Origin of the sequence: Nocardia noduli, from assembly GCF_019038455.1 — a bacterium.
In the GTDB taxonomy this organism is placed as follows: domain Bacteria; phylum Actinomycetota; class Actinomycetes; order Mycobacteriales; family Mycobacteriaceae; genus Nocardia; species Nocardia noduli.
Genome location: NZ_JAFMPL010000060.1, coordinates 1 through 47,032, shown reverse-complemented (window position 1 = coordinate 47,032; position 47,032 = coordinate 1). Strand labels below are relative to the sequence as shown.

Genomic DNA, 47,032 nt, shown 5'->3' with positions numbered 1-47,032 from the left:
GGGCGGGTGAGGGGGAGGCGGACGATGAAGCGGGTGTCTCCCGGCTCGGATTCGACTCGGATGTCGCCGTCGTGTTTGTTCACCACGATCCGGAACGAGATGTCGAGGCCCAGGCCGGTGCCGTCGCCGACCGGTTTGGTGGTGAAGAACGGTTCGAAGACGCGGCGCCGGACGTCTTCGGGGATACCGGGACCGGTATCCCCGATCTCCACGACGGCACAGTCGCTTTCGCGGTAGGTGCGCACGGTGAGGGTTCCGCTGCGTTGCATCGCGTAGCAGGCGTTGTCGATCAGGTTGGTCCACACCTGGTTGAGTTCGGCGGCGTAGCAGGGGACCGGCGGCAGGGTGCGGTCGTATTCCTTGACCACGGTGATGCCGTCGCCGAGTTTGCGGCTCATCATCACCAGGGTGCTGTCGAGCAACTCGTGGATGTCGACGACCTGGAAGGGCGCGCGGTCCATCTGCGAGTACTGCTTGGCGGCATTGACGAGGGTGGAGATGCGGGCGGTGGAATCGCCGATCTCGTTCATCAGCAGCTCGGTCTCGATGGTGTAGTTGAGCCAGCGGATCGCGCCTTCGAACACCTTGCCGGGACAGGCCTCCAGGGTGCCGTGGACGCGTTCGAGCCAGTCGACGTCGAATCCGGCCTGCACGAAATTCGGGGCCAGATTCCAGCCGTCGGCGATCTCGTGGTCTTCGAGCCACTCGCCGAGCACGTCCTCGCGGTCGGCGGCCTCCATCGACGTCAGCTCGGGGGCCTTGGCGACCTGGGCGGCCGCCTCCTCCTGCAATCGCACCAGGGTCACGAGTACTTCGGGCTGGAATTTGCCCTCGGCCATCATGGCCAGTTTGTGGCGCATCCCGGCGACGCGTTCCCGCAAACCGGAGGTGGCGCGCACGGCCGCGGCGGCGGGATTGTTGAGCTCGTGGGTCAGCCCGGCCGACAGCGAACCGAGCGCGAGCAGCCGCTCCCGTTCGGCCACGCGCTGATTACCGGCGCGATTACCGGTGAACGCGCCCTCCAACAGATGCACGGCCATCGGGAACCACTCGTGCATCATCCGCGAGAAGATCTCGGCGTCGAGGACGAAGAACCGCGACCGCTTCGTCGCGTAGACCGACGCGGTGTAGGTCTGATCGACCTTGTCACCGAGGTAGGCGGTCCACGCGCCGACGTAGACGCCGCGGTAGTCGGTCTGGTTCAACTCGATCTCGGTGCCGCCGGAGAGTTTGGTCAGGCGGATCTCGCCGTCGAGCATCACGTAGAAGCAGGTGGCCGGATCGCCTTCACGGCAGACCGGGCCCGGCTCCAGATATTCGATCTTGCCGTCGGCGCACAGCCAGTGCAGCTGTTCGTCGTTCAGGTGTTCGAAAAGGAACAGGGTGCGCAATTCCTCGGGATCGCACACCGCCGCCCGGGTCGTCGTTTCCTCGCCCATGGTCCTCGCCTCCGATTACGCCAGATACCTGTGCACGAGCATGACGGCCATCGCTCCTTCGCCGACCGCGGAGGCCACCCGCTTGGCGGAGTCGGCGTGCACGTCGCCCGCGACGAATACGCCGGGCACACTTGTTTCCAAGTGATGCGGTGGCCTCGGCAATTCCCAGCCGCGCGGACGCGCGCCGTCGACGAGCAGATCCGGACCGGCCAGCACGTAGCCCGCCTCGTCGCGGATGACGATCCCGTCCAGCCATTCGGTCTGCGGCGCGGCCCCGATGAACAGGAACAGTCGCTCGGCCTCGGCCTTCTCCTCGGCGCCGGTCACCCGGTTGCGCAGCACGATCCGCTGGAGGTGATCGGCGCCGTCGGCGGCGGTCACCTCGGTGTCGGTGTGCACGACGATATTCGGGATCTGCGCGATCTGCTCGATCAGATAGTGCGACATGGACTTGGTCAGCGAATCGGCGCGGACCACCAGGTGCACGGTGCGGGCGTTGCGGGACAGGAACACCGCGGCCTGTCCGGCCGAATTCGCCCCGCCGACGATGTAGACGTCGTGATCGGCGCATTCGGCTGCCTCGGTCATCGCCGACCCGTAGTAGACGCCGCGGCCGGTGAAGTCGTCCACGCCCGGCGCCGGATGACGCCGGTAGTCGACGCCGGTCGCGATGATCACGGTATGCCCGCACAACCGTCCGCCGTCGGCGAAATTCACGGTGCGCGCCGACCCGTTGACCTCCAGGCCGGTCACCTCGCGCGTGGTGATGACCTCGGCGCCGAATTTCGCGGCCTGCCTGCGCGCGCGATCGGCGAGCTGGGAACCGGAGACGCCGTCGGGGAATCCGAGGTAGTTCTCGATGCGTGAACTCTGCCCGGCCTGCCCGCCGGTGGCGGTGCGCTCGACCAGAACGGTGCGCAGTCCCTCCGAGGCGCCGTAGACCGCGGCGCCGAGTCCGGCCGGTCCGCCGCCGACCACGATGAGGTCGTAGAAATCGCCGGTGGGAGTGACATTGAGGCCGACGCTCTCGGCCAGTTCGCTGTCGGTGGGCTGGATCAGGGCGGTGCCGGTCGAGGTGATCACCACCGGACATCGTTCGGGGTCGGCGCCCGCCGCGTCGAGTAGTCGGGCGCCTTCGGGTTCCTCGGCCAGGTACCAGCGGTAGGGCAGCTGGTTGCGGGCCAGGAATTCACGCACCTGCGAGGAGCGCGGCGACCAGCGGTTGCCGATCACCTTGGTCTCGGTGACCGGTTTGTGATCGCTGGAACGCCACGCCTCCAGCAGTCCGTCGAGCACCGGATACAGCTTCTCCTCCGGCGGATCCCACGGCTTGAGCAGGTAGTGGTCCAGATCGACGACATTGATCGCGTCGATGGCCGCGCTGGTGTCGGCGTAGGCGGTCAGCAGCACGCGGCGGGCATAGGGGTGCAGGTCCATGGCCTGCTCCAGGAATTCGATGCCGTCCATCCCCGGCATCCGATAGTCGGCGATCAGCACCGCGACGGCTTGACCGCGCAATTTCATCTCGCGCAGCGCGTCGAGGGCGTCGGGCCCCGATTCCGCGCGCAGGATCCGGTAATCGGCCCCGTACCGGCGGCGGAGGTCGCGCACGACGGCGCGGGAGACGCCCGGATCGTCATCGACACTGAGAATGGCCGGTTTGGCGGCGGCAGGTGCGGTCACCAGAGAATTATGTCGTGTCACGTCGCCTCGCGCAGGCGCCGATCGGAGCCCCGCCCCCGGACCCCCGAACCAGGGGAGGTCACACGCGGTGTCGCTGAACCAAGTCGAGTTCGCCCGGAGTCAGCAATCGTTCGAGGCCTTCCTCCCGCGCCTGTCGTTTCGCCCGGCGCGGCGTCGAACCGCCGCCGGAGATGGTCTGATCGACATCGAGGGAGGGCAGCAGCGGAACCTGGTCCGCATGCCGACGGTGGAGGAATGAGCGCAGTTTCACGGCCGGATCACCTCACGCTGGACGGAAATGTTGAGTGGCTGTGTCTGATGCTTCGTCTATCAACTATTGTGCGCGCGTCATTACAACGGGGGCCAACCAAAAGACCGAAATGTGACCTGGCTGTCTTCCACCCGGCACGATGAGGTTCACCACCCCGTTCATATCGCCTCGAGCGCACGACCAGGAGACACCGTTGCCGAACACACTCGAAGCCGTCATCGACATCGCCGCACCGCCCGAACAGGTATGGAAGGTCGTTTCCGATCTGAAGCGGATGCCCGAGTTCAGTCCGCACACGGTGCGCATGGTCGCCATCGGAGCCCCGAAGACGGGGACCTGGACGGTGAACTGGAACCGCGACGGCAAGAAGTTCTACCCCACCACCTCGCGCATCGTGCGCTACGAACCCGGCCGGTCCTTCGCGTTCCGGATGAACGAGAACTTCACCACCTGGAGTTACACGCTGGAGCCGACCGAGACGGGCACCAGGGTGACCCAGCGTCGCGATATCCCGCGGGGCGTCTCCTGGCCGGTGCGCAAGATGGTCGACGCCGTGCTCGGCGGCGAGGCGGCGTTCGAGGCGAAATTGGTCGCCGGGATGAACGAGACCCTCGGCCGGATCAAGACGGCGATCGAAACGGGCGGGTGAGAAATTCGCACCCGCCCGCCGGTCGAATCGGTGGCTACCGCCAGTCGGGCAGCGCGACGACCTGCGCGGCGTAGGACAGGCCCGCGCCGAACGCGATCAGCAGCGCGGTATCGCCGGGCTTGGAGCGTCCCTGGCGTAACAGCGCCTCCATGGCCAGCGGAATCGAGGCGGCCGAAGTGTTGCCGGTCTCCTCGATATCGTCGGCGAGCACGCAGTTCTCCGGGAGTTTGAGCACCCGCGCCATGATGTCGATGATCCGGCCGTTGGCCTGGTGCGGGATCATGGCGTCGAGATCGTCGGTGGACAGCCCGGCCCGATCGATGGCGTCGCGGCACACCTTCTCCAGCGAATGGGCCGCCCAGCGGAATACCGCCGTGCCCTCCATCGCGAGGTAGGGGCGGACGGCGTCGAGGCCCTTCTCGTCGATCTCGCGGAAGAACTCGATCCAGTTCTTGTCCTGGCGGATCGCGTGGTGCTGGGTGCCGTCCGAACCCCAGACAGTCGGCCCGATCCCCGGTTCCTCGGACGGTCCGACGATGACCGCGCCCGCGCCGTCGGCGAAGAGGAAGGCGGTGGAGCGATCCGCCGGATTGACGGTGTCGGTCAATTTCTCCACCCCGATGACGAGCACGTTCTTCGACGTGCCTGCCCTGACCAGATCCGAGGCGAGGGCCAAGCCGTGGCAGAAGCCCGCGCAGCCGGCCATGATGTCGAAGGCCGCCGCGCCGTTCATGCCCAGTTCGGTCGCGATCTGGGGCCCGGCGGCGGGGGTGAGCTGGAGGTGGGTCGACGTCGCGACGATAACGCAGTCGACCTGGTCGACGTCGACCCCGGCCGATTCGATCGCCCCGCGCGCGGCGGCCACGCTCATGGTGTGGATCGTCTCGTCGTCCGAGGCGAACCGGCGCGTCTTGATACCCGACCTGGTCCTGATCCACTCGTCGCTGGAGTTGATCGGACCCGCCACCTCGTCGTTGGTGACAACTCGGACCGGGCGATATACGCCGAGCCCGAGGATCGCGGTGTGCTCTGCCCCCGTGGTCTGGGCGATTCGAGCAGCCATGGTGCGTCTCCTATGTACCTGGGGCGCTGCCGCCGGGTGGTTTCCCGAAGCATCCGAACTCTCCGCACCGATCGGCCCTGGATCGGTGGGCCCTGTCCGCCTGTACCGCCGCAGACATGAGGCCCCCTCATATTAGACCGGGGTCGCGGTTTCCGAAGTGCGTATTCTCACAACCGGCCGGGTATACCCTCGAAGAGCAGATCGATAGCTGATCAATAGCTCATCGGGGTGCTCCCAACTAGTGATGCGAGGTCACCATGCTCGGTCTCGGGATTATCGGCTGGATCATCATCGGCGGACTGGCCGGTTGGATCGCCAGCAAGATCATGAAGACGGATGCGCAACAGGGCATCGTCCTCAATATCGTCGTCGGCGTCATCGGCGGTTTGCTGGGTGGTCTGGTGCTGGCGCTGTTCGGAGTCGACGTGGAGAGCGCGGGCTGGTTCTTCAGCTTCTTCACCTGCCTCGCGGGGGCGGTGATCCTGCTGTACCTGGTGAAACTGTTCATGGGTCGAAAGGTCCACTGACGGGCACATGTCACCGGCTCCTTCGGCGTAAGGTGTGAACGCTTGCGCCCGACCTATCGTGGAGTGGCGCGAAACGTTCTGCACCCCGCACGAAAGAGGAGCCTGTGGCACGCCGCCCCACCCCGCCCGGCACGCCCGAAACCACCGGAGTCGGCCATGTGGTCGATCTGGTTCGGGCCGCGATCCCCCCGCTGCACCCCGCCGGGCTACCGTTCGTCGCCGCGCCCCTCGCCCTTGCGGTGGTCGGCGGCAAGCGTAAGTGGGTACGCAGGACGGGTCTGATCGCCGCCGCCGCGTGCGCGACGTTCTTCCGGCATCCGAACCGGGTGCCGCCGAACCGGGCGGGCGTCGTCGTCGCCCCGGCCGACGGCGAGATCGCGCTGGTCGACACCGCGGCACCGCCCGCCGAACTCGGCCTCGGCGATCAACCGTTGCCGCGCGTCAGCATCTTCCTGTCCGTCCTGGACGTGCACGTGCAGCGCACGCCGGTCTCCGGAACCGTGCGCACCGTGATCCACGAGCCGGGCCAGTTCCGTTCCGCCGACCTGCCCGAGGCGAGCTCGGTCAACGAGCGCAATTCGATGGTGCTGGAGACCCCGGCGGGCCAGACCGTCGTCGTCGTGCAGATCGCCGGTCTGCTCGCCCGCCGCATCGTCTGCGACGCGCGCGTCGACGATGTGCTCACCATCGGTGACACCTACGGACTGATCCGTTTCGGCTCGCGAGTCGACACGTATTTCCCGATCGGTACCGAACTACTGGTCCAGCCGGGCCAGCGCACGATCGGGGCGGAGACGGTACTCGCCGTGCTGCCCGCGGTCGGTTCATCAGCCACCGACTCATGATGGAGGCGGCTCTGCCCACCCAACCTCAGCGCAGACGCCGGAGTATCCGGCTGCTTCCCAGCGTCGTGACCGTCCTCGCGCTCGCCGCGGGGCTGTCCGCGGTGAAATTCGCGCTGGACGGCAAACTCGACATCGCGCTGGCGATGGTCGGGGCCGCCGCGGTGCTCGACACGCTCGACGGCAGGCTCGCCCGCATGCTCGACGCGACCACCAAGATGGGCGCCGAACTGGACTCCCTGTCCGACGCCATCTCCTTCGGCGTCGGACCCGCGCTCGTGCTCTACATCGCGCTGTTGCGGGAGAACAGCGCGGGCTGGATCATCGCGCTGCTGTTCGCGGTGAGCATCGTGCTGCGCCTGGCCAGGTTCAACACCCTGCTCGACGACGACACCCGCCCGGAATGGTCGCGCGAGTATTTCGTCGGTGTGCCCGCTCCGGCGGCGGCGCTGATCGCGCTGGTGCCGATCGCGCTGCTGGTGCAGTTCGACGACGGCTGGTGGGTCGGCTTCTACGCGGTATCGGCCTGGACGGTGTTCGCCGCGGCACTCGCGGTCAGCACGGTGCCGACGCTGGCCATGAAATCGGTGTCGGTGGCCCCGCAGGCGGCGGCCGGACTGCTGGTTCTGGTGGCCGTGGCCGCGGCCCTGCTGGTGACGTATCCGATTGTGCTGCTGCTGATGCTGGTCGTGCTGTATCTGGCGCACATCCCCTTCGCGTGGCATTCGCAGCGCTGGGTGGCGGCCCGTCCCGAGACCTGGCAGCACAAACCGTCCGAGCGGCGGGCCCAACGTCGCGCGCAACGCCGTCTGCCCGCGATCCCGCGTCCGGCCATTCGCCGACCGGCGATCCGCGGTGCGGCGATCCGCGGTTCGGGCAGGTTGCGGCTGCGTAGGCCGGGTGCGAAGAAACCGACGGCGGACGACGTCACGCGCTGAGTTCCGTTCCGCCGCTGTAACGGCACCGCCCCCGTCCGCGACGTTGTCGAGTACGGGGGCGGTGCGGTGCCGGAGGTACTGTCGCATCCGTTGGGCGAGCGCGGAGGAAATGACGGTGGAACCCGAAGGACTGCGCCAATTCCAGGTGCATCGCCCTCGGCTGTTCGCGTTGGCCTACCGGATGCTCGGCTCGGCGAGCGAGGCCGAGGACGCCGTTCAGGAGACCTACCTGCGCTGGGATGGCACCGACCGCAGCGTCATTCGGTCCGCCGAGGCGTGGCTCACCACCGCCGTGGTGAATCTGTGCCGCACCTGGCTGGTTTCGGCGCGGGCCAGACGCGAGGCGTACACCGGCCCGTGGCTGCCCGAACCGGTGCCGACCGCGCGCGGTGAACTCGGTCCGCTGGAGACGGTCGAAGAGCGCGAACAGGTTTCGCTCGCGCTGCTCACCGTGCTCGAGCGTCTGAGTCCGGTCGAACGCGCGGTATTCGTGTTGCGCGAGGCTTTCGGATACGCGCACCGCGAGATCGCCGACATGCTCGGTGTCACCGAGGCCAATTCCCAGCAGATCTTCCGCCGGGCCGGTCAGCGGGTCCGCGCGGAGCGAACCCGGTTCGACATTTCCGCCAACCAGTCCGTCGCACTGATCGAACGGTTTCTCAAAGCGGCGCGCAACGGCGATATCGAGGGACTCGAGCGCATGCTCGCCGCCGATGTGGTCGCGACGGCGGACGGCGGCGGCGTGGTCAACGCGGCGCGGCGGCCGGTGGTCGGCGCGAACCATGTCGCGCGTTACCTGGCCGGACTCTTCCGCTGGGAGGTTCCGGGGATGCTGGTCTCGTTGGAGGAGATCAACGGCGCGACCGCGCTCGTCGTGCGATCCGAGGGAAATGCCCTGCTCGTGGTGGGTTTCGACACCGAATCCGACCGTGTCACCGCGCTGCGACTCATCGTCAATCCGGCGAAACTGGCCTACCTGTCGCGGGTCGGCGCATCCGCCGATCGAGGTTCCAGAGAACTCGGCGACCTCTGACGAAGCTGTGACGCGGGTCATGTTCTCGACTTGTCAGGGATCGCGGCTCTATCCGGTCTGAGTGGTATCGGCTGATCGGAAGGAGCCACATCATGACCGGAGAACATCGGATCGTCGTCCTCGGCGCCGGATACGCGGGACTCGCGGCGGCGGGCCGCCTGGCGAGCAGAGCGCGCGGCGCGCGGATCACCGTCATCGACGCCCGCGCGAATTTCGTGGAGCGCGTGCGCCTGCACCAGCGCGCCGCCGGACAGGAGATTCCGCGCTGGGATATCCGGGAGGCGCTCGAACGCAAGAAGATTCACTTCGTCCGGGCGCGCGTGCGGGATATCGACCCGGACGGCGGGCTGGTGCTGCTCGACGACGCGACCGAGTCGGACGCGCCCGCGCACCCTGACGCGCTGGAATACGACACCCTCGTGTACGCGCTCGGCAGCAGGCGCGACACCGGCGTGCCGGGCGCGGCGGAATACGCGCTGTCGGTGGCGACTCCGGAGGACGCCGCCGCGCTGACGGTCGGGCGCGGCACCGTCGCGGTGGTCGGCGGCGGCGCGACGGGTATCGAGCTGGCCGCCGAACTCGCCGAATCGCACCCGGATTCGCGAGTGCTGCTGCTGAGTTCGGAGGAACCGGCCGGGTGGATGTCGGAGCGGGCGCGGCTGTACGTGCGCGGAGCTCTGGAACGCCTCGGGGTCGAGATCATATCCGGCGCGAAGGTCGCCGAGGTGCTGGCGACCGGCGTCCGGCTGGTCGACGGCACGGTCATCGACACCGAGACGACCATCTGGACAACGGGTTTCGGCGTTCCCGACCTGGCGCGGCGCGCGGGTCTTGCCGTCGATGGACACGGCCGGGTGCGCACCGACGCGACGCTGCGTTCGCTGTCGCACCCGAAGATCTACGCCGCCGGTGACAGTGCCGTCGTCGCGGGTCCGGGCGACCGGGAATTGCGGATGGCCTGCGCCACCGCTCTGCCGACCGGCAAGTACACCGCCGACGCCATCGTCACCCGGCTGCGCGGTCGGGAACCGCGCGAATTCCACTTCAGGTACGTCGCGCAATGCCTGAGCCTTGGACGAGGTGACGGCCTGATCCAGTTCCTGAAGGCCGACGACACCCCGGCACGGACGGTGCTGACCGGGCGCACGGGCGCGTGGGTGAAGGAACGGATCGTCCGCGGCGCCGGGTGGGCGGCCAAACCCTGAATCACGGTGACGCCGTGCGTCTTCGGCACTCGGCGGCGCGGAGGTCCGCGCCGATCGGTCATCGTCAACCAAGTGTTGACGGTGACCGATCGTCAACCTATGGTTGACGCATGACCTCTTTTCGGCTCGATGACCTGATCAACGGCATCAAGAAGGCCCGTCCCGACAATGTGCTCGACCAACTCTCCGACGCGGTGGTGGCCGGGAACCACCTCGGCGAACTCGCCGACCACCTCATCGGCCATTTCGTCGACCAGGCCAGGCGTTCCGGCGCGTCCTGGACCGATATCGGCGTCAGCATGGGCGTCACCAAACAGGCGGCGCAGAAGCGTTTCGTCCCCAAAGCGCCCGGTGACGCCGCCGCGATGGACCCCAACGCCGGTTTCGCCAAATTCACCCAGCGCGCCCGCCAGGTCGTCGTGGCGTCCCAGGAGATCGCGCGCGAGGCCGGTAATCCGCAGATCGCACCCGCGCACCTGGTACTCGGCCTGCTGACCGAACCCGAGGCGCTGGCGGCCAAGGCGATCCTGTCGCGTGGCGTCGCACTCGACACGGTCAGCGCCGCCGCGACCGCGGCGCTGCCTGCACCCGAGGGCGAGGTGCCCCCGATGGTGCCCTACGACGCCGAGGCCAGGAAGGTGCTCGAACTGACCTTCCGCGAGGCACTTCGCCTCGGCCACAACTACATCGGCACCGAGCACATGCTGCTCGCCCTGTTGGAACAGGAGAACGGATCCGGTCTGCTCACCGGTCTCGGCCTGGACAAGGACGTCATCGAAGCCGATCTGGTCGCGTTGCTCGCCTCGATCGTCGCCGGTCAGCAGTGACGGTGCCATCGGAATAGCGGGGCGCGGATACGCCCCGCTATTCGTCGGGCACGTTGCGGGCGAGCTCGTCGAGCCACGCGGCGGCCGAGGCGTCGCTGGGGGCGCGCCAATCTCCGCGCGGCGACAGCGAGCCGCCGGAACCGACCTTGGGGGCGTTCGGCAGGGTCGAGCGTTTGAACTGGCTGGTCTGGATGAAACGGCGCAGGAATTCGCCCAGCCAATGCTTGATGATCGGCAGGTCGTAGGCATGGCGCTGGTCGGCGGGAATCAGATCCGGCCAGGAGCCGACGGACGGATCGGACCAGGCGTGCCTGGCCAGATAGGCGATGCGGCTGGGCCGGTAGCCGAAACGCAACAGGTAGTACAGGTGGAAATCCTGCAATTCGTACGGGCCCACCGTCGCCTCGGAACTCTGGGCGGGGTCGGCCGGGTCCGCCCCCGGGATGAGTTCGGGCGAGATCTCGGTCAGCAGGATGGATTTCAGTACCTTCGCGGCCTCGGGCCCGAACTGTCCGGTCTCCGCGGCCCAGGCGATCAGATATTTGATCAGCGTCTTGGGCACCGACGCGTTGACGCTGTAGTGCGCCATGTGGTCACCGACGCCGAAAGTGCACCAGCCCAGCGCGAGTTCGCTCAGATCGCCGGTGCCGACCACGAGCGCGTGATGGTGGTTCGCCAACCGGAACAGGTGCGAGGTGCGCTCGCCGGCCTGCACGTTCTCGTAGGTGATGTCGTATTGTTCGGCGCCGTCGGCCGCCGGATGCCCCAGATCGCGCAGCATCTGGGTCGCCGACGGCCGGATGTCGATCTCGTGCGCGCTCACCCCGAGCGCCGCCATCAATTCGTGCGCGTCGGTCCGCGTGCGGGTACTCGTGCCGAAGCCCGGCATCGTGTAGGCCAGGATATTCGTGCGCGGCAACCCGAGTCGGTCCATGGTCTTCGCGGCGACGATCAACGCCTGGGTGGAATCGAGGCCGCCGGAGACGCCGATGACCACGCGTTGCGATCCCGTCGCCCGTAATCGCGTGCTCAGCCCCTCGACCTGGATGTGGTGGACCTCGGCACAACGTTCGTTGCGTGCCGCCGTCGCCGCGGGAACGTAGGGGAAACGCGGCAATTCGCGTTCCAGCGCGATCGCGCCCGCCGGGATCGGCAACTCCACGGGGATCCGTCGGATCGTGGCCAGCCGCTCCCGGTGATCGTGCACGGTATCGGCGAAACTGGTGGTGCGCAGCCGATCCGAGGCGAGCCGTTGCAGATCCAGATCCGCGATCACCACCTGGGGATGGTCGGCGAAGCGCTCGCCCTCGGCGAGCAGATCACCGTTCTCGCAGACCAGCGCCTGTCCGTCCCAGGCCATATCCGTGGTCGACTCACCGTGTCCGGCAGCCGAATACAGGTAGGCGGCGAGGTAGCGCGCGGAATGCGAGGTGCACAGGGCCCGGCGGTAGTCGGCCTTGCCGATGACGATATTGCTCGCCGACAGATTGACCAGGACCGTCGCGCCCGCCAGCGCCGCGTAACCGCTCGGCGGCAGCGGCACCCAGCCGTCCTCGCAGATCTCGAGATGGAAGACGAAACCGTCGAGATTCGTCGCTGTGAACAGTAGTTCGGCACCGAAGGGCACCCGCTGCCCGGCGACCTCGATCTGGTCGTCCCAGGCCTCGCGCGCCGCGGCGAACTGCCGTTTCTCGTAGAACTCGCGATAATTCGGCAGGTAGCTCTTGGGCGCGACACCGAGGACGACGCCCTTGCACACCGCGATCGCGCAATTGAACAGCCGCCCCTGCGACCGCACGGGCGCGCCGACGATCAGGACCGTATCGATCTCCGCGCTCGCGGCGACCACCCGATCCAGCGCCTCGGAAACCGCCGCGTCGAGCGCGTCCTGGTGGAACAGGTCGTCGGCGGTATAGCTGGACAGACCGAGTTCGGGGAAGACCGTCAGCACCGCCCCCCGTTCGGCCGCTTCTCGCGCCAGGTCGAGCGTGTGGGTCAGATTGAACGCGGGGTCGGCGACCCTGATGCGCGGCACCGCGACCGCCACCCGCGCGAATCCGTGCCGATACAGCGAGTCGAACGGCAGGTCCGCCACCGCGCCTCCTCGATTCCGAGACAAACGATCATGATCGCTTCGAAATCTACGCGCGTCCGCGTAATCCGCCGCCCCAGCTCGGCCAGGTCGCCTGCGGCTTCGGTTCGGGGACGAGGGTCGCGCGGTGCATATCGGTCACGTAGAGCGGTAGTCGATCGGCCAGCCCGGCCAGCATCGCGAGGAGTTTCCCGCCGCGCGCGGTCCGGTATTCCGGCATGGTCAACCCGACGATCTGGAGAAACGAGACGCGCCCGAACGGCGTGTCGATCGGACCGAGTTCCGGGTCGACGACGAACCCCGCGGCCCGGATCGCGGAATCGGCGAGTTCGGGGGCGAGCGGCCCGTTGGTCTTGACCGTGTGGCCCGGCGTGAACCATTCCCCGGACTGATACACGTAGTGCGCCAGATTCTGCATGAGATCCACCGGCCAGCGCGGTGCGGCGGTGTCGCGCGCGGCGCGCACGAGCCGGAAGGTGAATTCGAATCCCCAACCCGATTCCTCCGGGTCGTCCCATTCCTTCTCGTAGAGTTCGGTCATCCCGTAGCCGACGTAGTGCCAGTGCGGCACCGGATCGGTGCGCGGATACGCGCTGACCCCGTCCAGCGCGTCCGGTCCGCCGAGCGACCACGGATGTTCGGCGCGCCACCGCGTCGGCTCGGTCTCGGGGTACAGCGGGGCGAGGGCGCGCTCGATCGCGTCCCAGCCGGGTCTATCACTCACCCGGTCACCATAGGTTCGCCGCGCGTCGGCGTGCCGAGCAGGAACCCGTCCTCTACCGGCCGGGAAGCATCGTCGCTGGTGACACCGACGCTTCTGAAACATCTGTGCACTGAACCCTGGGCTCCCTCCCGCTAAGCTATAGCGATGGCGGATGACATGGACGGAGCGGATTCCGACCTAGTCGCGGGGGAGCGGCGCGTCGATCTCATGCACGCGCTGTCGTTCGTCTCCACCGAGTCCGGTCCCGACGGCGAATACATCGTGAACGGCGATCTGCCGCCCGAGGTGGCGCCGCCGTTCATTCGCGCCATCATGCGGGTGGAGGCGGAGTTGTTGCTGCACGACGCCGAGCTGGTCACGGTCGGTAACGAGGAGCCGCGCACCCCCGACGAACGCCGCACCGACGCGTTCGTCGCACTGGTCCTGCGAATCGATGATCGCTCCTAGCCGAACCCGGCGGACCTTGCACTCGGCACCGCCGAGTGCTAGAAATGGCTTTGGCACTCTCGACATGTGAGTGCCAGGGTCGGGACGGTGAGACCGGGTTCCATCGACACCCTCGGTCGTCCGTCGCGGGCACCGAACCTGGCCAGCGTAAATGGGGCGATCCGACAAGCGGTCGTCCTGTGTGTCAGCCCCATTACATGTGGAGGATCTCAACGCAATGGCCAAGACAATTGCGTACGACGAAGAGGCCCGTCGCGGTCTCGAGCGGGGTCTGAACGCCCTCGCCGACGCTGTCAAGGTGACGCTGGGCCCCAAGGGTCGCAACGTTGTCCTGGAGAAGAAGTGGGGCGCCCCCACGATCACCAACGATGGTGTTTCCATCGCCAAGGAGATCGACCTGGAGGACCCGTACGAGAAGATCGGCGCCGAGCTGGTCAAGGAAGTCGCCAAGAAGACGGACGACGTCGCGGGCGACGGCACCACCACCGCCACCGTTCTCGCCCAGGCCCTGGTGCGTGAAGGTCTGCGCAACGTCGCGGCCGGCGCGAACCCGCTGGGTCTGAAGCGCGGCATCGAGAAGGCCGTCGAGGCCGTCACCGCCAAGCTGCTCGACACCGCCAAGGAGGTCGAGACCAAGGAGCAGATCGCCGCTACCGCCGGTATCTCGGCAGGCGACCCGTCCATCGGCGAGCTCATCGCCGAGGCCATGGACAAGGTCGGCAAAGAAGGCGTCATCACCGTCGAGGAGAGCAACACCTTCGGGCTGCAGCTCGAGCTCACCGAGGGCATGCGCTTCGACAAGGGCTACATCTCGGGTTACTTCGTGACCGACCCGGAGCGTCAGGAAGCGATCCTCGAGGATCCGTACATCCTGCTCGTCGGCTCGAAGGTCTCGACCGTCAAGGACCTGCTGCCGCTGCTGGAGAAGGTCATCCAGGCCGGCAAGCCGCTGCTGATCATCGCCGAGGACGTCGAGGGCGAAGCCCTGTCGACCCTGGTCGTGAACAAGATCCGCGGCACCTTCAAGTCCGTCGCCGTCAAGGCGCCCGGCTTCGGTGACCGTCGCAAGGCCCAGCTCGCCGATATCGCCATCCTCACCGGTGGCGAGGTCATCAGCGAAGAGGTCGGCCTCTCCCTGGAGACCGCCGGCGTCGAGCTGCTGGGCCAGGCGCGCAAGGTCGTCGTGACCAAGGACGAGACCACCATCGTCGAGGGCGCGGGCGATCCCGAGGGCATCCAGGGCCGCGTGGCCCAGATCCGCACCGAGATCGAGAACTCGGATTCGGACTACGACCGTGAGAAGCTGCAGGAGCGTCTGGCCAAGCTGGCCGGCGGTGTCGCGGTGATCAAGGCCGGAGCCGCGACCGAGGTCGAGCTCAAGGAGCGCAAGCACCGCATCGAGGACGCCGTTCGCAACGCGAAGGCCGCCGTCGAAGAGGGCATCGTCGCCGGTGGCGGCGTGGCCCTGCTGCAGTCGGCTCCCGCGCTGGATGATCTGAAGCTCACCGGCGACGAGGCCACCGGTGCCAACATCGTGCGTGTCGCGCTGTCGGCCCCGCTGAAGCAGATCGCCTTCAACGCCGGTCTCGAGCCGGGCGTCGTCGCGGAGAAGGTCTCCAACCTTCCCGCGGGCCACGGCCTGAACGCCGACTCGGGCGTGTACGAGGATCTGCTGGCCGCCGGCGTTGCCGACCCGGTCAAGGTCACCCGTTCCGCGCTCCAGAACGCCGCGTCCATCGCCGCGCTGTTCCTCACCACCGAGGCCGTCGTGGCCGACAAGCCGGAGAAGTCCGCCGCTCCCGCGGGCGACCCGACCGGTGGCATGGGCGGCATGGACTTCTGAGTCCATAGGCGCTGCAACACTTTACGAAACCGGAAGCCGGTCCACCCCTCGGGTGGGCCGGCTTCCGGCGTAACGAATCGGTTCGGGAATGCCGATCCGGTGCTACCTACCGGGTTGATCGCTTCCGAACTCGGTACGATTCTGCTCGGCGTCGTATCCGGGCGTCGGAGCATCCTGGCAACATCCCCCGACCGGCGAAAAGAGGCCGCACGCCCATGCTCGAGCAAATCCGTACCGACGGTTACGCGCGCGTGCGGTTGAATTCGCGCGAAACAAACCAACTGGCACGGTTGTATAGCGAAGCGAATCACTTCTTCGCGGCGAGCTACGAGAGCAAATTACGGCACCGCACCGACCGGCTGACCAACGGTTACCGGCCACCCGGCGCGGCCTACAACAACGGTGACCCGGTCAACGAAGCCGATGTCAACGACTCCTTCCTGTACTGGAATTCCGAGTTCGGAGCGCGAATTCCGAACCACGGCGATATCCCCGAATTCCTCACGGCGCTCGAGCGATATCGCAGCGGCCCCATCGTCCGGGTGATGAGAACTCTGCTGGACGAACTCGCCGAATACTACGAGTACCCGAAGAAATTGCCATTCCAAGAGGCCTCGGTGCTTCAGGTCAATTCGTTCGGCGAACTCAGTTCCAGGGAGCTGTTGCAGACCCCGCACGAGGACGGTGTCCTCGCGACCGTCATCTGGACAAGCGCGCCGGGACTGGAAGCGGTCGGTGCCGACACACCCGTCCCGCTGATCACCGCCCACGACGAGGTGCTCGTGATGCCGGGCGGCATCATGAGCGTCATGACCGGCGGGGAAATCCTTCCGCTGTATCACCAGGCGCGCAATCACGCGCAGGCAAGCGTCGATCGCAAGTCGATCATGTATTTCAGCTGCCCGGATATCGACAAAGGTGATATCCAGCCCTATATCGTCACCGACACCAACCGCGGAGTCGACATCCGCGACGCCATCCGTAGCGCCACCGACGCCTTCGGTCTGGCAGCGGACTTCGTCTACGACCACTGACCGGTCATCGGGTCTGCGGATTCCGGGTGTTGTCGCGAAGGTCTCCGACCTACCCTGCGAGCGTGGCCTGAACGCAGATCCGGTGAATTCTCATGGCGAGCCGGTGCGGCATCCCGGAAACACCGGCGTGGCTCGTGTCACGAGGTTGGTGACGTGGTCTCTCGAATTCAGCGGTAGTTGTTCGCCGGTTGCTCCCGCAGATGCTGGGTGGCCTGACCGATCCAGGTGGCGAAGATATCGGTGAAGAGTTGCGCGGTGGCGGGGCGGAGATCGAGGTGGGTCGGCGTGCGGAGTTCGAGGTAGCGTCCGTCGCCGGTGATGTCGTACCACTGTGCGGCCTGGTGGCGGTTGTGTCTGGCGTGGAAATCGCCGAGTCGGAGAATAGCTTGACCGCCGCCGTCGGTGGGACGTGCGGTGCGGCGGCGGAAGCGTTCGCGGGGACTGCTCTGCGAATTGTCGAGCAGATATCCCGGCGGGGGTTTGAGGTCGTCGTGATGGAAGGATTCGGGGCCCTGCGCTCCCGGAGCGCAGCCGGGCAGGGATCCGGTGAGGGCGGCGGGAAGTTGTTCCGGCCGTAGCAGTTGGGCGGTGATGTCGCCGTATTCGTTGCGGATCGCCTCTTGGCGCAGGACAGCGGCGTAGTCGGCCGTGCGGGCGCCGACGACGCGGAATTGTCGCTGGGCCCCGCCGCCGACCTTGTGATCGGCTGTGCTGCCGATGATCTCGACACGCATCTCGCATTTGGCGACCGTTTGCATCAGCAGATCGATATGCCTGCGCTCGTCCGCGCTGTAGCTCGCGCGGACCGCCCATCGGTGGTTCTCGAGTTCCTCGATGGTGGGAAACCGGCTGCGATAACGCAGCGGCGCGGGCATACGGTCATTTCCTTCGTTGAACCAATTGGCGCCGAAGGTATCCGGATCCCAGGTCCAGGCCATGCGGGTGTAATCCATTCCAGTCGAGTCTGATCGCGTGTGTTCGCCGAGGAGACGGGCCTATCCGCCGATGACTCCGCCGGGCGGCAGCACGCGCGGCTGCACGCCGAGCAGTTCGGTCTCACGGTCCTGGATCAGATAGTCCGGGATCTTGTGCTCGTCGTCGTCATCGCCTTTGCCACCACGGTTACCCATGCCGCCCATACCCGGCGTGCCGTTGCGCCCGCTGCTGGTGCCGGTCGATTTGCCGCTGCTCCCACCACTTCCGCCGCTGGTCCCCTTGGATGTCGGGGTACCGGTAACCGATCTGCCCGCACCGGGGGAGGTGCCGGACGGGCTGCCCGAACCGGGGCTGCCCGAGCCCGGCGTGCCCGTTCTCGGGGTACCGGTGGGGCTGTTGGTCTTCGGGACGTTGGTGGTGGGGACGTTGGTGGCCGCCGGGTTCGTCCCGGCCGGGTTCGTTCCCGTCGGTGTGCCCGTCGTCGGGGTACCGGTCGTCGGGCTGCCCGTTGACGGGCTGTTACCGCTGGACTGCGGATTCGTCGACGGATCGTTGGAATTCGGGTTCGCGGCAGCGGGGGTCGTGCCGGTCGGGGTACCGGTCGTGGGGCTGCCAGTGGTCGGGCTGCCGGTCGACGAGGGGGTGTTGCCGGGGTCGTTCTTGCTCTGATCGCCCGACGGATTCGTCGGATCCTTCGGTGTCGGCAGTACCGGAATGCTCTGATCGGCCCGGGCGATCGGGGCTATGTACTGCTGTTGGACGACATCGCGGGCCTTGCCTTCGGCGTCGGCTTCGGGGTTGCCGTCGAACCAGTCACCTGGGTTCCACCAACTCTGCGGATCGTCGGAGTAGGGTTCGAGATTTTTTTTGGTGTTGAGTACTGCGGTGACCGCCTCATCGACGCGGGTACTGAGTTCCTTCAACGCTGGCGTGAGGTTCAACGCGTCGGTAGCGTAATCGGAAATCGCTTGCCGTGCCGTGGCTGCTGCGGTGCCATTCCAGGCCGATTCGCTGGAGCGTTTGATGCGGGCGGCGAAGATCTGCACGCTGTACTCCCAGCCCTCGGCGATCTTGGCGTAGTCCGCCTTCGACTCGGCGGCGGGGTCGGTGACCAAGGGATCGAACGTGTTCTTGAGCACGATGTGGGATTGGCTCGAAGCGTTGTCCGTGGCGCTTTGCGCGGCGATTTTCGACTTCTCGTATTCGAAGGTCATTTCTGCCCCTGGAAACCTTGCGGGAGGGTGGCCATCAGCTCGTTGTAGCGGGCGGCGAAGTCGGTATCGGCCTGCTGATATCGCTGCGCGATCTCTTTATGCAGTTGCTGGATACTGTCGATGATTTCCCAGTGCTGCTGCAAGATGGCGTGGACGTCGTTACCGTCAGCGGAGCCTTTGGCTTTGGATCGGAATGTGCCGACCAGGATCTTGGCGGATCTGATCCATGCCGCGCCCTCGCCCAGACCCCAAGTCTCACGCTCCGAGATGACCTCGGCCATGCGCTGGAGTTGCCTGATTTCGTCTTTCATTGCCTGGCAGTCCCGGTCGATGTAGACGAACTCGTCAGCATTGACAAAGACGTTATTGCTGAATGACATCGACAACTGGCCTGACTTGGCCGTATCGATCAAGGCTTGCATCGGCTTCTCGGCCATATTTGAGTCCCTCCCCATTTTTCGTTGAGCGACGAACGCTCACGCCCCAGCCGGAATCAACGGCACGACTTTTCCTGCCAGGGTTTGCCCGATCGTGCACGCGTCCAAATGGCGCGTCTTCGGCGACGTCGCCGGAGGGTTGCCGATCTTGAACTCGAGGCTGCCGCCCTGCATCTGAGCGTTCAGGGTGCACGTCGTCTTGTCGGTCTGGTCCTGGGCTTGATTGGTGATCAGAACGGAGCGATTGTTGATGCTGATCTCACGTTCCCCTGGGAAATTCTTGTCGCGCACCATTGCCAGGGTCAGGTTCGTGGCGCTGATGGTAGCTGTGTAGCCGTCGGAGACTACCCACGCACAGCCACGCCATTTGATTTTGCCTCGTGTCGTTTCGTCTCTACTGGTGGGGCCGTCGTTCCGGTGCAGCCCTTCGGAGTCCAGCACAGATTTGGGAATGTCGGTGCAAGGTTTGAACCCGCTGGGTACATCCTCGGCGATCGAATGCTCTGCCGCTGACGTGCTCACAGGGTCAGCCGTACCGTCACCCGTCGTCCCGCACCCCGCCACCGCCAGCACCGCCGCCAATAGCGTCGCGCCAGTCACCGCTCGCATGGCCACCCCCACCTTCATGTAGGCCTCGATCGTTTCGGCGACTATATCCGACCCCGGTACCGGCGGTCGACGTTGATCAACTCCACCATCGACGCAGATGCTCTGGTCGAACGTCAACACACACGCCCGTTTCGCGGCGGCGTCGATCGAGGTTCCGAGTTTCGCGAACGGTCGACGTGACGCTCTCGACAGCGGCGGTTCAGCGTCCGGAAGCGACGATCACGCTTCGTCCAGACTGAATGCGCGGGCGTAGATTTCGTCGATGACGGTGTTTTTCGACAGGTTGTAATCACCCGGCGATCCGGCCGTACTCGCGGCGAGGGCCTATTTGACGGTCTGGTGCCGATCGCGATCCTCGGATGGTTCCGAGAAGCCGGTCACGAAAGATCATGTGACGGAGGTGTTCCGCGGCGTTCGGGCTGAACACGCGCAGCTTGACGGCGGGTACCTCGCGGGTGAGCATGCGGTGTCCGTGCCAGTGCGGTTCCGCAGGACGAGCCGGTATCCGGCCGTTCGAGGTCGGGCACGTAGGCGTATTCGTCGCCGGAATCGGCCACGGTGAGGTCGATATCGATGATCGGTTTGGCGGTGATGCCCGGAACAGAGGTGCTGCCGATGTGTTCGATGGTGACCACTCGGTCCGCCAGTGCGCGGCGAATCGTCTGGACTTGTTCGTCGAACAGTTCCGGCCAGCGCGGGTCGTAGGGCGCGAGGACGATGGGTTGCGGCGTCGGCGGACTTCCGTCGACCCAGGCGGCTCGCAGCTGCTCCGGGGTACTTCGCAGCCGTCGGGTGATCTCCGGCGGGTAGCGCATCGCGTACCTCCTGCTCGAGGGAAACGGTCGGTTCAGCCCTGCAGGACGAAGGCGACGAGGAATCCGGCGGCGGTGGCCATGCCGACCCACCAGCCGCCCTCGCGGTAGGCCTCCGGCATGAGGGAGTCGGCGAGTACGGCGATGGTCGCGCCGCCGGCGAAGGCCTGAACGGTGCTGATCTGGGTGTCGGAGAGATTGTCGGACAGCGCGTTCCCGAGGACGGTCACGAATATCAGGATGAGTCCGGTCGTGGCCCAGAGTGCGAAGGAGCGGCGGTGGGACAAGCCGTGGTTGTCGCGCATCAGGGCGGCCCCGCCGATGGCCTCGGGAACATTGCCGACCGCGACGGCGACCACGAGCACGAGTCCGCCGCCGGTGCTGAGGGAGACGCCGAGCGCGGTGTTCTCGGGGATGCCGTCCAGGATCGTGCCGAGCATCAATGCCCAGCCGATGGCGGCGGGGCCGAGTCGGGTTTCGATGAGGTGGTTGGCGACGACGTAGACACCCGCGCCGAGGAACAGCGCCAGACCGGCGACGAGTGCTCCGGTGCGGTGGAACGCGGGTTCGAACAGTTCCGAGGAGACGGCGGCGATCATGGTGCCCGCGCCGAATGCCATCAATGTCGCGAGCAGCTGTTTCGGCAGTGTCCAGCGCAATCCGACGGCGGCTCCCACGATGAGCGGGGCGGCCGTCGCCGATCCGTAGAGCAGCGCTTTCAGCATGCGCCACACATTAGGTGCTCATCCGTGCCCGCGGACGGATGCCGGATGCGGTGGGAAGGAGATCAGTCGAACGGCGTGACCCGCAGACGTTCCGCGAGTTCGTTGAAGATGTAGAAATTCGGGATCGCCGCCACCGGAACCAGCGAATGCCAGCGACCGTCGACCTTGATCCTGACCAGTCCGCTGCGCGCGTCGATCAGCTGGATCTGTTCCCAGGGGAAGGTCTGTCCCTGGAAGCTCAGGGCGTCCAGGTGCAGCGCGATATCGCCGAAGTGGACCGTCTCGCCCGCGTCGATGGCGGTGACCGAGGCGGGGAGTTGGGTGCCGGTGACGGCCGACTGGATCGTCCTGCCCCATTCCTGTCCGTCGGCGAACAGGACATCGTCGAAGACCGTGCGCGCGCCGCCCGGTCCGGTCATCTCCAGCGAATACTCCGTCGGGGTTCCGCTCTGGAAGGTGATCACCTTCTGACGCACTTCCGCACTGTCCCACCGGAATCCCTGGACCTGCTCGCCGGTCCGATAAACGGTCATACCGAAATCGAATAGGTCCAGGCGGGCCGCCCGATTACGGCGATTGTGGTTCCCGCGCCACAGTGCCAGCGCGCCGGGGATCAGCGCGACCAAGGCGGTGGCGATTCCGCCCGCGATCGCGCCGACGGTGACGCAGATGACGCCGAGCACGCCGAATCCGCCTGCCACGATGCCGAATCCGCGCAGCACGGGATCGCTCGCGGCGGGCGCGGCCAGAAATGTCTGACGGTGCGCACCGAGTCTCAAATATTCCGACATCAGGTGGACCAGCTGTGTCGGCGGGACCGTGCGTCGTTCTCCGGTCTCGCCCACGTCGTGCTCCGTCAAGTTCGGAGTGGCCAATAGTCCCTCCACAAGGCGGCTTTCAATCCGCGCGAAGCGTATGCCACCGGACGGCTGGTCGCTACCGCAGCACCCGGATTTCCTCCCGCGCGGACTTCGCTCGATTCGACGACGGCGGGGGAGAACGTTCGTCGCCGAGGCCGGTTCGGCGTGGTGGGTAACGTATTGTCGCTGGTCCGTGCGGTGCGCGTGCTCTGAGGCGAGTCCGGACGACGTTGCGAACCGCCGTGATTCCGGCGAAAGGCCGGTTATCGCGCGCGCGTGAAATTCGTCTGCGAGTCGCCGCGTGGACGAACGGGGCGCGACGGAGCGGGAGGCGGCAACGCTCCCGCGATCGATCGCCCGTGAAATTCTCCCGCCGACGCCGACGCCGACGCTCGCCGGTGTGCCGGTATGGGAAGGCTCCACGCGAGATGTGTCTCTGTCCTCGACTGTCGACTCGCCGGTGGTGGCGCCCGATCAGCGCGACGTTGCGGTCAGCGGGCCCGTCGTACCCGGAGCCGTCGTCTCGGCCTGTCGGCGGTGTCGCTCGGGGACGACCTGCGCGTTTCTCCTCGACGCGAGGATTATCTCCACGCTGGTCGAAACCCTTGTCCTATCGCGCTGCGCCGACATAACTTTCGGCCACGCGGCCGATCAGGTGTGGACGCGGCGGGGTTCGAGTCGGTGGTACGGAAGGGTTCGTGGGTGCGCAACGTCGAGCGGGTGGTTTTCGTATGGTGACGAAACGGTACGACCTCACGCCGACCACGCAGGCGCTGCCGTATCCGCCGAGCACGGTCTTCGACACGGACGGCAATTTCCTCGTCGTCGGCTGGATACCGGCCTCCGCGCCCGACGGTTCGGTGCGCAGCGACTGGGGGCGCGCCGTCGTCGGGGCCGACAGCCCGCTTCCCGAATTCGGGGAGATCTCGCCGTATCGGGTGGTGCGTGAACTGCCGGAGCGGCTTTCCGACGACGACGGCGCGCTGGTGCTGCACACCCTGCCGGTTCCGCTGCCCGCCGACAACTATCCGGTGGTCCTCGCGCCCGACGCCGCACCCGTCCCGCCGACGCGGCCGAGCTATCCGCTGCACAGCGTCCCGGTTCCGCATCTGCGCGCCCAGGACGGCTGGAAGATCACCGAGCCGATCACGCTCGCCGCGTGGCTCGCAGCCCGAGGCCGCCTCGACGTCTCGGTGTCCGACGACCAGCGGCGCGGCGAATTCCGTTTCGAATTCGACGGTTTGATCCCGAATTCGCTGTACACGGTGATGGCGTGGCGGGCCTGGGACCGCGATCCGGACGCGCCGAGCCGACCCGGACCGCTCGGCGTGCCGAACACCTTCGTCACCGATACCGACGGCGTCGCCGCCTATCGAGCCGAACTGCCGAATCCGTTCCCGGATCCGGCGCTGCCCGACTCGAACCGCGTGGTCGGTGTGGTCGTGCTCTGGCACAGCTATCAGCGCAGCTACGGTGGCGCGGTCGGACAACTCGGCTTCGGTGGCGATGTCCATGCCCAGCTCACCGTGCCGACACCGGTGTTCGACGAGTTCCGCACGCGCCCGTAGTCGGTCGGTGGCACGGTGTCCGAACGGCGGTACGGTCCCGACCGGTGGCGTGGTGTTCGTCCGGCGGGCGTGATGTCCGGCTGGTGGCGCGGTGTCGAACGGCGGTGGGGTGGTCCACCGGTGGCGCGACTCGACCGCGGGCCGTCCGGAGTCACCGGGCCGCCGACGCGGTCGCCACTGGGTAGCCTGCCTGCATGATGCATCTACCCGCCATCGGTTTCGCACTGGTAGCGGCGCTGTGCGTGGCGATGAGCGCGGTTTCCCGGCAGCGTGAGGCCGCGCGGCTGCCCGAGGGGCAGTTGGGTCGGTTCGGGGTGATCGGCAGTCTGGTGCGGCGGCCGAACTGGTGGCTGGGCACGGCGGTGGGTGCGGGCGGGTACGTCTTCCAGGCGCTGGCGCTCGGGCGCGGTTCTGTGCTGCTCGTGCAATCGCTGCTGGTGACCTCGCTGCTGTTCGCGCTGCCGTTGGCCGCCGCGTTCGCCGGGCGCTCGGTGCGGCGCGCGGAGTGGGTATGGGCGGGGGCGCTCGTCTTCTCGATCGTGGTCTTCGTGGTGGTCGGCGATCCCAGGCAGGGCAAACAGCATGTCGCCCCGTCGCATTGGGCGGTCACCGCGGCGATCGGGGTACCGCTGCTGCTGATCTGTCTGTTCGCGGCGCGCGGCGGTTCCGGCCACCGCAGGGCGCTGTTGCTCGGGTTGGCCTCGGGAACGATGTTCGCGGTGGCGGCGGTGCTGACCAAGAGCACGGTGGCGCTGATCGGTGACGGCGCGGCCGAACTGCTCACCTCGCCGGTTCCGTACGTCCTGGTGGTGGTGGGCCTGACGGCTGTCACCTTGCAGCAGAACGCCTATCACGCGGGCGACCTCCAGGCCTCGCTACCCGCCGCGACGGTGGCCGAGCCGGTGCTCGCGGCGACCCTCGGGGTACTGCTGCTCGACGAATACCTGGATATCGATCGCGACCACCTCGTCGCGTTGGTGATCGCGCTCGCGACCATGGTGGCGGCGACGCTCGCCCTGGCGCGCTCGGCCGCGGCGGACCCGGGCCCGGCCGAGGCGCTGCCCGCCACGTGACCTGCCGGTACTCGTGAACCGGTCGCGCCGAGTGGGACGCGCGCATCCGCGGTGACAGCGCGGCGGGACGCGGTGGCGCGTCCGGCGGAGTCCGCCTGCGAATTTTCCGCGCCCAACCACCGTAGGGTGGACAATGGTGCGATTTCGGCTACCAGTTGGTGAATTCCATAGGCGCAGCAACGATCCTGGTGATGATGCAGTGCAAGGCCACTTTTATCAGTATATTTCGGTCCCGATTCGGTCAGATTCCCTCACCGGCGTCTGATCGGCAATCCGATAGGCAACTTTCGGCAAACATTGCGGCGGTTCGGCGTCGAAGCGAAGGCGCCGATACATGACGAGGGCATCGCGCGCTTCGGTATTGTCTGCCTCAATGTCACAGGATGCGAATACGGGACGAATGTATGCCGGGCAACCCGTAGAGGACCGGCAACGTCAGCGGCGTGCGCGTTTTCTGGAATCGGGCCTCACGGTCTTCGCACGCGACGGCTACGCCAACAGTTCGGTGGGCGCCATCTGTAAGGACGCCGGGCTCTCCTCGCGCCAGTTCTACGAGGAGTTCACCGGGCGCGAATCACTCCTACTCGAACTGTACGAACAGATCGACAAGGAATCGCGCGAGGCGGTCACCGTCGCGTTGGAGAAGAAGGCCGACGCGACGTCGCTCGAACTCATCGACGCCGCGGTGCGGGCCTATGTCACATCCATCGGAGCCGATCCGCGTAAAGCGCGGGTCGCCCTCGTCGAAGTGGTCGGCGCCGGACCCAAGGTGGAGAAGTTCCGGCTGGAACTGCGAAGAGTCTGGGGTTCGTTGCTGGCCAGTGCCGCCGAGGACGCGGCGATGCACGGCGAGATCCCCACCGGCGATTACGAGATGCGGGTGCTCGCGGTGATCGGCGCGGTCAACTACGTCGTCGACTCGTGGAGCGGTTCGGATCCGCGCCCGCCGTTGGACGAGATGATCTCGGTGCTCAGCCGGGTGATCATGGGTGCGGTCGGCGCCTGATCGGATCGGCGCGCGGTAGCGTGGCGCCGCATGGAGACTGTTCCGATCCAGGTGCCGGACGGCAGCACCATCCCGGTGCGGTTACTGCCCGCCGGGGGTGCGCACCGTCATCCGGTGACGCCGGACGCGCCACGGCCGGTGGTCGTCGTCGTGCCCGGCCTCGGTGTTCCCGGCGCGTACTACGAGACCTTCGGCCGTCATCTCGCCAACCGTGGTTTCGACGTCGCGATCGGGGAATTGCGCGGTAACGGCGACAGCAGGCCGAAGCCGAATCCGTCCAGCGCCTACGGGTACCACGAACTGGTCTCGGTCGATTTCCCGGCGATATTCGAGGTGGTGCGCGGCCGGTTCCCGTCGAGCACCCCGTACCTGCTCGGACACAGCATGGGCGGTCAACTGGCCGTCATGTACGCCTCGCGGATCCGAGGCAGACTCGGCGGGCTCGTGCTCATTGCCTCGGGGACACCGTATTACCGCGGCTACCCCGGTGTCTTCGGGCCGGGCATGCTCGTGGGCACCACGGCGGCCGCGCTGACGGCCAACCTCGCGGGTTTCTGGCCGGGCGACCGAATCACGGTGGGCGGCTTCGGTCCCCAGTCCAAGGTGCTGATCTCGGATTGGGCGCGGCTGGCCCGCACCGGCCGCTTCGTCCCGGTCGGCGCGGATATGGACTACGAGGAGCGAATCGCGCGCCTGAAACTGCCCGTCCTGTCCATCACCATGACCGGTGACGAACTGACACCGCCGCGCTCGGCCGAACACCTGCTGGCGAAACTGCCGAACGCGGAGATCAGCACCTGGCACCAGCCGCAGCGGCTCGGCCACAACGGCTGGATACCCGACCCGGATTCCACCGTCGACCGGATCGAGAAATGGTTGCGCGACCGCTGAGCGCGGCGGCCGCGCAGCCCGTTCAGTCGCGTTCGTTCAGTTGCTGGGTGAAGAATTCGTAGATCAGGCCCGCCTGGAAAGCGGACTGCTTGTTGTCCGCCGCGCCGCCGTGGCCGCCCTCGATATTCTCGTGGTACCAGACGGTATGACCCAGTTCCTCCAGCAGCGCGGTCATCTTGCGGGCATGGCCGGGATGCACGCGATCGTCGCGGGTGGAGGTGGTGATCAGGATCGGCGGGTACTTCGCGTCGCCGCGAACGTTCTGGTACGGCGAGTATTCGGCGATGTACTTCCATTCCTCCGGCTTGTCGGGATCGCCGTATTCGGCCACCCACGACGCCCCCGCGAGCAGCAGGTGGTAGCGCTTCATGTCCAACAGCGGCACCTGGCAGACGATCGCGCCGAAAAGGTGTGGATAGCGGGTCAGCATGACACCCATGAGCAGTCCGCCGTTACTGCCGCCGACCGCGCCGAGTTGCTCGGGGGTGGTGATACCTCGGGTGACCAGATCCGCGGCGATCGAGGAGAAATCCTCGTACACCTTGTGCCGGTCGGCCTTCTGCACGGAGGTGTGCCACTGCGGGCCGTATTCGCCGCCACCGCGGATATTGGTCGTCACCCAGGTGCCGCCGCGTTCGAGCCAGCCCATACCCGACGCGCCGCTGTAGGCGGGCGTGCGCGAGACTTCGAAGCCGCCGTAGCCGGACATGATCGTCGGGCCCGGCGTGCCGCGCAGATGCCGGTGCCGGATCACGAAGTACGGCACCATCGTTCCGTCGTCCGAGCGGGCGAAGAACTGCTCGGTCTCGATCCCGGACGCGTCGAAGAAACCTGGTTCTTGTTTGAGCAGCCGGGTGTCGCCACCGACGGCACTGGAGAGCAGGGTCGCCGGATTGGTGAATCCGCTGGTGGTGAGCATGAATTCGTCGCCGCTCTCCAGCGGGTCGAGGTTCATCACGCTGGTTGTCGCCATCGGCGGGGTGTCGGCCAGCGGCTCGCGCAGCCACCCGTCGGCGGAAGGGGTGACCACATAGAGTTTGGTCTGCACATCCTCGAGGGTGATGAGCATCAGATGATTCTCGGTCCAGCCGTAGCCGTGCAGTGAGGTATGCGCGTCCGGGGTGAAGACGATATCGAAATCCCTTTCACCGGAAAGGAATCGCTCGAAATCCGTGGCGAGCAGCGCGCCCGCTGGATATGTCCGGTCGGCGATCTCCCACGGCGATTTCAACCGGATCAGCAGCCAGTCCTTGTACCAGGATTCGCTCGCGTCGGTCGGGATGTCGAGCAGGCGCAACGTGCCGTCCTCCTCGACGAGGTAGACCTCCTCGTTGAAGAAATCGGTGGCGCGCCCGACGTAGTGCCGCTCGTAACCCGGGGTCCTGTCGTATCCGGCCGACACCGCGACGTCACCCGGATCGCCCTCGAAAATCGTTTCCGCCGAATCCAATTCGGTGCCGCGACGCCAGCGCTTCGCGATCCTGGGGTACCCGGAGTCGGTCAACGATCCCGGTCCGAAATCGGTGCCGACATACACCGAATCGATATCGATCCAGCGCAGTTCCGATTTGGCCTCCGGTAGTTCGAAACCGCCGTCGGCCTTGTCGATGAACGCGAGCCGTTCCATATCGAATTCCCGGACCACCTTGGCGTCGGCCCCGCCCCGCGACAGGCTGATGAGTGCGCGCGACTGCTCGGGCCGCAGCACCGCCGCGCCGCCCCACACCCAATTCTCCGACTCGGCCTCCGCGAGCGCGTCCACGTCGATGAGGACATCCCACCGAGGTGACTGCTTCGCGTACTCCTCGAAGGAGGTGCGCCGCCACAGACCGCGCGGATGGTCGGCGTCGCGCCAGAAGTTGTAGAGCCAGCGGCCGCGCCGGGCCGGGTACGCGATCTTGGTATCGGTGTCGAGCATGTCGAGGATCCGGCGTTCCAGATCGCTGAACCGGTCCGATCCGGCGAACTGCGTCACCACCACCTCGTTGTGCGCGCGTGCCCAGTCGAGGGCGCGCTCGTCGGTCACCTGTTCCAGCCAGAGGTACGGGTCGGTCGCATTCGGCTCTGTCATGTCGACATTCTGGCCGAGAGTCGACAGGAACGCGGTGCCGGTGCTCCGTAGGATCGGATTTCCGATCCGATCGAACAGGAGCCGACCGTGCCTGCATTCCTGTGGGAACAGCATTGCTGCCTGCCGATGTCGCTCTCGGCACGGATCGCCGATCTCGCGCGTTATCCGGCGGGTTCGTATCTGTCGGTGAATGTGGGATACGCCCCGCAAACGACCGCCGACGCGTTGTCGATGGTGCGCCTTTTCCGCGCGGAAGCGCTCGTCGACGACCGTTTCCGGCTGGTGCGCCGCCATTCCGATATCGCCGAATCCACCGGTGCGTTGGCGCTGGCATTCGACCTGGAGGATTCCGGGCCGCTGGGCGGAAATCTCGACAATGTGGCGATGTTCTACGAACTCGGCGTGCGCTCGCTCGCCGCCACCTACAACCACGCCAACGCGGCGGGATGCGGCTGCCTCGACACCGACGACACCGGGCTGACCGGCTACGGCCGCGACCTGGTCCGCACCCTCAACGACATCGGCATGTTCGTCGACGGATCGCACTGTTCGCGGCACAGCGGCCTGGATATGGCCGAACTCACCACCGTGCCGATGATCTACAGCCATTCGAATTTCGCCGCGTTGTGGCCGCATCCCCGCAATATCACCGACGAACAGGCGCTGGCCTGCGCGCGGACCGGCGGTGTGATCGGGATCAACGGCGTCGGGATATTTCTCGGCCACAACGCCGAATCCGACCGGGCGGCCCGGGTCGCGGCGATGGCCCGGCATATCGAATACGGCGCGGACCTGGTGGGAATCGACCATATCGGGGTCGGGTCGGACTACTCGTTCGACGCCGACGATTTCAATGCCGAGATCAGGGCGAACCCGCAGAATTTCTCCGAGGACTACACCCGGTTCGGCCCGCTGCAATGGGTGCCGCCGGAGGATCTGCTCGGCACCGGCGGCGTGCCCGGCCTGGACGAACTGCTGGCCGAACGCGGATTCGACGCGGCCGACCGGGCGAAGGTCTTCGGCGGGAATTTCTCCCGGGCGGCCGCGCGGGTGTGGCGCGACTGAGCGGTACGCGCCGCGCGTGCTCACCATTGCGGGGGCACGCTCGGTGAAGTTCACGTGGCGGAGTTAGGCTCGTTGTCGTGACTTCCCACTACGATGTCGTCGTTCTCGGTGCTGGTCCCGGCGGTTACGTCGCTGCGATCCGCGCCGCTCAACTCGGCCTGCGAACAGCGATTGTCGAGCAGAAATACTGGGGCGGTGTGTGCCTGAACGTGGGCTGCATCCCGTCGAAGGCGCTGCTCCGCAACGCCGAGCTGGCCCATATCTTCACCAAGGAGGCCAAGACCTTCGGTATCTCCGGTGAGGCGAGTTTCGACTTCGGCGTCGCGTTCGACCGCAGCCGCAAGGTCGCGGACGGCCGCGTCAAGGGCGTCCACTTCCTGATGAAGAAGAACAAGATCGAGGAGTTCGACGGGAAGGGCACCTTCACCGACGCGAACACGATCTCGGTCGAGCTCAGCAAGGGCGGCACCGAGACCCTCACGTTCGACAACGTGATCATCGCGACCGGCACCGTCACCAAACTGCTGCCCGGCACCTCGCTCAGCGCCAACGTGGTGACCTACGAGGAGCAGATCCTCACCCGCGACCTGCCCGGCTCGATCCTCATCGTCGGCGCGGGCGCGATCGGCATGGAATTCGCCTACGTCCTGAAGAACTACGGCGTCGACGTGCGCATCGTGGAATTCCTCGACCGGGCGCTGCCGAACGAGGACGTCGATGTCTCCAAGGAGATCACCAAGCAGTACAAGAAGCTCGGTGTCACCATCACCACCGGTGCGGCCGTGCAGTCGATCGATGACGACGGCTCGAAGGTCACCGTCGCGATCAAGGACAACAAGTCCGGCAATGTCGAGACCGTCACCGTCGACAAGGTGTTGCAGGCCGTCGGCTTCGCGCCGCGGGTCGAGGGCTACGGCCTGGAGAACACCGGCGTCGCGCTGACCGACCGCGGCGCCATCGCGATCGACGACAATATGCGCACCAACGTGGGCAATATCTACGCGATCGGTGACGTCACCGCGAAACTCCAGCTCGCGCACGTCGCGGAGGCCCAGGGTGTCGTCGCCGCCGAAACCATCGCGGGCGCTCCCACCGTCACCCTCGGCGACTACCGGATGATGCCGCGCGCCACGTTCTGTCAGCCGCAGGTCGCCAGCTTCGGGCTCACCGAAGCGCAGGCCCGCGACGAGGGCTACGACGTGAACGTCGCGACGTTCCCGTTCACCGCCAACGGCAAGGCGCACGGCCTCGGCGACCCGACCGGTTTCGTCAAGCTGATCTCCGACAACAAGTACGGCGAACTGCTCGGCGGGCACCTCATCGGCCCGGACGTCTCCGAGCTGCTGCCCGAGCTGACCCTGGCCCAGAAATGGGATCTCACCGTCAACGAGCTGACCCGCAACGTGCACACCCACCCGACGCTGAGCGAAGCCCTCCAGGAGGCGATCCACGGCCTCGCCGGGCACATGATCAACTTCTGATCGCGGCTCCGTCCGAACGGCGGTATCCGGTCCATCGACCGGGTGCCGCCGTTCGTCGTTCCCGTCGGCCGTCCGCCGTCGGACTGCTAGACACGAGGGATGTTTCGAAAGCGGCTGATGATCGGCGTCGCGCTCGCGCTCGTCGTCCTGGTGGCGACGGCGTTCGGCGGCTATTCGCTGATGAATTCGCGCACCTGGCAGGTGGCGGGCAGGCTGGTCGATCGGGTCGACACGACCGAGAAAGTGGTGGCGCTGACCCTCGACGACGGCCCGTCCGCGAAAACCCCCGAGGTGCTGAAAGCGCTGTCGGATGCCGGAATTCCAGCCACGTTCTATCTCAACGGCCGCGATCTGGCCGCGCGTCCCGAAGCGGGCCGCGCCATCGCCGAGGCGGGCCACGAGATCGGCAACCACACCTACAACCACCGCCGGATGGTCTTCGTCTCGGCCGACACCGTCCGCGCCGAAATCGAGGACACCGACGCGGAGATCGCGAGAACCGGCTACCCGGGCCCGGTCACCTTCCGTCCGCCGTACGGCAAGAAACTGTGGGGCCTGCCGAGATATCTGTCCGACCACGATCGGACGACGGTGATGTGGGATGTGGAGCCGGATTCCGGCAAGGAGGCGAGCACCGAGGAGATCGTCGCCGAAACCGTCGCGAACGTCCGACCCGGTTCGATCATCCTGTTGCACGTCATGTACGAATCCGGCACAGCCGCCCTGGCCGCTGTTCCCCGGATCGTCGCCGAACTCCGGTCGGCGGGTTATCGGTTCGTCACGGTGTCGGATCTGTTGACGCGCTGAGCGTGAGGGCCCGTCACCGAGAGTTGCGTGACCGTAGCCGGATCCGCTCGGGCGCCGGTGATCTCCGGCGATCCGGTCACCGCGACCACGGGCGGTTCCGGAATGTCCACTCGGCCGCCGGAATCGCGTTTAAGGTCGGTTCGTAGCGGGTAAAGCATGTCTGATCAGTGTCGTTGTCGCGTCGCCGACATTTCCTTCACTCCCTTCTCGTCGCTGAAAAGCCGTGCGGCAGGGGGCTGTCCGGCCCGCTGAGCAGCGGAAACCGGACGCGCGAATATCGGGCCGCATGGATTTACGGACAGTAGCCATCCGTCTGCTCGACCGTGCCGAATACGGAGTGGTTGTGCCTTTCGGCACGAAATCCACTGCCCGCGGCGCGATCGGCCGTACGCGACGCGCGGGCGCACTCAGGACGTCCGGACCGTCGTTCGGGCGACACATCGAATTCCAGGAAAGAGGACGAAGAATGGGTCTGCTCAGTGGTCTGCTGGATCTGGTCGGCAACGTCGTGTCCAGCCTCGCGGGTGTGATCACCGGCCTCGGCGGCGCGCTGTTCTGATCTTCGCGCTTCGCGGAGAACGTACCCGCGATCCGAACTGATGCGTGCCCGCCTCGATCCGTCCGCGTGATGGTGACCGAGGCGGGCATCGCGGTGAAAGGAATCGACAATGCTGTTGAGCGTGGTGGGTCAGATCGTCGGCACCGTACTGGATCTCGTGATCGGACTTCTCGTTCCGTAGCGCGCGTCCGTCCCGGCTGTCTGTCGTTCGGCGGATCTCGCATCCGCGCCTCTCGTGAATGCCGCCTCTCGTGAATGCCGCCTCTCGTGAATGCCGCCTCTCGTGAATGCCGTTGCTCGTGCACGCCGTCGAACTCGGAGGTCCGGATGAAGTCCGCCCCTTGGCCGGTGACGCGGTCCGCGCGCGCCTTCGTTCTCGCGGTGACCGTGACGATCGGGGTCGGATATCCCGCGACAGCGGCCGGTGACGACGGTGTCGCGACGGTGTCGGGGCCCGACTGTCCCGGGTTCTTCGTTCTCGGCGTGCAGGGGACCGGCCAGTCGTCGCCGGACTCGCCCGTCGCCGTGGATTCCGGTCTGCTGGCCACGGTGCTGGCGCCGCTCGCGCGGTTGGGCGACGGCCGCGTGGCCGGACGGGCCTACGTTCCGTACTCGGCCGGATTCGGCGGCGCGTTCCCCGGTACGTCGGCGACCTATTCCGATTCGGCGAACGAAGGGCTGCGGCAGCTGCGGGTGATGGCCGAATCCGTCGTCGACCGCTGCCCCAGGTCCCAGCTCGGATTGATCGGCTATTCGCAAGGCGCGCATGTGGTTTCGATGTTCGCGAGCGAAGTCGGCCGAGGCGCGAGCGCGGTGCCCGCCGACCGTGTCGCCGCGGTCGCGCTACTGGCCGACCCGACCCGCGCTCCCGGAGCCGCGATACTGCCCGGTCTGCCGGACGGCGGTCACCCCGAGCCCGCGCCGGGAACGACCGGCGCGGAACTGAATACCCTTCCCGCCTTCTCCCAGCGGTCGGTGGCCGGCGGCGGCATCGGACCCGTGCGCGATATAGCCCAGGATTTCGGCGGCCTCACGGGCCGGGTGGCATCCCTGTGCCTGCCGGGAGATCTCGCCTGCGACGCGCCTCCGGGCGCCCCGCTGCTGCACATGATCGTCGACATACTCGGACAGGCCGAACTCCTGCCGTCGGATCCGGTCGCCGCGCTGACCTCGATCTCGGACGCGCTCGCGGGCACCGTCGCCAGAGCGGCGACCGCCGTCGTGAACCACGACCTGCGCGGCTATTCGCTCGGGACGCTGTCACTGACACCCGAGGCTCCGCTCAGCGTCCGGCTGGCCGAAGCCGCCGACCCCCGTGCCGACGACGATGCCCAAGCTCGGCAGGCATTACTGAAACTGGGTACCAGCGCGCTCAACACCCTGGTCGCGATCATCGGCGTCGCCTTCACCCCGTCCGAGGTCGCCGATATCGCCACGGCGCCCGATCCGCTCACCGGTCTGGAACGCGCCACCACCGCACTGGTCGCCGCCGCCCGTCGTCCGTTGCCGCGCCGCACGGCCTTCAACCTGATCGCCAAAACCTTCAACGCGCTCGGCCACCTGAGCGTCGACAACGCCGAGTTGCTCGATCCCCTCACCTGGCTGCGGTACACGGACACGGTCCGTCGCCACGGGGAATACTCGATCGCGAGCTATGCCGCCGACGGGCAGTCGGCCACCGGACTCGTCCTGGACTGGTTCACCGCCGTCGCGGAGGATCTCGCCGTCAATCGCGTTCCGGAGACCTCGCCGTCCGAAACGCCCTCGCCCACCGTCGTTTCGCCGACCGCCGTTTCGTCCGCTCCGGCGATCGCGTCGGCATCGGGGGTTTCCCCGCCGCCGGTGGCCGAGACGGTGATCGCCGCCGATCCGCGACTTCGTTCCTCGTTCGTCACCGCGCCGACCCGCACCACGACCACCATCTCGCTGCTCGGACTCCTGCTGGTGCTGAGCGTCGCCGCGCTTGTCACACGCCGAATCCGGGTCGGGACCTCGCCGAACCGCCAGGGGATTTCTCGGCGGCCCGACGCTCGAGAACGCGAAGGGTGAGGCTCAGAACATGCCGTATGCATTGGCCGGGGTGAGCCGGGCCAAAACCCGGCGGTCCTCGACCATGGCCCTGCGATAGTCGGGCCAGTCGGGATGTTCGCCGGAAGCCGCACGGTAGTAGGCGACCAGTTCGTCGACGGCGGGGTCATCGGGTGATTCGGCGACCGGGGTGAGTTCCACGGTGCCCTCCACGACGGCGTAGGCGAAGAAATCCTCGCGGGTGACGTGGATCGCCGCCCACGGGTCGCGGCGCAGATTGTGGTACTTGGCGCGGTCGGCGGTGATGGATATGCGGATGATGCCGTCGTCGCCGACGATGTGCAGCACATTGGAGAGCTGTGGGCGACCGTTGCGGCGGACGGTGGTCAGCACCGAGCGGTTGGTGGCGCCTGCGAAATCGAGGGCGGTCGAGAGTTCCATACTCTGTGCAACCGCGCACCACCGAGCCGCCTTCCCGCGCCCGCGTACGCCCGGTCAGTCGCGGTGGTAGGACGCCTGAGCCTGGTGAATCGTGGGCATATTCGCCTCGATCAGGTGGATCAGCGTCTCCAGGTGTTCGGCGACCTGGGCGCCGAGTTCGGTCAGGGTGTACTCGACCTTCGGCGGAATGGTCTCGTGCACTTCGCGGTGCACCATGCCGTCGCGTTCCAGGGCCTGGAGGGTCTGGGAGAGCATCCGTTCGCTTACGCCGTCCACCCGTCGGCGCAGTGCGCTGAATCGGATGGGGCCCGCGCGCAGCGCGACAAGGGCGAGGGTGCCCCAGCGCCCGGCCACATTCTGCAATACCGGCCGTGACGTGCAGTTCTTGACGAAGACGTCGGCCTCCAGCGTGGGGTCGACGCTCTCGGCCGCCGCACCGAACTGGGAGTCCATGCCTCGATGTTAACCGACTTGACCTAGGGGATTACAGGATGCATAGTGCTTACTAATAGTTAGTACTTGCCGGTTTGACATCAGTGGAGGTAACGATGACCATCGCCGTGACCGGAGCCAGTGGACACCTGGGACGACTCGTCGTGGAGGCGCTGCTGCGCGACGGTGTGACCCCCGTGGCGATCGTGCGCGATCCGGACAAGATCGCCGATCTCGCCGAGCGAGGCGTCGATGTGCGCAGGGCCGACTACGGCGATCCTCGCGCGCTGGACCAGGCCCTGACCGGCGTCGACAGACTGCTGCTGATCTCGGGCAACGAATTCGGCGCGCGGGTCGACCAGCACACCAATGTCATTCGCGCCGCCGAACGCGCGGGCGTCCGATTGCTCGCCTACACCAGCATTCCGAAGGCCGACGACAATCCGCTGATCCTGGCGCAGGAGCATCGGGGGACCGAGGCGGTCCTGGCCGAATCGACCGTCCCGCACACACTTCTGCGCAACGGCTGGTACTGGGAGAACTACGTCGGCGGACTCGCGCACACGGTCGAGACCGGTGTGCTGCACGGCGCGGCGGGCACCGGCCGAGTCGCGGCGGCTTCGCGCGCCGACTACGCGGAGGCGGCGGCCCGGGTACTCACCACCGACGGCCACGCGGGCGCGGTATACGAACTCGGTGGCGACGAACCGCTCACCTACGACGAACTGGCCCAGGTGATTTCGCGGGTGTCCGGACAGCCGGTGCGCTACGAGAACCTGTCGACGGCCGACTACGCGACCGCGTTGAGCGCCGCGGGCCTGCCAGGCCAGTACGCCGAGGTGCTCGCCGACGCCGACGCCGGAGTCGCCGCCGGATTACTCGATGTGGACCCGGGCGACCTGCGCAAACTCATCGGCCGGTCCTCGACACCCGCCGCTGAGGTGTTCCGCGCGGCACTCGCCTGACCGTTCCGCGGGTCATCGGGACGGGGTCGACCCGCCTCGTCCGAAATCCAGCGGTACGGCAGGTCGGCGACGATCCGGCGGAGGTGTACGCGATCCGCCGGATCGAGGTAGCGGCGTGACCTACACCCCGTCGCGCTGGATACGCAGCGCGGTGATGGTGGATGCCAGCCCTTCGTACTGATTGGCGAGCAAGACGATTTCGATGAGTCTGCGCTCGTCGTAGTGGGCGGCGAGTTCGGACCACGCGGCGTCGTCGATATCGCGGGTGGCGACGATCCGGTCGACGGCGGTGAGCAGAGCGCGGTGCGCGGGTGACCATTCCGGTGCGTCGGGGCCGGTCCGCAACCGTTCCAGGATGTCGCGGGTGACCCCGGCGCGCCTGCCCAGGCGGATGTGATGATCGGTCTCGTAATCGCATTCGCGCAGGTGGGCCACCCGCAGGATGACGAGTTCGGATTCGTGTCGGGTCAACCGCCCGCCCGGCATGAGTTTGCCCGAGTAGTGCAGCCAGCCGCGGAAGAGGCCGCCGGTGCGGCCGAGGGTGCTGAACAGGTGTGCGTCGGCGGTGCCCGCGGCACGGGAAAGCACCTGCCAGACAACCCAGTTGATCGGTCCGAGTTCGCGGAGCCGTCCGGGCGAGATACGTGGTTGCGACGTCGAAACCATGCGAGCGCCTTCCCGTCCTGCGCGGCCGATGCCGCGCGAATAGAGATTCGGGTCCGGCGATACCGCCGGACCGGGCTGTCTGTGAGCGTAGCGAACCGGCCTTTTCGATCTTCCGGTGGTTTTCGGGCGGCCGGGGATGCATCATCAGTAGCGGTTCGGTTCACCGCGCTCCCACAGACGGCTCCGTGCCGTGGTCCGGATCAGGTGGGCAGGGGAACGCGATGCTGGTGAAGGTCAGGCAGGGAGCCGAGCTCTCCGGCGCCGAAAAGGAATTCGTCGACTGCCTCAGATCGTTCCCCATCACCTGCCTCGCGGCCGTCGACCTGCACGTCGGTGAGAACGGCACCCGCAGGATCGATGCGGTGTTGTTCACACCGCGCGGCATCACGGTGGTCGCGGTCAAGGGCTTCCAGCGTCGCCAGGGCGGCATCTTCACCGTCGCCGACGGTGCGTGGAAGATCAGCGAGGCGCCGATCGAACTGGACGACCCGAGCAGCACCGGACCGTCCGACCAGCTCGAACAGGCCGTCTACGCCGTACGCAAGAAACTGGAGCGCGCGCTGCTCGATCCGGGGCACGTCTGCGGTGTCGTGGCACTCGTTCCACCGCGCGGTGTGGTGGTCCGTCCCGCGCGCACGAACCTGCGCCCCGGACTCGACGTGGTCGTCGCGAATGTGCCCGACGCCACCGAACTGCGGATCTACATCGAAGGTTTCTCGGCGGCGGCGCGCGATTGGACCGCCGACCGGGTGGGCGCGGCGGTCCGTGCGCTCGGCATGGAGAACGGGCCGTCGCGCGCGGAACTCATCGTCGACGGTTTCGCCGCCAACGCGCCGTCCGTCCGCGCTACCGCACTGCCGCACACTCGGCCGCCCAAACCCAGGCCCGCGCCCAGACGGTCGAGCGCACCGCAGTCGGTGGGCGCCTGGGTGGTCGTCGCCGTCGCGGTGGTGGGCGTGCTCGTGGTATTGGGCGTGGTGGTGAGCGCGTGGCTGCACGACACCGAGGGGCCGGAATCGGCGGTCGAGCAGACCTCGACGGTCGAGCCGAGCCCCCCGGCGCGTACCCCGAGGAATTGCATGCCGTTCCAGGCCGATTGCTGACCGGTTCCGGCCGGACACGATCGGGCGGGTCCGCACGAGACGACACCGGATGCGCCGCCCGTGCGTTCAGTCCCGCATGGCCTGACCGAGTTTGGTCAGCCGCATCGCCTGCTGGGCCCGCGCGAGCACGTGGGTCCGTGACGAGTCGATATGCGCGATGAGTGTGCGCAACGCGGTGCTCGGATCGCCCGAGAGCAACTGCTCGGCGACGGAGATGTGCTCGGCCGCCATGATCGCGATGCGTTCGGGCGTCGGCAGATCGAGGGTGCGCAGCGGTCGCACCCGGACGTAGACCGCGGTCAGAGCCTCGGCGAGTGCGGTATTGCCCGCCGCGGACAGCAGGGTGAGATGGAACTGCTCGTCGGCGGCGACCAGCGCGGGCCCCGGTTCCGGTGGGTCGTCGCGCAATTCACGCCACCGCTCGAGTTCGGCGCGCACCGAGGTGAGATCGTGTGCCGGGGAATTCGGCTCGGCGGTCGCGATCGCCGAAGCGGAAGATCCGCTCACGGTATCGAGTACCCGTTGAATTCCCCGTTGCTCCAACACGATTCGCAACTCGTACAGATTGTCGAGTTCTTCCAGACGTGGACGGTACGGGTAGAGGCCGTCGGCGTGGCGCTCGACGAGACCGTCGGCCTGCAACCTGGCCAGCGCCTCGCGCACCGGAGTGCGCGAGACACCGTAGGTTTCGGCCAGACGTTCTTCGCCGAGCCGTTCGGTCGCGACGATCGCTCCCACGGCGAGATCGTGACGTAGCGAGTGATACACCCGCTCGCTCAACGGAACCCGCCCCCTGCGAGGCATGGCGGCCCTGCTCAGATCGCCATCGCCGAGCGCACGTCGGTCTCCGCGCCCGCGCCGCCCGCACCGGTGGAGGTCACCCGTCCGGATTGCAGCACGTAGTAACTCTGCGCCGCCTGAAGGGCGAAGCCGATGTGCTGTTCGACGAGCAGCACGCTCAGACCGCCGCGCTGAGTGAGATCGATGATGGTGTGCTCGATCTCGGCCACCACCGACGGCTGGATGCCCTCGGTCGGCTCGTCGAGGATGAGCAGTTTCGGTTCGGTGATCAGCGCCCGCGCGATCGCCAACTGCTGGCGCTGACCACCGGAGAGCAAACCGGCCTTGCGGGTGAGCAATTCGCGCAGCGCGGGGAACAGATCCAACGATTCGGCGATCAATTCCTTGCCGCGTTTACGCCCGTCCGCCACCACCTGCAAATTCTCGGCTGTGGTCAGCTGTGGAAAACTCTGCTGCCCCTGCGGCACGTAGGCGATTCCGCGTTTGACCCGTTTCGACGGCGGCATCTTGGTGATGACCTCACCGTCGAATTTGATCTGCCCGGATTTGGTGCCGATCAGGCCGACGGCGGTGCGCAGCAATGTGGTCTTGCCCGCGCCGTTGTGGCCCATGACGGCGACCACGCTGTCGTCGGGGACTGTCACCGTGACACCGTGGATCACCTCGGTGCGGCCGTATCCGGAGTGGATATCGATGAGTTCAAGCATCAGCTGCCTCCTTGCTCTGCACGGTCGACTCGTCCTCGAGGTCGGTGCCGATGGCCGCCGCGGTGCCGAGGTAGACCTCCTGCACCTTGGGATCGGCCTGCACCTGTTCGACGGTGCCCTCGCTGAGTACTTTGCCGCCCGCCAGCACCGTGACCGACGTCGCGAACGCGCGCATGAAATCCATATCGTGTTCGACCACGACGACCACCCGCTCACCGCCGATGCGGCGCAACAGATTCCCGGTCTCCTCGCGTTCCTCGGCGCTCATACCCGCCACCGGTTCGTCGAGCAGCAGCACCGAGGCGTTCTGCACCAGCAGCATGCCGATCTCCAGCCACTGCTTCTGCCCGTGCGCGAGTACACCCGCGGGTTTGTCGCGCAACGCGCCGAGGCCGGTGATCTCGAGCGCCTCGTCGATCCCCGGCAGCACCGATCGGCGGCGACGCAGCATGGTCAGCGCCGAACGCTTCGCGCCCGCGGCGATGTCGAGGTTCTGTAACACCGAGAGCTGCTCGAAGACGCTCGCGGTCTGGAAGGTCCGCCCGACGCCGAGCCTGGCGATCTGGTGGACCTTCTTCCCGACCAGTTGCGAACCGGATTTCGTGGCCGAACCGGTCGCCGGGACCAGGCCGGTGATCGCGTCGATCAGCGTGGTCTTTCCCGCGCCGTTGGGTCCGATCAGGAATCGCAGGTCGCCCTGCAACACCGTGATGTCGACATCGGTGACGGCCTTGAAACCGTCGAAACTGACCGAGAGACCGCGAATCTCGAGATATTCGCTGTCCATGCCCGCGTTTCCGCCGGGCTTGGGTTCGTGGGTTGTCGTTGTCATCGCGATTCCACTTTCTCCTCGGCGGCCTTCGCGTCGTCGGTGCCGGATTCCGGCTCCGGTTGCACCGCTGGTTCCTCCGCTTTCGGTTCGGACTCTTCGGCTTTCGCGGACTTCTCCGGTTCGACCGCCTTGCCGAACCTGGCGTCGTAGGCGCCCTTGAGCATCGGCCACACTCCGGCCAGACCCGCCGGGATGAAGCCGACGACCACGATGAACAGCACACCCTGGAGGTAGGTCCAGCCCGAGGGGAACTGTTCGGAGAACGCGGTCTGCGCCCACGCCACGCCGATCGCGCCGAGCACCGGGCCCAGCAGCGTGGTCCGGCCGCCGATGGCGACGCCGATCAGGAAGGCGATCGACGGCACGACACCGATATCGGCGGGGGAGATGATGCCGACGATCGGGGTGAACAGCGCGCCCGCGATACCCGCGAAGAACGCGGCGACCACGTAGGCGACGATCTTGACATTGGCCGGGTCGTAGCCGAGGAAACGTACTCGTTCCTCCTGGTCACGCACCGCGACGAGCAGTTCGCCGTAGCGGCTGCGCATCAGCTGACGCACCAGAGCCACCACCACGAGCAGCGTGGCCGCGGCGATGAAGAACAGCATCTTGCGGTTGGCCGGATCCGACAGCTTGAAGCCGAAGAACGCCCGGAAATCCGACAGCCCGGTGAAACCACCGATGGCCTGCTGACCGGTGAGCAGAATCGCGAGCGCCGCCGCCAACGCCTGACTCAGGATGGCGAAATACGCGCCCTTGACCCTGCGCTTGAACACGCCGTACCCGAGCACCGCCGCGACCAGCGCGGGCAGCAACAGGATGCCGAGGATCGCGACCGGACCGGACGCGAAAGGCTGCCAGAACGTCGGCAATTCGCGGATACCGGAGATCTCCATGAACTCCGGCACATCGTTGCCGAGACGCGTGGCATCCGCCATCTGCAGATGCATGGCCATGATGTAGGCGCCGATACCGAAGAACACACCCTGTCCGAGGGTGAGCATTCCGCCTCTGCCCCAAGCCAATCCGATGCCGGCGGCCACGATCGCGAAACAGAGGAATTTGGCGAGCAGATTGAGTCGGAAATCGCTGAGCAGCGCGGGCGCCACCGCGAACAACAGGATCGCGGCGATCGCGAAACCACCCAGCGTGGTCAGCGAAGAGTGCTCACGCATCCGAGTGCCGAGTGTGGTCATACCAAGCTCCTGGTCCGAACGGTGAACAGGCCCTGCGGCCGGACCTGCAGGAAGATGACGATCACCACGAAGACGATGACCTTCGCGATCGATGCGGTCGTCGAGTACTCGATGAAGGAATTGAGCAGGCCGAGCGCGAACGCCGCGATCACGGTGCCCTTGATCTGTCCGAGGCCGCCGATGACGACCACGAGGAACGCGTCGATCAGGTAACTCTGACCGATGGTCGGGCTCGTCGAACCGATCAACGTCAGCGCGACACCGGCGACGCCCGCAAGACCCGAACCGATGAAGAAGGTGCTGATATCGGTGAAACGGCTGGAGACACCGCTGGTTTCGGCCAGCCCGCGGTTCTGCACGACCGCCCGGATGCGGCGACCCAGCGGCGTGGTCTTGAGAGCGATGGCCAAGACGATCACCGCCGCCACCGCGAGTACGAGAATGAAGATCCTGGTCTTCGGCACGACGGCGCCCAGGATCGTGACACCGCCACTGAGGAATTCGGGGACGAGCACGTTCTTGGCGGGAGCGCCGAAGATATCGCGCGCCGCCTGCTGCAACACCAGACCGACACCGAAGGTGACGAGCAAGGTGTCCAGCGGACGGTCGTACATCCAGCGGATCAGACCCATCTCCAGCGCCGCCCCCAACGCGCCACCGACCAGGAACCCGATCAGCAGGGAGACCAGCAGGGAAACACCCGCTGACGAGAACACCTTCTGCACAACGTAAGTCGTGTAACAGCCGGCCATGATGAATTCGCCGTGCGCCATATTGATGACGCCCATCTGACCGAAGGTCAACGACAGGCCGAGCGCGGCGAGCAGAAGAATCGATCCGAGGCTCAAACCAGTGAAGAGCTGACCGATCACGACGTCCATGTGGACTCCTGTAATTTGGCGGCCCGGGGGCCGCGGGTTCGCGGCCCCCTTTGTCTCGCGTCCGAGCGGTCGAGACTCGCGACTTCGTCGCATTGCTTCGACCGCTCGGACGCGAGACGGGCCGCGAACGGCGCTCGTCGGGCTCGCGCGTCGTGGGTGCGAAAGTGGGGACGGGGCCGTTCTTGCTGGGAACCGTGTCCGTCGTGGGTACGCGTTCGTGGGTGCGTCGTGTGACGGGGTTTTGCGATGCGTGGAGGACGGGGAACGGTCTGGTCGTGGTGCAGACCAGACCGTTCGGGCCGTGAACTCCTATTTCCTACTTGAGGTTCTTCGCCCACTCGTAGGACTTCAGGTACGGGTCCGGCTGGATGGGCTTGCCGGAATCCCAGACCGTGTAGATGAGGCCGTCGGGGCGGATCTCACCGATGCGGGCGGTCTTGGTGATGTGGTGGTTGGAGCCGTCGATAGTGACTTTGCCCTCGGGGGCATCGAAACTGACACCGTCGGCGGCGGCCTGGATATCCGCCACGGCGAAGGAGTTCGCCTTCTCGACGGTGTTCTTCCACAGGTAGACCGAGGCGTAGGCGGCCTCCATCGGGTCCGACGTGGGCTTGTCGGCGCCGAAAGCGGCCTTGTAGGCGTCGACGAATGCCTTGTTCTGCGGGGAGTCGACGGTCTGGTAGTAGTTCCACGCGGTCAGCTGGCCCGCGATGTTCTGGGCGCCGATGCCGGCGACCTCTTCTTCTGCGATGGACACCGAGACAACCGGCATGTCAGCGGCTTTGAGGCCCGCGTTGGTGTACTCGCGGAAGAACGCGACGTTGGAGTCGCCGTTCAGGGTGTTGAACACCGCGCCCGCCTTCGCGGTGCGCACCTTGTTCACGATGGTGGAGAAGTCGGTCGAACCGAGCGGGGTGTAGTCCTCGCCCTTGATCTCGATACCGTTGGCCGCGGCGTACGCCTTGATCTCGCGGTTGGCGGTCTGCGGGAAGACGTAGTCCGAACCCACCAGGTAGAGGGAGGTGATTCCCTTCTGCTTCAGGTAGTCCAGCGCCGGGATGATCTGCTGGTTGGTGGTGGCGCCGGTGTAGAAGATGTTCTTGCTGTCTTCCAGGCCCTCGTACTGCACGGGGTAGTAGAGCAGCGAGTTCAGGCTCTCGAACTTGGGCTTCATGGCCTTACGGCTCGAGGAGGTCCAACCGCCGAAGACCGCCGCAACGCAGTCGGAGCTGATCAGTTTCTCGGCCTTCTCGGCGAAGGTCTTCGGGTCCGAGGCGCCGTCCTCCAGCACCACGTCGATCTTCTTGCCGAGAACCCCACCGGCGGCGTTGATCTGGTCGACCGCGAGTTTGGTCGAGTTGGCGACGGTCACCTCGGAGATCGCCATCGTGCCCGAAAGCGAGTGCAGCGAACCGACTTTGATCGTGGGCTTCGACGTGTCGACGCAGGACGCGGCGGTGGAACCTTCGGTCGAGGCGTCGTCCTTGGCGCCACAGGCGGTCAGCAAAAGACCGGCGAGCGCGAGCGCCGTCGGCACGACCAAGACCTTGGTCATACGTGCTCGGCGCGGCGATGTGGCGCCGAACGGCGACCGCGTGGCCGACACGGAGCTGTGCCGATTATCGGCAGGGGAATCTGGCATGGGTCGGGACCCTTCTCCTCATCAGGTGTTCGGCGACGTCGGGGGTTACGTCGCACCGAATACGTCCGCCCTTCCGCATCGGCCCTAGCTGTAGACCGGTGTGTATACAACGTCTGTATTCGTGGTGGGAACGGTAGACGCGAGTTGTTGCGCCGGAATATCCCGAGGTGACGACTCGATTGCCGATGTTTCGACGACGTGAACGTTTTCGGTGACCAGCGAATGAACCTTTGTGAGGCACCCGCTCATCTACGGTCGGGAGCCGCAGTTCCCTACGGTTGCGTAGCCGGATCGGGATGCGGCAGGCTGTGGACTCGTACAGCGCCAGGAGTCGGATGCGGGGTCGTGTGATCCCGCCTGTCGTGAGTCGAGGAGGCCGCGGTGGGGCATTACAGGGCGAATGTGCGAGATATCGAGTTCAACCTGTTCGAGGTGTTGCAGCTGGACAAGCTCCTCGATACCGGCGCCTACGGCGATCTGGACTCCGATACCGTGCGCGAGATCCTGGCCGAGGTGCGGCGATTGTCCGAAGGGCCGATCGCCGAGTCGTTCGCCGCCGCCGACCGCGACCCCATCACCTACGATCCGGCTACCTTTTCGATCTCGGTACCCGAACCGTTGCGCAAGACCATCCTGACCGTCAACGAGGCGGATTGGAGCAGACTCGGTCTGCCCGAGGGCATGGGCGGCACCCCTGCTCCCGCCGCGATCGTCTGGGCGGTTCAGGAGATGCTCACCTGCGCCAATCCCTCCGCCAGCTTCTTCAACCTCGGCCCCGTTCTGGGCTCGGTGCTCTACAACGTCGGCACCGAGGAGCAGCGGCACTGGGCGCGGACCGGCTACGAACGCGGCTGGCAGGGCACCATGGTGCTGACCGAACCCGACGCGGGCTCCGACGTGGGCGCGGGTCGCGCCAAGGCGATCGCCCAGGAGGACGGCTCCTGGCATATCGAGGGTGTCAAACGGTTCATCTCCGGAGCCGACGTGGGCGACGTCGCCGAGAACGTCTTCCATCTCGTGCTGGCCAGGCCCGAGGGCGCGGGCCCCGGCACCAAGGGATTGTCGCTGTTCTACGTGCCGAAGTATCTGTTCGATTTCGAGACACTCGAACTCGGCGAACGCAACGGCGTCTTCGTGACCGGGCTCGAACACAAGATGGGCCTGAAATCCTCGCCGACCTGCGAACTCACCTTCGGCGGCACCGACGTCCCCGCGAAGGGCTGGCTGGTCGGCGGTGTGCACAACGGCATCGCGCAGATGTTCCAGGTGATCGAGAACGCGCGCATGGTCGTCGGCATCAAATCCACCGGAACGCTGTCCACCGGATATCTCAACGCGCTCGACTACGCCACGCAGCGGGTGCAGGGCGCTGATCTGACCCAGATGTCGGACAAGGCCGCGCCGCGCGTCACCATCACCAACCACCCCGATGTGCGGCGATCCCTCGCCATGCAGAAGGCATACGCGGAAGGTCTGCGCGCGGTCTATCTCTACACCGCCGCCCACCAGAACGTCGATGTGGCGCAATTGGTTTCGGGTGCCGACGCGGATCTGGCGCATCGCGTCGACGATCTGCTGCTGCCGATCGTCAAAGGCGTCGGTTCCGAGCGGGCCTACCAGTTCCTCACCGAATCCCTGCAAACCCTTGGTGGTTCGGGATATCTACAGGACTACCCGATCGAGCAGTACATCCGCGACGCAAAAATCGACTCCCTCTACGAGGGCACCACCGCCATCCAGGCCCAGGACTTCTTCTTCCGCAAGATCATTCGCGACCAGGGCGTCGCGCTGGCCCACGTCAGCGGCAGGATCACCGCGTTCCTCGAAGCCGCGACCGGACGTTTCGAGGCCGAACGCGCCCTGCTCGCCACCGCGCTCGCCGACGTCGGCGCCATGGCCGCCACCCTCACCGGCTACGCCATGGCGGGACAACAGGATCCGCCCGAGCTGTACAAGGTCGGTCTCGGTTCGGTGCGCTTCCTGATGGCCGTCGGCGACCTCCTCATCGGCTGGCGCCTACTCGAACAAGCCGAGATCGCCGCCTCCGCCCTCGCCGCCGACGCCACGGCGAAGGACCGCCCCTTCTATGAGGGAAAGGTCGCCGTCGCGAGCTTCTTCGCGAAGAACGTCCTCCCGCAATTGACCGCGACCCGCAATATCCTCGCCGCGATCGACAACGACATCATGAATATGGACGAATCCGCGTTCTGAGTATCGACCGCGAAAGGTATTGCGGCTGAATCGGATCGATCCGGTGGGGCGCGGCGACAGCATCGCTCGGGATGGCCGGTCGACATAGCAATACCTTGACCGGGGCTGTGACTCGTTCATCGCTCGGCCGTACGGACGCGGTCCGATATCAGTATGTCCTCTCTCACTCCGCCAGTAATTTGAGGACAACAGGGCGGGAGAGCGTTCCGTTGACCTGTCTGGCGAGCTGGTTGGCGCTGGTGCCTTCGGCGTGGGCGGAGCGCAGGGCGGCGCCGAGTTCGGCGCGGGCCAGGTCGGCGGCAGCTTGGGCGTCGCGTAGGCGCTGGGCGGCGTTGTCGACGGCGGTGGCGGCGGGGGCGGGTTGCGCTGCCGGGGTCTCGGTCGATGATGGAT

44 protein-coding genes and 1 pseudogene are annotated in these 47,032 nt (G+C 66.5%); 21 read left to right on the top strand and 24 right to left on the bottom strand.

All coding sequences use genetic code 11. From position 1 onward, the window contains the following. The 3 genes from JZ792_RS26280 to JZ792_RS26270 all read right to left on the bottom strand — a co-directional run. Nucleotides 1-1,439: ATP-binding protein (locus tag JZ792_RS26280; RefSeq protein ID WP_216914436.1), on the bottom strand; the 1,439-nt coding region annotated here is incomplete at its 3' end. A 15-nt stretch (nt 1,440-1,454) separates the two neighbouring features. Next, a complete protein-coding gene (locus tag JZ792_RS26275; protein WP_216914434.1) occupies nt 1,455-3,122 on the bottom strand; it encodes an NAD(P)/FAD-dependent oxidoreductase in 1,668 nt (555 codons plus the stop codon). 79 nt (nt 3,123-3,201) lie between these two features. Further along, a complete protein-coding gene (locus tag JZ792_RS26270) occupies nt 3,202-3,393 on the bottom strand; it encodes a hypothetical protein (RefSeq protein WP_216914433.1) in 192 nt (63 codons plus the stop codon). A 193-nt stretch (nt 3,394-3,586) separates the two neighbouring features. On the opposite strand from JZ792_RS26270, the gene JZ792_RS26265 reads away from it, so the two are divergent. Then, the gene (locus tag JZ792_RS26265) at nt 3,587-4,042 is read left to right on the top strand and encodes an SRPBCC family protein (RefSeq protein WP_216914431.1); all 456 of its coding nucleotides are present in this window, start codon (nt 3,587-3,589) and stop codon (nt 4,040-4,042) included. 34 nt (nt 4,043-4,076) lie between these two features. On the opposite strand, the gene JZ792_RS26260 is transcribed toward JZ792_RS26265, so the two are convergent. Then, nucleotides 4,077-5,105, bottom strand: a complete 1,029-nt coding sequence (locus tag JZ792_RS26260; protein WP_216914429.1) for a beta-ketoacyl-ACP synthase III — start codon at nt 5,103-5,105, stop codon at nt 4,077-4,079. A gap of 257 nt (nt 5,106-5,362) precedes the next feature. On the opposite strand from JZ792_RS26260, the gene JZ792_RS26255 reads away from it, so the two are divergent. The 6 genes from JZ792_RS26255 to JZ792_RS26230 all read left to right on the top strand — a co-directional run bounded on the left by JZ792_RS26255 (nt 5,363) and on the right by JZ792_RS26230 (nt 10,477). Beyond that, entirely contained in the window at nt 5,363-5,632 is a 270-nt protein-coding gene (locus JZ792_RS26255) for a GlsB/YeaQ/YmgE family stress response membrane protein (protein WP_109528987.1), read from the top strand. A 104-nt stretch (nt 5,633-5,736) separates the two neighbouring features. Beyond that, the gene (locus JZ792_RS26250) at nt 5,737-6,477 is read left to right on the top strand and encodes a phosphatidylserine decarboxylase (protein WP_109528986.1); all 741 of its coding nucleotides are present in this window, start codon (nt 5,737-5,739) and stop codon (nt 6,475-6,477) included. Further along, nucleotides 6,474-7,412, top strand: a complete 939-nt coding sequence (locus JZ792_RS26245; RefSeq protein ID WP_405178540.1) for a CDP-alcohol phosphatidyltransferase family protein — start codon at nt 6,474-6,476, stop codon at nt 7,410-7,412. Before JZ792_RS26250 ends, JZ792_RS26245 begins: the two co-directional genes overlap by 4 nt. Nucleotides 7,413-7,521: 109 nt before the next feature. Beyond that, the gene (locus tag JZ792_RS26240) at nt 7,522-8,445 is read left to right on the top strand and encodes an RNA polymerase sigma-70 factor (protein ID WP_216914427.1); all 924 of its coding nucleotides are present in this window, start codon (nt 7,522-7,524) and stop codon (nt 8,443-8,445) included. Nucleotides 8,446-8,537: 92 nt separating this feature from the next. Continuing rightward, nucleotides 8,538-9,650 (top strand): NAD(P)/FAD-dependent oxidoreductase, encoded by a 1,113-nt coding sequence (locus tag JZ792_RS26235; RefSeq protein WP_216914425.1) that lies wholly within the window; start codon nt 8,538-8,540, stop codon nt 9,648-9,650. 110 nt (nt 9,651-9,760) lie between these two features. Then, the gene (locus JZ792_RS26230) at nt 9,761-10,477 is read left to right on the top strand and encodes a Clp protease N-terminal domain-containing protein (RefSeq protein WP_216914423.1); all 717 of its coding nucleotides are present in this window, start codon (nt 9,761-9,763) and stop codon (nt 10,475-10,477) included. Nucleotides 10,478-10,514: 37 nt separating this feature from the next. Here JZ792_RS26230 and JZ792_RS26225 read toward each other — a convergent pair whose 3' ends face one another. Together JZ792_RS26225 and JZ792_RS26220 are read right to left on the bottom strand one after the other, a co-directional pair. Further along, on the bottom strand, nt 10,515-12,572 hold the full coding sequence (locus tag JZ792_RS26225; RefSeq protein WP_216914421.1) for an NAD(+) synthase: 2,058 nt from the start codon (nt 12,570-12,572) through the stop codon (nt 10,515-10,517). A gap of 46 nt (nt 12,573-12,618) precedes the next feature. Then, nucleotides 12,619-13,293: a suppressor of fused domain protein gene (locus JZ792_RS26220; protein ID WP_216914419.1), complete on the bottom strand. Its 675-nt coding sequence runs from the start codon at nt 13,291-13,293 to the stop codon at nt 12,619-12,621. A gap of 144 nt (nt 13,294-13,437) precedes the next feature. On the opposite strand from JZ792_RS26220, the gene JZ792_RS26215 reads away from it, so the two are divergent. The 3 genes from JZ792_RS26215 to JZ792_RS26205 all read left to right on the top strand — a co-directional run bounded on the left by JZ792_RS26215 (nt 13,438) and on the right by JZ792_RS26205 (nt 16,617). Continuing rightward, nucleotides 13,438-13,740, top strand: a complete 303-nt coding sequence (locus tag JZ792_RS26215; RefSeq protein WP_109528980.1) for a hypothetical protein — start codon at nt 13,438-13,440, stop codon at nt 13,738-13,740. A gap of 217 nt (nt 13,741-13,957) precedes the next feature. Further along, nucleotides 13,958-15,583, top strand: coding sequence for a chaperonin GroEL (gene groL / locus JZ792_RS26210; RefSeq protein ID WP_216914417.1), 1,626 nt, complete (start codon nt 13,958-13,960; stop codon nt 15,581-15,583). 215 nt (nt 15,584-15,798) lie between these two features. Beyond that, complete coding sequence (locus tag JZ792_RS26205; RefSeq protein ID WP_216914415.1) at nt 15,799-16,617, top strand: hypothetical protein; 819 nt, start codon at nt 15,799-15,801, stop codon at nt 16,615-16,617. A gap of 167 nt (nt 16,618-16,784) precedes the next feature. On the opposite strand, the gene JZ792_RS26200 is transcribed toward JZ792_RS26205, so the two are convergent. From JZ792_RS26200 to JZ792_RS26170, 7 genes are all read right to left on the bottom strand, one after another. Then, nucleotides 16,785-17,570: an ESX secretion-associated protein EspG gene (locus JZ792_RS26200; protein ID WP_216914413.1), complete on the bottom strand. Its 786-nt coding sequence runs from the start codon at nt 17,568-17,570 to the stop codon at nt 16,785-16,787. Between the two features lie 42 nt (nt 17,571-17,612). Beyond that, nucleotides 17,613-18,767 (bottom strand): hypothetical protein, encoded by a 1,155-nt coding sequence (locus tag JZ792_RS26195; protein WP_216914411.1) that lies wholly within the window; start codon nt 18,765-18,767, stop codon nt 17,613-17,615. After that, on the bottom strand, nt 18,764-19,204 hold the full coding sequence (locus JZ792_RS26190; protein ID WP_216914409.1) for a hypothetical protein: 441 nt from the start codon (nt 19,202-19,204) through the stop codon (nt 18,764-18,766). Before JZ792_RS26190 ends, JZ792_RS26195 begins: the two co-directional genes overlap by 4 nt. A gap of 39 nt (nt 19,205-19,243) precedes the next feature. After that, complete coding sequence (locus tag JZ792_RS26185; RefSeq protein WP_254190374.1) at nt 19,244-19,930, bottom strand: DUF3558 domain-containing protein; 687 nt, start codon at nt 19,928-19,930, stop codon at nt 19,244-19,246. A gap of 260 nt (nt 19,931-20,190) precedes the next feature. Next, on the bottom strand, nt 20,191-20,628 hold the full coding sequence (locus JZ792_RS26180; RefSeq protein ID WP_216914407.1) for a GrpB family protein: 438 nt from the start codon (nt 20,626-20,628) through the stop codon (nt 20,191-20,193). Nucleotides 20,629-20,660: 32 nt separating this feature from the next. Further along, the gene (locus JZ792_RS26175) at nt 20,661-21,350 is read right to left on the bottom strand and encodes a ZIP family metal transporter (RefSeq protein ID WP_216914405.1); all 690 of its coding nucleotides are present in this window, start codon (nt 21,348-21,350) and stop codon (nt 20,661-20,663) included. 62 nt (nt 21,351-21,412) lie between these two features. Then, nucleotides 21,413-22,195 (bottom strand): DUF6585 family protein, encoded by a 783-nt coding sequence (locus JZ792_RS26170; RefSeq protein WP_308165466.1) that lies wholly within the window; start codon nt 22,193-22,195, stop codon nt 21,413-21,415. A 746-nt stretch (nt 22,196-22,941) separates the two neighbouring features. Between JZ792_RS26170 and JZ792_RS26165 the strand changes: the two genes are divergently transcribed. The 4 genes from JZ792_RS26165 (at nt 22,942) to JZ792_RS26150 (ending at nt 26,748) form a co-directional block, all read left to right on the top strand. After that, nucleotides 22,942-23,778 (top strand): hypothetical protein, encoded by an 837-nt coding sequence (locus JZ792_RS26165; RefSeq protein WP_216914401.1) that lies wholly within the window; start codon nt 22,942-22,944, stop codon nt 23,776-23,778. Nucleotides 23,779-23,972: 194 nt separating this feature from the next. Next, entirely contained in the window at nt 23,973-24,851 is an 879-nt protein-coding gene (locus JZ792_RS26160) for a DMT family transporter (protein WP_216914399.1), read from the top strand. A 373-nt stretch (nt 24,852-25,224) separates the two neighbouring features. Continuing rightward, entirely contained in the window at nt 25,225-25,857 is a 633-nt protein-coding gene (locus JZ792_RS26155) for a TetR/AcrR family transcriptional regulator (RefSeq protein WP_232840166.1), read from the top strand. Between the two features lie 30 nt (nt 25,858-25,887). Continuing rightward, nucleotides 25,888-26,748, top strand: a complete 861-nt coding sequence (locus JZ792_RS26150; RefSeq protein ID WP_216914397.1) for an alpha/beta fold hydrolase — start codon at nt 25,888-25,890, stop codon at nt 26,746-26,748. A gap of 22 nt (nt 26,749-26,770) precedes the next feature. On the opposite strand, the gene JZ792_RS26145 is transcribed toward JZ792_RS26150, so the two are convergent. Continuing rightward, complete coding sequence (locus JZ792_RS26145; RefSeq protein WP_216914395.1) at nt 26,771-28,819, bottom strand: prolyl oligopeptidase family serine peptidase; 2,049 nt, start codon at nt 28,817-28,819, stop codon at nt 26,771-26,773. Between the two features lie 87 nt (nt 28,820-28,906). Between JZ792_RS26145 and JZ792_RS26140 the strand changes: the two genes are divergently transcribed. The 4 genes from JZ792_RS26140 (at nt 28,907) to JZ792_RS26125 (ending at nt 34,780) form a co-directional block, all read left to right on the top strand. Beyond that, entirely contained in the window at nt 28,907-29,884 is a 978-nt protein-coding gene (locus JZ792_RS26140; protein ID WP_308165465.1) for a dipeptidase, read from the top strand. 77 nt (nt 29,885-29,961) lie between these two features. Continuing rightward, nucleotides 29,962-31,365, top strand: coding sequence for a dihydrolipoyl dehydrogenase (gene lpdA, locus JZ792_RS26135; protein ID WP_216914393.1), 1,404 nt, complete (start codon nt 29,962-29,964; stop codon nt 31,363-31,365). 99 nt (nt 31,366-31,464) lie between these two features. Then, nucleotides 31,465-32,172: a polysaccharide deacetylase family protein gene (locus tag JZ792_RS26130; protein WP_216914391.1), complete on the top strand. Its 708-nt coding sequence runs from the start codon at nt 31,465-31,467 to the stop codon at nt 32,170-32,172. An 886-nt stretch (nt 32,173-33,058) separates the two neighbouring features. Beyond that, nucleotides 33,059-34,780, top strand: coding sequence for a cutinase family protein (locus JZ792_RS26125; protein ID WP_216914389.1), 1,722 nt, complete (start codon nt 33,059-33,061; stop codon nt 34,778-34,780). A gap of 3 nt (nt 34,781-34,783) precedes the next feature. On the opposite strand, the gene JZ792_RS26120 is transcribed toward JZ792_RS26125, so the two are convergent. Continuing rightward, nucleotides 34,784-35,200 (bottom strand): PPOX class F420-dependent oxidoreductase, encoded by a 417-nt coding sequence (locus JZ792_RS26120; RefSeq protein ID WP_216914387.1) that lies wholly within the window; start codon nt 35,198-35,200, stop codon nt 34,784-34,786. A 54-nt stretch (nt 35,201-35,254) separates the two neighbouring features. Next, nucleotides 35,255-35,653 (bottom strand): winged helix-turn-helix transcriptional regulator, encoded by a 399-nt coding sequence (locus JZ792_RS26115; protein WP_216914385.1) that lies wholly within the window; start codon nt 35,651-35,653, stop codon nt 35,255-35,257. Between the two features lie 95 nt (nt 35,654-35,748). Between JZ792_RS26115 and JZ792_RS26110 the strand changes: the two genes are divergently transcribed. Continuing rightward, nucleotides 35,749-36,597, top strand: coding sequence for an SDR family oxidoreductase (locus JZ792_RS26110; RefSeq protein ID WP_216914383.1), 849 nt, complete (start codon nt 35,749-35,751; stop codon nt 36,595-36,597). 120 nt (nt 36,598-36,717) lie between these two features. Here JZ792_RS26110 and JZ792_RS26105 read toward each other — a convergent pair whose 3' ends face one another. Continuing rightward, nucleotides 36,718-37,263: a carboxymuconolactone decarboxylase family protein gene (locus tag JZ792_RS26105; protein WP_216914381.1), complete on the bottom strand. Its 546-nt coding sequence runs from the start codon at nt 37,261-37,263 to the stop codon at nt 36,718-36,720. A gap of 221 nt (nt 37,264-37,484) precedes the next feature. Here JZ792_RS26105 and JZ792_RS26100 point away from each other — a divergent pair, with 221 nt between their 5' ends. Continuing rightward, nucleotides 37,485-38,366 carry a nuclease-related domain-containing protein gene (locus JZ792_RS26100; protein WP_216914379.1) on the top strand — a complete coding sequence of 294 codons (882 nt, stop codon included), beginning with the start codon at nt 37,485-37,487 and terminating at the stop codon, nt 38,364-38,366. 66 nt (nt 38,367-38,432) lie between these two features. On the opposite strand, the gene JZ792_RS26095 is transcribed toward JZ792_RS26100, so the two are convergent. The 6 genes from JZ792_RS26095 to urtA form a co-directional block, all read right to left on the bottom strand. Beyond that, complete coding sequence (locus JZ792_RS26095) at nt 38,433-39,170, bottom strand: GntR family transcriptional regulator (RefSeq protein WP_216914377.1); 738 nt, start codon at nt 39,168-39,170, stop codon at nt 38,433-38,435. An 11-nt stretch (nt 39,171-39,181) separates the two neighbouring features. Next, nucleotides 39,182-39,874 (bottom strand): urea ABC transporter ATP-binding subunit UrtE, encoded by a 693-nt coding sequence (gene urtE, locus JZ792_RS26090; protein ID WP_109528959.1) that lies wholly within the window; start codon nt 39,872-39,874, stop codon nt 39,182-39,184. Further along, a complete protein-coding gene (gene urtD, locus JZ792_RS26085; RefSeq protein ID WP_216914375.1) occupies nt 39,867-40,706 on the bottom strand; it encodes an urea ABC transporter ATP-binding protein UrtD in 840 nt (279 codons plus the stop codon). Before urtD ends, urtE begins: the two co-directional genes overlap by 8 nt. Next, on the bottom strand, nt 40,703-41,905 hold the full coding sequence (gene urtC / locus JZ792_RS26080) for an urea ABC transporter permease subunit UrtC (protein ID WP_216914373.1): 1,203 nt from the start codon (nt 41,903-41,905) through the stop codon (nt 40,703-40,705). Before urtC ends, urtD begins: the two co-directional genes overlap by 4 nt. Continuing rightward, a complete protein-coding gene (gene urtB, locus JZ792_RS26075) occupies nt 41,902-42,786 on the bottom strand; it encodes an urea ABC transporter permease subunit UrtB (protein ID WP_109528957.1) in 885 nt (294 codons plus the stop codon). The genes urtC and urtB overlap by 4 nt, the downstream gene beginning before the upstream one ends. Before the next feature lie 316 nt (nt 42,787-43,102). Further along, nucleotides 43,103-44,341 carry an urea ABC transporter substrate-binding protein gene (urtA, locus tag JZ792_RS26070; protein ID WP_216914371.1) on the bottom strand — a complete coding sequence of 413 codons (1,239 nt, stop codon included), beginning with the start codon at nt 44,339-44,341 and terminating at the stop codon, nt 43,103-43,105. A gap of 468 nt (nt 44,342-44,809) precedes the next feature. On the opposite strand from urtA, the gene JZ792_RS26065 reads away from it, so the two are divergent. Next, entirely contained in the window at nt 44,810-46,639 is a 1,830-nt protein-coding gene (locus tag JZ792_RS26065) for an acyl-CoA dehydrogenase (protein ID WP_216914369.1), read from the top strand. A 163-nt stretch (nt 46,640-46,802) separates the two neighbouring features. Here JZ792_RS26065 and JZ792_RS26060 read toward each other — a convergent pair. Beyond that, nucleotides 46,803-47,032: pseudogene (locus tag JZ792_RS26060) on the bottom strand (TetR/AcrR family transcriptional regulator); the annotation flags it as partial.

Excerpts from the sequence above, each read along its gene's own strand:
- JZ792_RS26180 (WP_216914407.1), bottom strand. The coding sequence starts at position 20,628 with ATGCGCTACCCGCCGGAGATCACCCGACGGCTGCGAAGTACCCCGGAG.
- JZ792_RS26200 (WP_216914413.1), bottom strand. The coding sequence starts at position 17,570 with ATGGATTACACCCGCATGGCCTGGACCTGGGATCCGGATACCTTCGGC.
- JZ792_RS26115 (WP_216914385.1), bottom strand. The coding sequence starts at position 35,653 with ATGGACTCCCAGTTCGGTGCGGCGGCCGAGAGCGTCGACCCCACGCTG.
- JZ792_RS26125 (WP_216914389.1), top strand. The coding sequence starts at position 33,059 with ATGAAGTCCGCCCCTTGGCCGGTGACGCGGTCCGCGCGCGCCTTCGTT.
- urtC (WP_216914373.1), bottom strand. The coding sequence starts at position 41,905 with ATGACCACACTCGGCACTCGGATGCGTGAGCACTCTTCGCTGACCACG.
- JZ792_RS26120 (WP_216914387.1), bottom strand. The coding sequence starts at position 35,200 with ATGGAACTCTCGACCGCCCTCGATTTCGCAGGCGCCACCAACCGCTCG.
- JZ792_RS26165 (WP_216914401.1), top strand. The coding sequence starts at position 22,942 with ATGGTGACGAAACGGTACGACCTCACGCCGACCACGCAGGCGCTGCCG.
- JZ792_RS26205 (WP_216914415.1), top strand. The coding sequence starts at position 15,799 with ATGCTCGAGCAAATCCGTACCGACGGTTACGCGCGCGTGCGGTTGAAT.
- JZ792_RS26110 (WP_216914383.1), top strand. The coding sequence starts at position 35,749 with ATGACCATCGCCGTGACCGGAGCCAGTGGACACCTGGGACGACTCGTC.
- JZ792_RS26230 (WP_216914423.1), top strand. The coding sequence starts at position 9,761 with ATGACCTCTTTTCGGCTCGATGACCTGATCAACGGCATCAAGAAGGCC.
- JZ792_RS26160 (WP_216914399.1), top strand. The coding sequence starts at position 23,973 with ATGATGCATCTACCCGCCATCGGTTTCGCACTGGTAGCGGCGCTGTGC.
- JZ792_RS26195 (WP_216914411.1), bottom strand. The coding sequence starts at position 18,767 with ATGACCTTCGAATACGAGAAGTCGAAAATCGCCGCGCAAAGCGCCACG.
- urtA (WP_216914371.1), bottom strand. The coding sequence starts at position 44,341 with ATGACCAAGGTCTTGGTCGTGCCGACGGCGCTCGCGCTCGCCGGTCTT.
- JZ792_RS26240 (WP_216914427.1), top strand. The coding sequence starts at position 7,522 with ATGACGGTGGAACCCGAAGGACTGCGCCAATTCCAGGTGCATCGCCCT.
- JZ792_RS26105 (WP_216914381.1), bottom strand. The coding sequence starts at position 37,263 with ATGGTTTCGACGTCGCAACCACGTATCTCGCCCGGACGGCTCCGCGAA.
- JZ792_RS26260 (WP_216914429.1), bottom strand. The coding sequence starts at position 5,105 with ATGGCTGCTCGAATCGCCCAGACCACGGGGGCAGAGCACACCGCGATC.
- JZ792_RS26175 (WP_216914405.1), bottom strand. The coding sequence starts at position 21,350 with ATGCTGAAAGCGCTGCTCTACGGATCGGCGACGGCCGCCCCGCTCATC.
- JZ792_RS26235 (WP_216914425.1), top strand. The coding sequence starts at position 8,538 with ATGACCGGAGAACATCGGATCGTCGTCCTCGGCGCCGGATACGCGGGA.
- urtD (WP_216914375.1), bottom strand. The coding sequence starts at position 40,706 with ATGACAACGACAACCCACGAACCCAAGCCCGGCGGAAACGCGGGCATG.
- JZ792_RS26095 (WP_216914377.1), bottom strand. The coding sequence starts at position 39,170 with ATGCCTCGCAGGGGGCGGGTTCCGTTGAGCGAGCGGGTGTATCACTCG.
- groL (WP_216914417.1), top strand. The coding sequence starts at position 13,958 with ATGGCCAAGACAATTGCGTACGACGAAGAGGCCCGTCGCGGTCTCGAG.
- JZ792_RS26100 (WP_216914379.1), top strand. The coding sequence starts at position 37,485 with ATGCTGGTGAAGGTCAGGCAGGGAGCCGAGCTCTCCGGCGCCGAAAAG.
- JZ792_RS26145 (WP_216914395.1), bottom strand. The coding sequence starts at position 28,819 with ATGACAGAGCCGAATGCGACCGACCCGTACCTCTGGCTGGAACAGGTG.
- JZ792_RS26150 (WP_216914397.1), top strand. The coding sequence starts at position 25,888 with ATGGAGACTGTTCCGATCCAGGTGCCGGACGGCAGCACCATCCCGGTG.
- urtB (WP_109528957.1), bottom strand. The coding sequence starts at position 42,786 with ATGGACGTCGTGATCGGTCAGCTCTTCACTGGTTTGAGCCTCGGATCG.
- JZ792_RS26190 (WP_216914409.1), bottom strand. The coding sequence starts at position 19,204 with ATGGCCGAGAAGCCGATGCAAGCCTTGATCGATACGGCCAAGTCAGGC.
- JZ792_RS26130 (WP_216914391.1), top strand. The coding sequence starts at position 31,465 with ATGTTTCGAAAGCGGCTGATGATCGGCGTCGCGCTCGCGCTCGTCGTC.
- JZ792_RS26155 (WP_232840166.1), top strand. The coding sequence starts at position 25,225 with ATGTCACAGGATGCGAATACGGGACGAATGTATGCCGGGCAACCCGTA.
- urtE (WP_109528959.1), bottom strand. The coding sequence starts at position 39,874 with ATGCTTGAACTCATCGATATCCACTCCGGATACGGCCGCACCGAGGTG.
- JZ792_RS26245 (WP_405178540.1), top strand. The coding sequence starts at position 6,474 with ATGATGGAGGCGGCTCTGCCCACCCAACCTCAGCGCAGACGCCGGAGT.
- JZ792_RS26215 (WP_109528980.1), top strand. The coding sequence starts at position 13,438 with ATGGCGGATGACATGGACGGAGCGGATTCCGACCTAGTCGCGGGGGAG.
- JZ792_RS26255 (WP_109528987.1), top strand. The coding sequence starts at position 5,363 with ATGCTCGGTCTCGGGATTATCGGCTGGATCATCATCGGCGGACTGGCC.